The organism is Isoptericola sp. NPDC057559 (genome assembly GCF_042801555.1).
In the GTDB taxonomy this organism is placed as follows: Bacteria; Actinomycetota; Actinomycetes; order Actinomycetales; family Cellulomonadaceae; genus Isoptericola.
On sequence record NZ_JBHVFQ010000016.1, the window covers coordinates 1 to 57671 of the forward strand.

The 57671-nt window shown below is 75.6% G+C and carries 44 protein-coding genes (1 of these 44 running past the window's edge); 21 read left to right on the top strand and 23 right to left on the bottom strand.

Going from position 1 to position 57671, the window contains the following annotated elements; all coding sequences use genetic code 11:
* Positions 1-204: 204 nt before the first annotated feature.
* From ACFU5J_RS14920 to ACFU5J_RS14935, 4 genes are all read right to left on the bottom strand, one after another.
* Positions 205-3006: a glycosyltransferase gene (locus ACFU5J_RS14920; protein ID WP_430579240.1), complete on the bottom strand. Its 2802-nt coding sequence runs from the start codon at positions 3004-3006 to the stop codon at positions 205-207.
* A 16-nt stretch (positions 3007-3022) separates the two neighbouring features.
* Positions 3023-4495, bottom strand: a complete 1473-nt coding sequence (locus ACFU5J_RS14925; RefSeq protein WP_430579241.1) for a polysaccharide pyruvyl transferase family protein — start codon at positions 4493-4495, stop codon at positions 3023-3025.
* Positions 4496-4638: 143 nt separating this feature from the next.
* On the bottom strand, positions 4639-4860 hold the full coding sequence (locus ACFU5J_RS14930) for a Trm112 family protein (protein ID WP_430577137.1): 222 nt from the start codon (positions 4858-4860) through the stop codon (positions 4639-4641).
* Positions 4857-6290: a phosphomannomutase/phosphoglucomutase gene (locus tag ACFU5J_RS14935; protein WP_430577136.1), complete on the bottom strand. Its 1434-nt coding sequence runs from the start codon at positions 6288-6290 to the stop codon at positions 4857-4859. The genes ACFU5J_RS14930 and ACFU5J_RS14935 overlap by 4 nt, the downstream gene beginning before the upstream one ends.
* A 92-nt stretch (positions 6291-6382) precedes the next feature.
* On the opposite strand from ACFU5J_RS14935, the gene manA reads away from it, so the two are divergent.
* On the top strand, positions 6383-7591 hold the full coding sequence (gene manA, locus ACFU5J_RS14940) for a mannose-6-phosphate isomerase, class I (RefSeq protein ID WP_430579242.1): 1209 nt from the start codon (positions 6383-6385) through the stop codon (positions 7589-7591).
* Between the two features lie 42 nt (positions 7592-7633).
* Here the strand turns inward: manA and ACFU5J_RS14945 are convergent, their stop codons facing one another.
* The gene (locus tag ACFU5J_RS14945) at positions 7634-7990 is read right to left on the bottom strand and encodes a DUF3499 domain-containing protein (RefSeq protein ID WP_430577134.1); all 357 of its coding nucleotides are present in this window, start codon (positions 7988-7990) and stop codon (positions 7634-7636) included.
* A 209-nt stretch (positions 7991-8199) separates the two neighbouring features.
* On the opposite strand from ACFU5J_RS14945, the gene ACFU5J_RS14950 reads away from it, so the two are divergent.
* On the top strand, positions 8200-8574 hold the full coding sequence (locus ACFU5J_RS14950; protein WP_430577133.1) for a metallopeptidase family protein: 375 nt from the start codon (positions 8200-8202) through the stop codon (positions 8572-8574).
* Positions 8575-8601: 27 nt separating this feature from the next.
* Here the strand turns inward: ACFU5J_RS14950 and ACFU5J_RS14955 are convergent, their stop codons facing one another.
* The 3 genes from ACFU5J_RS14955 to ACFU5J_RS14965 form a co-directional block, all read right to left on the bottom strand.
* Positions 8602-10230 carry a DUF5719 family protein gene (locus ACFU5J_RS14955; RefSeq protein WP_430579243.1) on the bottom strand — a complete coding sequence of 543 codons (1629 nt, stop codon included), beginning with the start codon at positions 10228-10230 and terminating at the stop codon, positions 8602-8604.
* 32 nt (positions 10231-10262) lie between these two features.
* On the bottom strand, positions 10263-13565 hold the full coding sequence (locus tag ACFU5J_RS14960; protein WP_430579244.1) for a glycosyltransferase: 3303 nt from the start codon (positions 13563-13565) through the stop codon (positions 10263-10265).
* Positions 13566-13757: 192 nt separating this feature from the next.
* Positions 13758-14093 (bottom strand): WhiB family transcriptional regulator, encoded by a 336-nt coding sequence (locus ACFU5J_RS14965; protein WP_380244291.1) that lies wholly within the window; start codon positions 14091-14093, stop codon positions 13758-13760.
* A 163-nt stretch (positions 14094-14256) separates the two neighbouring features.
* Between ACFU5J_RS14965 and ACFU5J_RS14970 the strand changes: the two genes are divergently transcribed.
* Together ACFU5J_RS14970 and rfbA are read left to right on the top strand one after the other, a co-directional pair.
* Positions 14257-15027: a TIGR03089 family protein gene (locus ACFU5J_RS14970; RefSeq protein ID WP_430579245.1), complete on the top strand. Its 771-nt coding sequence runs from the start codon at positions 14257-14259 to the stop codon at positions 15025-15027.
* A gap of 55 nt (positions 15028-15082) precedes the next feature.
* Positions 15083-15946, top strand: coding sequence for a glucose-1-phosphate thymidylyltransferase RfbA (rfbA, locus tag ACFU5J_RS14975; RefSeq protein WP_430579246.1), 864 nt, complete (start codon positions 15083-15085; stop codon positions 15944-15946).
* A gap of 52 nt (positions 15947-15998) precedes the next feature.
* Here rfbA and ACFU5J_RS14980 read toward each other — a convergent pair whose 3' ends face one another.
* Together ACFU5J_RS14980 and rfbD are read right to left on the bottom strand one after the other, a co-directional pair.
* Entirely contained in the window at positions 15999-16757 is a 759-nt protein-coding gene (locus tag ACFU5J_RS14980) for a class I SAM-dependent methyltransferase (protein WP_430579247.1), read from the bottom strand.
* Positions 16758-16810: 53 nt separating this feature from the next.
* The gene (gene rfbD / locus ACFU5J_RS14985; RefSeq protein WP_430579290.1) at positions 16811-17644 is read right to left on the bottom strand and encodes a dTDP-4-dehydrorhamnose reductase; all 834 of its coding nucleotides are present in this window, start codon (positions 17642-17644) and stop codon (positions 16811-16813) included.
* A gap of 147 nt (positions 17645-17791) precedes the next feature.
* Between rfbD and ACFU5J_RS14990 the strand changes: the two genes are divergently transcribed.
* Positions 17792-18409, top strand: coding sequence for a dTDP-4-dehydrorhamnose 3,5-epimerase family protein (locus ACFU5J_RS14990; protein ID WP_430579248.1), 618 nt, complete (start codon positions 17792-17794; stop codon positions 18407-18409).
* A gap of 8 nt (positions 18410-18417) precedes the next feature.
* Here ACFU5J_RS14990 and ACFU5J_RS14995 read toward each other — a convergent pair whose 3' ends face one another.
* From ACFU5J_RS14995 to ACFU5J_RS15010, 4 genes are read right to left on the bottom strand one after another with little or no spacing between them, the layout of a single operon-like run.
* Positions 18418-19350 (bottom strand): lysylphosphatidylglycerol synthase domain-containing protein, encoded by a 933-nt coding sequence (locus ACFU5J_RS14995; protein WP_430577126.1) that lies wholly within the window; start codon positions 19348-19350, stop codon positions 18418-18420.
* Positions 19347-20501 (bottom strand): glycosyltransferase, encoded by a 1155-nt coding sequence (locus ACFU5J_RS15000; protein WP_430579249.1) that lies wholly within the window; start codon positions 20499-20501, stop codon positions 19347-19349. Before ACFU5J_RS15000 ends, ACFU5J_RS14995 begins: the two co-directional genes overlap by 4 nt.
* Entirely contained in the window at positions 20498-21553 is a 1056-nt protein-coding gene (locus ACFU5J_RS15005; RefSeq protein ID WP_430579250.1) for a glycosyltransferase family 2 protein, read from the bottom strand. Before ACFU5J_RS15005 ends, ACFU5J_RS15000 begins: the two co-directional genes overlap by 4 nt.
* The gene (locus ACFU5J_RS15010) at positions 21550-23217 is read right to left on the bottom strand and encodes a DUF2142 domain-containing protein (protein WP_430579251.1); all 1668 of its coding nucleotides are present in this window, start codon (positions 23215-23217) and stop codon (positions 21550-21552) included. Before ACFU5J_RS15010 ends, ACFU5J_RS15005 begins: the two co-directional genes overlap by 4 nt.
* 103 nt (positions 23218-23320) lie before the next feature.
* Here ACFU5J_RS15010 and rfbB point away from each other — a divergent pair, with 103 nt between their 5' ends.
* From rfbB to ACFU5J_RS15025, 3 genes are all read left to right on the top strand, one after another.
* On the top strand, positions 23321-24316 hold the full coding sequence (gene rfbB / locus ACFU5J_RS15015) for a dTDP-glucose 4,6-dehydratase (RefSeq protein ID WP_430577122.1): 996 nt from the start codon (positions 23321-23323) through the stop codon (positions 24314-24316).
* Between the two features lie 114 nt (positions 24317-24430).
* A complete protein-coding gene (locus ACFU5J_RS15020) occupies positions 24431-25786 on the top strand; it encodes an LCP family protein (protein WP_430577121.1) in 1356 nt (451 codons plus the stop codon).
* Between the two features lie 13 nt (positions 25787-25799).
* Positions 25800-27179: an LCP family protein gene (locus ACFU5J_RS15025; protein ID WP_430579252.1), complete on the top strand. Its 1380-nt coding sequence runs from the start codon at positions 25800-25802 to the stop codon at positions 27177-27179.
* Between the two features lie 88 nt (positions 27180-27267).
* Here the strand turns inward: ACFU5J_RS15025 and purE are convergent, their stop codons facing one another.
* The 4 genes from purE to ACFU5J_RS15045 form a co-directional block, all read right to left on the bottom strand.
* Positions 27268-27807, bottom strand: coding sequence for a 5-(carboxyamino)imidazole ribonucleotide mutase (gene purE, locus ACFU5J_RS15030; RefSeq protein WP_430577119.1), 540 nt, complete (start codon positions 27805-27807; stop codon positions 27268-27270).
* Positions 27804-29066 carry a 5-(carboxyamino)imidazole ribonucleotide synthase gene (locus ACFU5J_RS15035; RefSeq protein WP_430577118.1) on the bottom strand — a complete coding sequence of 421 codons (1263 nt, stop codon included), beginning with the start codon at positions 29064-29066 and terminating at the stop codon, positions 27804-27806. The genes purE and ACFU5J_RS15035 overlap by 4 nt, the downstream gene beginning before the upstream one ends.
* Before the next feature lie 96 nt (positions 29067-29162).
* A complete protein-coding gene (locus tag ACFU5J_RS15040) occupies positions 29163-30506 on the bottom strand; it encodes an ATP-binding protein (RefSeq protein ID WP_430577117.1) in 1344 nt (447 codons plus the stop codon).
* A 24-nt stretch (positions 30507-30530) separates the two neighbouring features.
* Positions 30531-31214: a response regulator transcription factor gene (locus ACFU5J_RS15045; RefSeq protein WP_346456979.1), complete on the bottom strand. Its 684-nt coding sequence runs from the start codon at positions 31212-31214 to the stop codon at positions 30531-30533.
* A 164-nt stretch (positions 31215-31378) separates the two neighbouring features.
* Between ACFU5J_RS15045 and ACFU5J_RS15050 the strand changes: the two genes are divergently transcribed.
* From ACFU5J_RS15050 to ACFU5J_RS15075, 6 genes are all read left to right on the top strand, one after another.
* Complete coding sequence (locus tag ACFU5J_RS15050) at positions 31379-32794, top strand: sensor histidine kinase (protein ID WP_430579253.1); 1416 nt, start codon at positions 31379-31381, stop codon at positions 32792-32794.
* A complete protein-coding gene (locus tag ACFU5J_RS15055) occupies positions 32791-33516 on the top strand; it encodes a response regulator (protein ID WP_430579254.1) in 726 nt (241 codons plus the stop codon). The genes ACFU5J_RS15050 and ACFU5J_RS15055 overlap by 4 nt, the downstream gene beginning before the upstream one ends.
* Positions 33517-33764: 248 nt before the next feature.
* On the top strand, positions 33765-34559 hold the full coding sequence (locus tag ACFU5J_RS15060) for an ABC transporter ATP-binding protein (RefSeq protein WP_430577114.1): 795 nt from the start codon (positions 33765-33767) through the stop codon (positions 34557-34559).
* Entirely contained in the window at positions 34556-37183 is a 2628-nt protein-coding gene (locus ACFU5J_RS15065; protein WP_430579255.1) for an FtsX-like permease family protein, read from the top strand. The genes ACFU5J_RS15060 and ACFU5J_RS15065 overlap by 4 nt, the downstream gene beginning before the upstream one ends.
* Before the next feature lie 57 nt (positions 37184-37240).
* Positions 37241-42151 (top strand): FtsK/SpoIIIE domain-containing protein, encoded by a 4911-nt coding sequence (locus tag ACFU5J_RS15070; RefSeq protein ID WP_430579256.1) that lies wholly within the window; start codon positions 37241-37243, stop codon positions 42149-42151.
* A 126-nt stretch (positions 42152-42277) separates the two neighbouring features.
* Positions 42278-42526 carry a WhiB family transcriptional regulator gene (locus ACFU5J_RS15075; protein ID WP_166849954.1) on the top strand — a complete coding sequence of 83 codons (249 nt, stop codon included), beginning with the start codon at positions 42278-42280 and terminating at the stop codon, positions 42524-42526.
* A gap of 91 nt (positions 42527-42617) precedes the next feature.
* Here ACFU5J_RS15075 and ACFU5J_RS15080 read toward each other — a convergent pair whose 3' ends face one another.
* A complete protein-coding gene (locus ACFU5J_RS15080) occupies positions 42618-44096 on the bottom strand; it encodes a sensor histidine kinase (RefSeq protein ID WP_430577383.1) in 1479 nt (492 codons plus the stop codon).
* 63 nt (positions 44097-44159) lie between these two features.
* Between ACFU5J_RS15080 and ACFU5J_RS15085 the strand changes: the two genes are divergently transcribed.
* The 7 genes from ACFU5J_RS15085 to ACFU5J_RS15115 all read left to right on the top strand — a co-directional run bounded on the left by ACFU5J_RS15085 (position 44160) and on the right by ACFU5J_RS15115 (position 51642).
* Positions 44160-44681, top strand: a complete 522-nt coding sequence (locus ACFU5J_RS15085; protein ID WP_430577111.1) for a DUF2505 domain-containing protein — start codon at positions 44160-44162, stop codon at positions 44679-44681.
* A 213-nt stretch (positions 44682-44894) separates the two neighbouring features.
* Positions 44895-46226 carry an ABC transporter substrate-binding protein gene (locus tag ACFU5J_RS15090; RefSeq protein WP_430577110.1) on the top strand — a complete coding sequence of 444 codons (1332 nt, stop codon included), beginning with the start codon at positions 44895-44897 and terminating at the stop codon, positions 46224-46226.
* Between the two features lie 140 nt (positions 46227-46366).
* Positions 46367-47533: a carbohydrate ABC transporter permease gene (locus tag ACFU5J_RS15095; protein WP_430579257.1), complete on the top strand. Its 1167-nt coding sequence runs from the start codon at positions 46367-46369 to the stop codon at positions 47531-47533.
* Positions 47530-48450 carry a carbohydrate ABC transporter permease gene (locus ACFU5J_RS15100; protein WP_430579258.1) on the top strand — a complete coding sequence of 307 codons (921 nt, stop codon included), beginning with the start codon at positions 47530-47532 and terminating at the stop codon, positions 48448-48450. Before ACFU5J_RS15095 ends, ACFU5J_RS15100 begins: the two co-directional genes overlap by 4 nt.
* Positions 48451-48527: 77 nt before the next feature.
* Positions 48528-50099: a glycoside hydrolase family 1 protein gene (locus ACFU5J_RS15105; protein WP_430579259.1), complete on the top strand. Its 1572-nt coding sequence runs from the start codon at positions 48528-48530 to the stop codon at positions 50097-50099.
* Positions 50100-50108: 9 nt separating this feature from the next.
* Positions 50109-51119 carry a LacI family DNA-binding transcriptional regulator gene (locus ACFU5J_RS15110; RefSeq protein WP_430577106.1) on the top strand — a complete coding sequence of 337 codons (1011 nt, stop codon included), beginning with the start codon at positions 50109-50111 and terminating at the stop codon, positions 51117-51119.
* 61 nt (positions 51120-51180) lie between these two features.
* Entirely contained in the window at positions 51181-51642 is a 462-nt protein-coding gene (locus ACFU5J_RS15115) for a DUF1905 domain-containing protein (RefSeq protein ID WP_430579260.1), read from the top strand.
* A 105-nt stretch (positions 51643-51747) separates the two neighbouring features.
* Here the strand turns inward: ACFU5J_RS15115 and ACFU5J_RS15120 are convergent, their stop codons facing one another.
* The 4 genes from ACFU5J_RS15120 to ACFU5J_RS15135 form a co-directional block, all read right to left on the bottom strand.
* Positions 51748-53358 carry an APC family permease gene (locus ACFU5J_RS15120; RefSeq protein WP_430579261.1) on the bottom strand — a complete coding sequence of 537 codons (1611 nt, stop codon included), beginning with the start codon at positions 53356-53358 and terminating at the stop codon, positions 51748-51750.
* Between the two features lie 99 nt (positions 53359-53457).
* Entirely contained in the window at positions 53458-54519 is a 1062-nt protein-coding gene (locus ACFU5J_RS15125) for a 1-acyl-sn-glycerol-3-phosphate acyltransferase (RefSeq protein ID WP_430579262.1), read from the bottom strand.
* The gene (locus ACFU5J_RS15130; protein ID WP_430577102.1) at positions 54516-55391 is read right to left on the bottom strand and encodes a patatin-like phospholipase family protein; all 876 of its coding nucleotides are present in this window, start codon (positions 55389-55391) and stop codon (positions 54516-54518) included. Before ACFU5J_RS15130 ends, ACFU5J_RS15125 begins: the two co-directional genes overlap by 4 nt.
* Positions 55392-55511: 120 nt before the next feature.
* On the bottom strand, positions 55512-57671 hold the 3' portion of the coding sequence (locus tag ACFU5J_RS15135; RefSeq protein ID WP_430579263.1) for a proline dehydrogenase family protein. The gene runs 1374 nt beyond the window's last position; the window shows 2160 of its 3534 coding nt (coding positions 1375-3534); the start codon falls outside the window, past its right edge; it ends in the stop codon at positions 55512-55514.

Here is a 57671-nt window from a genome sequence, read left to right on the forward strand (position 1 = left end):
GCGCGGGCCAGGTCGTGCACCGCCGGTCGCACCCCGTCCACGCGGGTCCAGTCGCGCAGGCCCAGCCGCAGCGCCGCGCGCACCGCCGCGGGGCGCATGGGCGCCAGCGCCGCCGCGGCCCCGTCGCCCGCCGCGCCGAGCACGGCGAGGGCGCGGGCGTTGCCGCGCGCCACCGCACGGACTCCCCCGACGCCCCGGCCCCGGTCAGCCGGCACGGGAGACCGTCCTGCGCTCCTCGACGGCGGCGCCGGCCTCGTCCCAGCGATCCCGCTCGAGCACGTAGCGGCCGGCGTCCCACGGCTTCTGGTGCCCGGCCCAGTGCAGGATGCGCGGCTCGCGCACCGTCTCCTGCGACGGCCACATGTTCCAGGCCGGGTCGAGCCGCCGGTAGCCGGACCCGGCGTAGCAGTTGAGCACCTCCTGGTCGTTGAGCCCGTAGTGCTCGACGAACGGCACGAACCGCCGCGTGAACTCGTCGGCGCGCATCCGCGCCAGGTCGAGCACCAGGATGCCCGCGTTGAACGCGGCGAAGTCCCCCGGGTGCCGCGCGTACATGGTGCGGAACAGCTCGTTCGCCGCCCCGGGCGAGGCGCTGAGGCGGCGTCCCGAGCGCAGCAGGTTGCCCAGGCCGGACCGCACCCCGTGGCCGACCGACGCGCGGGCGGCCAGCGGCGCCCCGTCCAGCTCGACGTCGTGCAGCGTCGCGAGGTCGACCAGCGTCAGGGCGTCGATGTCGTGGTAGACGAGCCGGTCGACGTCGGGCAGCAGCTCGGGCAGGAGCAGCCGGTCCATGGTCGAGACGGTGATGTGCGACAGCATCCCGAGCACCGGGCCGTAGTCGATGTCGTCGCAGGCGATCCACTCGAACGTCACCTCGGGGAACAGCGCGGCGAGCCGGTCGTGGTCGGCCCCCGTGTGGTCGCGGGTGAGCGCCACCACGTGCAGCGGCCGCGCGGTGCCCGCGACCATGCCCTGCACCACGACCTCCATCTGCGCCTTGAGGTTCGCGTCGAGGGCCACGGCGGCGTGCACGGGCTCCCCGGGCCGCGGGGTCGTCGCCGGCACGACGACGCGCGACTCGCGGGCCGTGCGGCAGGCCGCGTCGACGTCGAACGACAGCGGCAGCTCGGCGGCCGGCCGCTCGAACGCGGCCCGGGCCCGGGCCACCTCCGGCGCGCACGCGGCGCGCCAGGCGGCGTAGACCTCGTCGGCGGGCGCGCCGGACAGCAGCAGCCCGACGCTCGGCGCCAGCAGGTCGCGGATGCGCTCGCGCATCGCGCGCAGGCCCTCCTCGTCGGCGTCCAGCAGGCCGGCGAACCGGACGTCCGCCCGGTTGCGCGGCGTGAACGTGACGGGCGCGCCGATCGACCACGACGGCAGGTAGCAGTGCAGGCGCGACGTGACGATGCCGCCGTACGACGTGCGGTACTCCTCCAGCAGCCCGAGCGCCTCGCGCACGTTGGGCACCATCGGCGTCCAGCGCACGTCCTCGCGCGCCTGCGTGATGGTGAGGTCGTCCGGCGACGGGGCGGCCGTGTCCACGTAGACCGTCGGCGACCCGGGCGGCGCGGAGGTCGTGCGCTCCGGGAAGACGGTGTCGATCGTCGTCGTGAGGCAGCCCGAGAAGAAGGCCGGCACGCCCTTGTTCAGCAGCAGGAAGACGGTGTTCCAGTCGCGGCAGCCCACCGGGCCGTGCGCCGTGAGGTACGCGACCGCGTCCTCGGTGAGCATCGACGGCCGGTTGACGTGGAACGAGACGAACAGCGGGTTGACGTTCGCGTGGAACGGGAAGTCGTACCGCAGCCCGAACGCGCTCTGCATGTACCAGCCGAACGCGATGGCCCACGTGTTCTCCGGGACGGCGTCCAGGCTGGAGGCGTCCCGGTTCACGACCGTCAGCTCGACGTCCGCGCCGGGCCCCTCGACCCGCAGCTCCGGGCGGACCCGCTCCCCCAGCTCCGTCACGACCTGCGCGAGCTCCGGGTCGCCGTGGAACGTCAGGCCCGTGTGCCGCACCAGGTGGCCCAGGCTGGCGATGGTCTGCACGTAGTCGCCGAGGTTGGACGACGTCGTCGACTCGTCCGGCTGCTTGTAGTCGATGACGCCGAACGACACCCGTCCGGCCGGCACCGCGGCGGGCTCCTGCGGCGCTGCGCCGCGGGCGGCCCAGGTGCGCAGCAGCGCCGCGCGCCGTGCGCCGGCCTCGTCGAGGCCGCCGGCCGCCCGCGCGGCGTCCAGGGCCCGGACCGCCGGGCCGTGCTCGTCCGCCGCGAAGAGCACCTCGGCCAGCTCCACCAGGGTCGGCGCGTCGGTCACCGCCGCGTCGTCCAGCCAGCGCACCGCCCTCGCCACGGCCTCCGGGTCGTCGACGCGCACCCCGACGCGGGCGTACTCCGCGGGCGCGAGCTGCGCGACCAGGTCGGCGGGCACCTCCGCGAACAGGTCGGCGGCCAGGTCGAACAGGTCCTGCCGCGCCGCGACCAGCGCGCCCCCCAGCGCGCCGGCGACCCGGGACTCCGGGCGGGCGTAGAGCGCGTGGCACAGCGCCCGCGCGTCGACGTGCCGGTCCCGCAGGAGCGGGCGGACGGTCGCGACCACGGCGGCGGGCAGGTCCAGGCCCGCGCGCAGGCCCGCCGCCAGCGCGGCCTCCCCGCGCGTCTCGGTGGCGAGCCTGTTCCAGCGCCGGTTCGGCGTGCCCGCGTGGCCGGGCATCGTGTCCTCGTCGATCCCGCGCACCGCGGCGACGAGGCGACGGTAGGCGAGCTGGTACCGCTCGAGCTCCGCCGTGGCCGCGGCGAGCCGCTCGGCCTGCCGGGCGAGGTCGCGCTCCTGCACCCGGCCGCGCTCCTCGAGCGCGCGGCGGCGCCCGCGCTCGGGGTCGGGCGTCCCGGTGAGGCGGTCCGCGGAGCGCGCCAGGTGGCGCAGGCCGCGGCCGGGGAGCCGCCGCAGCGGCGCGCCCTGGGGCGTGGCCGCGGGCCCCGTCGTCAGTGCTGGTGCCTGGGTCATCTGCGTGGTCTCCTGCTCAGCGCGGCCGGACGAGCCGGCGCGCACGGTTCGCGGCGCGCGACACCAGCGACCCGCGGGCGACGGACGCCCGCGCGGCCCGCAGGGTGGCGCGCACCTGCTCGATCTCCGCACCGAGGGTGCGGAGCTGGGCGTCCTTCGCTCCGAGCTGGCGCTCCTTGGCGCCGAGCTCCTGCTCCTTGGCCCGCAGCCGCTCCTCGGCCTTGGCCTTCTCGAGGGCGGCGTCGTACGTGCGGGCCGCCAGGCGCCGCTCCGTCGGCGTCAGCGGCGTGAACGACGGCTCGACCGCCACCCCCGTGAGGCGCTCGTAGATCGTGGCCAGGTTCGCCAGCGTCGTGTCGTACAGGCCGCGGCGCGTGACGGCGAGCTCGTCGCGCAGCTCCCCCTGCCGCTCCGTGACGTCGTGCACCGTGCGGTAGAGGTCGTCCGTGAACGTCCCGGCCCGCGGGTCGAGCGCCCACTCCGCGTGCCCGATGTCGGTCGCGAAGTAGCGCGTCTTGTGGTGCACGTAGAGGGACAGGGGGATCGTGCCCATGCCCAGCGGCACCATCTGCGCGTGCCCCCGGGTGCCGAGGATGACGGGCAGGCCGGCGAACTCCTCCACCCCCTGGAAGAGCACGTCACGGCTGCCCCACAGCACCCGCTCGGAGTCGACGAGCCCGCGCTCCGTCAGCACGTCGTGGAAGAGCATGTCGGCGCGCGCGTGCGGCACGCTCACGAGCCGCCACCCCTCGCCCTTCAGCCTGGCGAGGACGTCCGCCTGGTCGGCGTAGATCCGGTCCCGGTCGAAGCCCGCGGCGATCTGCCGCTTGCCGATGATGGACTCGACGGCGAGCACCTTGCCGTCGCCGGCGTCGAGGTGCTCGCGGTACAGGTCCGGGAACAGGAACGACGAGATCGTCGTGGGGCACGGCTGGTACTCGACGCGCTCCGGGTCGTGGTCCACGTACTCGCGGATCGTGCGGACGGACCCGTGGTTGCGCAGCCCGAAGAACACGGACTTGTCGAGCGTCAGGTTGAGGTGCTCGCGGAACGGCTCCGCGAAGTCCTCCTGGTCGATGAACCGGTTGTTGCCGACGGCGAAGACGACGATCGGCACCTCGAGGCGGCGCAGCTGCTCCAGGGAGATGTTCCACTGCCAGCCGGAGCGCGCGTTGGCGTTGGTGTCGCGCAGGAAGAGCCCGCCGCCGCCCACGACCACCGCGTCGAAGTGCTCGTTGATGTGGTCGACCAGCTTCGGCCCCACCGGGTCGCGCAGGGACCGGCTGCCGGCCACCTCGAAGCACGCCCCGCCGGCGAACCCCTCGAAGGTCTCGCGGACGGCCTCGAACAGCAGGGTGTCGCCGTAGTTCCCGTACGTCTTGATGTCGAAGTGGAACAGGCGCAGGCGGCGCTCCGGCCGGGCGGCGCGGGAGGCGTCACGGGACGGGCCCGGCCGGGCGGGGCGTACGGCGGCGGCGTGAGTCGGCACGGCGCGAGCGTAGGCACCGGATGGCCGCCGCAAGGCCGGAAACCGGCGGGATCACCGGCTGCTCATCGAGTGTTCATCTGCGCGCCACGGTGCGCTCCGTGGGTGTTCGCCGGGGCCCTCGGGAGGGCCGCCGAGAGGGCCCGTCAGAGGGGTCGCGCGTCGCTCTCCAGGAGCACGGGGATGCCGTCGCGCACGGGGTACGCGAGCGGGCGCTCCGGGTCGGTCGAGCGCAGCTCGGGCTCCCCGTCCGGGCCGACGGCGTCGACCAGCTCGGCGCCCGTGACGGGGCAGCGCAGGATGCCGCGCACCCAGGGGTCGACCGTCGCCGCCCCCGGGGCTCCGGTGCCGTTCGTGCCGTCGCTCATGCGTCCTCCGTCCGCCGCACGAGCGACAGGACGTCGTCGCGCACCTTGACCATGATGTCCTCGTCCGCCGCCTCGACGTTGAGCCGCAGCAGGGGCTCCGTGTTCGACGCCCGCAGGTTGAACCACCACTGCGGGTGGCCGTCCCAGTGGGCCACGGTGAGCCCGTCGAGCTCGTCGACGTCGGCCTGCGGGTAGGCGGCGTCGTACGCCTCGCGCACCCTCCGCGTCGCGGCGGCGGCGTCCGGCACCGTCGAGTTGATCTCCCCCGACGCCACGTACGGGGAGTACATCTCCGCCAGCACCGACAGGGGGTGCGGCTGCCCGCCCAGGGCGGCCAGCACGTGCAGGGCCGCCAGCATGCCCGTGTCGGCGAAGAAGAAGTCGCGGAAGTAGTAGTGCGCGCTGTGCTCGCCGCCGAACACGGCGTCGTGGGAGGCCATCTGCGCCTTGATGAACGAGTGCCCGACGCGGGTGCGCACGGTGGTGGCGCCCGCGGCCCGCAGCAGGTCGGGCACGGCGCGGGAGGTGATGAGGTTGTGGATCACCGTGGGGGTGCGGCCCGCCTCGAGCTCCTTGGCCACCTCGCGCAGCCCGACCAGCGCGGTGACCGCCGACGGCGACACCGGGTCGCCGTGCTCGTCGACGACGAAGCAGCGGTCGGCGTCCCCGTCGAACGCGAGCCCGAGGTCGGCGTCGTGCTCCACGACGGCGGCCCGCAGGTCCTCGAGGTTCTTCGGGTCCAGCGGGTTGGCCTCGTGGTTCGGGAAGCTGCCGTCCAGCTCGAAGTACAGCGGCACGACGTCGAGCGGCAGCGCGGGCAGGCCGGCGGCGGTCCCGAGCACCGCGGGCACGGTGTGCCCGGCCATGCCGTTGCCGGCGTCCACCACGACCTTGAGCGGCCGGATGCCGGAGACGTCCACCAGGCCGCGCAGGAACGCGGCGTAGTCGGCGAGGGTGTCGGCGTCGGTCACGGCGCCCGCGGCGGGCGCCGTCTCCTCCGCGGCCGGGTCGTCCAGGAGGCGCTGGGCCAGCTCGCGCACCTCGGTCAGCCCGGTGTCCTGCCCGACCGGGCGCGCCCCGGCGCGGCACAGCTTGATCCCGTTGTAGACGGCGGGGTTGTGCGACGCGGTGAACATCGCGCCGGGCGCGTCCAGGGCGCCGGACGCGTGGTACAGCCCGTCGGTCGAGCACAGGCCGATCCGCACGACGTCGAGCCCGGCGGCGGCGACGCCCGCGGTGAACGCCTCGACCAGCTCGGGGCCCGAGTCGCGCATGTCGTGCCCGACGACGACCCGGCTCGCCCCCTCGGGCGCCGCCACCACGCGGGCGAAGGCCGCGCCGATCGCGCGGGCCACCTCCGGCGAGAGCTGGTCCGGCACGGTGCCGCGCACGTCGTACGCCTTGATGATGGTGGCCAGGTCGATCGTCACGTCCACAGCGTACGTGCCCCCTCCCGCTCCGGGCGGGTGGTTCTGCCGCGCCCGCGGGCTCCGACGGCCACGCATGTGGAAGGGTGGTGCCCGTGCCCGAGCTCTACCCGCTGGAGAACAGCGTCCAGCACAACGACTGGGGCTCCCGCACGCGGATCCAGGAGCTGCTGGGCACCGTCCCCGACGGCACGCCGGCCGCCGAGCTGTGGCTCGGCGCCCATCCCAGCGCACCCTCCCGGGTGGACGGCGGCGGGTCCCTGCTCGAGCTCGTGCGCTCCGCCCCGGACGCCATGCTCGGCCGCCGCGTCGCCGACGAGTACGGCCCCCGCCTGCCCTACCTGCTCAAGGTGCTCGCCGCGGACCGCTCGCTCTCCCTCCAGGTGCACCCCAAGCCGCACGCCGCCCGTGCCGGCTTCAACCGCGAGAACCGGCAGGGGCTGCCGCCGGGCGACCCGTGCCGCTCCTTCCACGACGACCAGCACAAGCCCGAGATGGTGGTGGCCCTCACCGAGTTCGAGGGCCTGGCCGGCTTCCGCGCACCGCGCGCCGTGCTCGACCTGCTGGACGGGCTCGACGGCGCCCTGGTGGGCGACGTCCGGGCGCTGCTCGCCGCCGACCGGTCGCCCGGCGGGGTGAAGGCCGCGTTCACCCGCCTCGTCGTCGCGCGCCACGACGCGGGGACCCCGGACGACGTCGCGACGACGGTCGCCGCCGTCACCGCCCGCCTCGCCTCGGGCTCGCCGTCGTCCCGCGCCGACGCGACCGTGCTCCAGCTCGCCACGGAGCACCCCGGCGACCCGGCCGCCCTCGCGTCCCTGCTGCTCAACCGCGTCACCCTCGACCCGGGGCAGGGCCTGTTCCTGCCGGCCGGCGAGGTGCACGCCTACCTGTCGGGCCTGGGCGTGGAGATCATGGCGTCGTCGGACAACGTGCTGCGCGCCGGGCTCACCACCAAGCTGGTCGACGAGGAGGCGCTCGTCGAGTGCGCGTCGTTCGTGCCGCGGCCGCCGCAGCCGCCGCGCACCCGCGCCGGCGGCGGGCGGGGGCAGGTGACGACCTACCGGGCGCCGGTGCGGGAGTTCGCGCTGACCCTGGCGGACGTCGGCCCGGACGAGAAGGTCGAGCTGCCCGCGGAGGGGCCGCGCATCGTGCTGTGCCTGTCGGGCGACCTCGAGGTCGGCGCCGAGGGGTGCCCGGCGCCCGCGACGCTCGGCCGCGGCGCCTCGGTCTTCGTCCCGCACGACGCGGGCCCGCTGCGGCTGTCCGGCTCCGGGCACGCCGTGTGCGCATGGGTGCCCTGACCCGCGGCCAGGGCGGGGAGGCGAACGGTCAGGACCGCGAGGTCAGTCGGCCTCGCGCAGCACGCGCAGGTGGCCGCGGCGCGCGGTCTCGGTGACGGACGCCGGCTCGCCGGCCGGCTCCTGCCGCACCCGGCCGGCCTCGCGCACCGCCTCCGCCAGCGCGGACAGGTCGTCGGGCGACGGCGCCGGTTCCTCGAACGCGGGGGTGAGGCGCACGACCTCCCACCCGCGGGGCGCGGTCAGCCCTTCGGCGTGCTGGGCGCACAGGTCGTAGCTGTGCGGCTCGGCGTGCTGCGCGAGCGGACCCAGCACGGCCGTGGAGTCCGCGTACACGTACGTGAGCGTCGCGACCGCGGCATGCGTGCATGCCGTGCGCGAGCACTGCCTCACCGATCTCACGTCCGGGACAATACGCCGAGGCGGGGTGCCCGCGCGCGGGGCTCGCCGCGCCGGCGCCGCCGTGATCGCACCGTGACCCGTGATCGGGCCCCCGCCCGGCATAGGCTCGTCGGGTGCACCACGCCCCCGACCCCGCACCCGACCGCGACCCCGTGCCCGTTCAGGAGCCCGCGCCCCCGGTGCGCCGTCGCGACCGTCGGGGACGGGGCGTGCGCGGCCCCCTGCTGCCGCCGGGGATGCCCGCGCACCGCACCCGCGCCGAGCAGTTCGACGACCTGGTGCTCGACGTCGTGGAGTCGCTGCAGCGCCGGTGGGGGCCCCAGCTCGCGGGCACGGAGTTCGCCGTCGAGGACGTGCCGCCGTCGGAGCCCGCGCCGTGGGAGGCCGACGGCGTGCCGCTGGGCCGCTGCTTCCCCGCCGAGTCGGGCCGGTCGGCGCGCGTCGTCGTCTACCGCCGTCCCGTGGACTTCCGCGCCGCCGACGACCTCGACCGGGCCGACCTGGTCCGCGACGTCGTCGTCGAGCAGGTGGCGCACCTCCTGGCCCGCACGCCCGAGGAGATCGACCCCGGCTACGACTCCTGACCGGCCGAGCGCCGCCGGGTCAGGTCGTCAGCCGGCGTCGACGGCGCGCACGTCGACGGCGCCGGGGGTGGTGACCGCCGCGGTCGGCGCGACCGACGCGACGAGGGTGCCCGCGGACCCCGTGCCGTCGTCGGCGCGCAGCACCGCCGCCCACGCCACCGCCACGTCACCGCCCTTCGCGTCGCCCCGGTCCACGCTCACGCCGGCGGGCACGGTGCCGTCGTCGACGACGCTCGCCAGCGCCACCGAGGCCGTGGCCCCGGCGGTGAGGTCGACGTCCGTGCTGCCGATCTCGGCTCCCGACGCGTCGTAGACGCGCAGCGTGACGGGCACGCCGCCGGTCGGGTCGGTGTCGGGGCCGCGCTCCGCGGGCAGCGCCGACAGCACGACCCCCGTGCGCACCCCGCCGGGCACGCCCAGCTGGCCGGCGGCCCCGGCGGCCCCGGTCACGGCGACCGGCTGCCCGGCGGACCAGGCCACGTCGTAGGGCGTGCCGTCCACCACCGAGTCGTCGGGCTGCGCGCCGGGCTGGTCCGACCGGGCCGCGCCCACCACGGGCACGTCGGCGTCCACCACCACCGTGTACGCGCCCTCGGGCAGGCCGCCGAGCGGCACGTCCGTCACGACGCCGGCCGGCAGGTCCACCTCGTCGGCGCCGCGCAGCACCACGGGCCCGGACGGCCCGTACACCGTGACCCGCGCCGTCCCGTCGGTCTCCCCCGGCACGAGCACGCGCAGGCGCGGCGCGTGCGGGTCGTCCACCGCCTCGCCACGGCTCAGCACGGCGCCCACCGCGAAGGACTCGCGCGGCGTCGCGCCGGGCGTCAGCAGGTCGACGCCGGCGGGCAGCAGCCCGTCGATCGCCTGCGTCTGCAGCGCCGCCGTCACCCGGGCGCCGGACGCGCGCACGTTCACCGCGAGCCGGTCCTGCTCGGGGGCCGCGGACTCGAGCCGGGTCGTCACCTGGTCGTGCGGCGCGACGGTGAACGTGCCGCTACCGCCGAGCGCCACCGGCCCGTTCGGACCGTACACGTCGAGGGCGACGGTCGCGGGGCGCTCGGACGGGTTCTGCACGGTGAGGGTGGCCGTCTGGCCCACCTCGGTGCCGCCGCCCACGAGCCACAGGGACGTCGACGGCGCGGCGCACGACCCGGCGCCCAGCCCGCGCAGGTCGCCCTGCGTCGTGACCGACGCCGTCGTGCCCGCGGCGCGGAACGGCTCGTCGGCCACGGGCGTCGCCCGCAGCACGCGGGTCCCGGTCACGTCGGCCTGCTGCGCGGCGCCGGCGTCGCCGACGGCCAGCGGGTCCGCGGACCTCCCGTCGAGCCCCGTCGTGCGCACGCCCTCCTCCGCCCCGCCGAGCACGACCGCGCCGAGGCGGCTGGTGGTCGGCACGGGGGTGGCGTCGAACTGGGAGTCGCCGACGTCGGCGCCCTTCGGCAGCGCGACGGGCGGGGGGCACACGAGCGTGACGTCGGCGGGCTGCACGCCCACGGTGCGCGTCCCGGCCGCGACGGCCCGCTGCTCCGCCCCCGTCCAGGACTGCGCCCACTGGTCACCGAGCACGGCCACGGCGGCGAGCGCCGCCACGGCCGCCAGCCCCGTGACCGCCGCCGTCGTGGCGCGCACCCCGCGCCGCACCCGGGTGTCCCGCACGTCCTCCCCCGTCCTTCCGCTCCGCCGCGCCGTCATCGTCCGCGCCGCCGTCCGACGGGCAGCGCCAGCAGCGCGTGCACCAGGAGCACGACGCTCGCGAGCGCGAGCCACGCGGTGCGGTGGGGCGACTCGTAGACCACCTGCACGCGGCCCGCCTCGGGGCCGACCGCGAAGGCCTGCGTGCCGCCGGCGTCCACGGCGGCCAGCCGCCGCCCGTCGAGGGTCGCGCGCCAGCCCGGGTCCGCCGACTCGGCGATCCGCAGCGTGCGCTCCTCCCCGCCCTGGGCCAGCCGTGCGCTCGCGCCGGTGCCGTCGGACGGCAGGGTCCGCACGGCGCTCTTCGGCGCGAAGAACGGGGTGGGCGTGCCGTCGGCGTCGCCGCTGCCGCGCAGCACCGTGACCCAGCCGGGCGCCGGACCGTCGGTCGTGACGCGCCACACCAGCGCACCCTCCTCGGTGACCCGGGCGAGCCCGGGCACGAGGTCGAGCGTGGTGACGAGGTCCGCGTCGCCGCCGGCGGGGACCTGCACGGCGCCGATCCCCAGCGCCGCGAGCCGGTCGGTCACGTCGGCGGACCGACCCGTGGCGACCTCGGCAACGATCTGGTCGAGCAGGGCGGTGTCCGCGCGGTCCGGGCCGGCGACCACGCCGGCGGCGCGTGCCCGCACGATCGTCGACGAGTCCTCCAGCCGCGTGCCGTCCGCGTGCAGCAGGGCGTAGTCGACCACCGCCGCCCCCGACGCACCGCCGGGGGTCGCGCCGTCGCCGCCGGGCTGGACCCGGTCCACCTGCAGCACGCGCGCGGAGCGCGGCGGCGCCTGCATCTGCGTGCCGACCGCGGGGACCACGGGCTGCTCCGCGGCGCGCAGGTCGCCGACGGCGCCCCCGCCGGTGGAGCCGAGCACCCACGAGCCGAGCTGTGCCGCCGGCAGCGCGAGGGCCAGCACGCCGACGGCCACCACCCCCGCGGACCCGACGCGCTGCAGCCGGCTGCGCTCGGGCCGCACCACGGGCGCCGCCGTCGGCACGCGGCCGGTCGACGGGAGCGCGCAGATCGCGGCCGCACCCAGCGCCAGGAGCAGCACCGAGAGCCCCACGCCGGGCCAGCCGGTGACTCCCGCGGCGGCCTCGTCCGTCGTCGTCCCGCTCGCGACGACGGTCGCGACCGCCACCACCGAGGTGCCGAGACCGGCCGCCGCGGCCAGCCACGCGAGGCGCACCCCGCGCACCGCGCGGCGTCGCACCAGGGCGACGGCGGCGAGCACGAGGACGGCCGCGCCCAGCAGCGCCGGGCCGACCACGGCGAGGCGGCCGAGCACGCCGTCGGTGCCCAGCCACGGCTCGAACCAGGCGGTGTCCCCCGGCAGGCCGAGCAGCAGCTCCACGGCGGTGGGCGTGCCCTGCGCGGCCACCGGGGCACCCGGTTCCGCGACCAGCAGCCGCCACCCGCCGCTCGACCAGCTGCCGAGCACCTCGCCCCAGAACGGCAGCGGGACGACGACGGCCGGCAGCAGCACGAGCAGCAGCGACCGCCACGAGCGCCGCACGACGAGGGCCGCGACGCCGAGGAGCACCGCGGCCACCGGCAGCAGCACCGGGGCCGCGCAGACGGCGACGGCGAGGAGCAGGCCGGCGGCACCGGCCGCCCCGAGCGAGCCGCGCCGGCGCACGGGCGTGTGCACGACGTCGCGCGCGTGCGCCCCGACGGTGCGCAGCACGGCGACGAGCAGCCACGGCAGGGTGAGGTGCACGAGCACGGCGCCGAGCCGGCCGGAGCCGAGCGACGCGAGGAACCCGGGCGCGGCCGCCCAGGCCAGCGCGGCGACGGCGCGCACCGCCACGGACCGGGTCAGGGATCCCGCGGCGAACCAGCCGCCGAGCGCGGCCAGGGGCAGCGCGGCGACCACGAGGGCGTTCACCGCCGTCTGCAGCCCGCCGCCCGCGACGGCGGCGAACGCGGTCAGGGGCATCAGGAGCGGGTCGGCGGCCGCGCGGACGCCGAGCCCGTCGCGCACCCACCCGGAGGTCGCGGCCTCCCACACGTCGCCGACGGTGCCGGGCGCGGGCAGCAGCCCGCCGCCCACGACCCGGCCGCCGTCGGCCAGCACGCCCTGCCACGGCCCGAACAGCGCGACGTCGAGCGCCACGACGGCCACCATGACGGCGGCCAGGACGATGCGCCGGGTCCCCGCGAGGCGGCGCAGGTCCGCGCGCTCGAGCTCGCTGGGCGCCCACCGCGCGCGCTGGGCCTCGGCCCGCGCCAGGCGCGCGTCCCGGCGCTCGCCGAACACCTGCCGCCAGGTGCCGAGCAGCGGCGTCAGCACCCGTCGCGGCAGCCGCCGGGTGCGGGCGGCCCGCCGCCGGGCGCGGTACAGCGGCACCACGCGCAGGGCCGTCACCACGGCCGCGACCAGCTCGTCGCGGGCGTGCGCGGGCCGCTTCAGCGCCAGGCGGTACATGGCCGCGAACGGCGCCCACACCAGCGTGGCGAGCCACACGAACGGGAGCAGCGGCAGCGGGGCGTCGACGAGGCGCAGGTACAGCTGGCTGCGGCGCCGGGCGTAGCGAGACGCCTCCAGGTCGGGGGCGGCGTCGGGGCGACCGCGCAGGCCGAGCAGCGACGCCTGCGCGTGCCGCACCACCGCGTCGGGCACCACGACCACGCGGTGGCCCGCGAGCCGCGCGCGCCGGCACAGGTCCAGTCCGTCGCCGAACGGTCCGAGCTCCGGGTCGGTGCCGCCCAGCTCGGCCCACACGTGCGCGCGGACCAGGGCGCCGGCGAGGCCGACGGCGAGCACGTCCTCGCGGGCGTCGTGCTGGCCCTGGTCGATCTCCGTGTCGTCGATGCCGGTCATCCGCCGCCCCAGCGGGGAGACGGTGCTGCCGACCTCGACGAGCATGCTGGCCTCGGCGGCGGGGGTCCCGTCCGCGGCGACGGGCCAGCGGCGCTGCTTGCAGCCCGCGACGGCGACCGCGCTCGAGTGCTCCACCGCGCGCAGCAGGCGGGCGAGGGCGTCCGGGTCCGGCGCGGAGTCGTCGTGCAGGATCCACAGCCACCCGGTCTCGGGCACGCCCACCGCCTCGTTGGCGCGGTCGACGGCCTCGCCCAGGCTGCGGACGCCGGCAGCGGCGACGAAGCGGGCGCCGCCCAGGCGCAGGTCGGGGTGGAGCGCGGTGGTCTCCGAGGCCCCGACGTCCACGACGACGACCTCGTCGGCGACGCGCTCCTGGCGCGCGAGCGCGTCGAGCGTCGCGTCGAGGAACGGCGTGCGTCCACGGGTGACGACCACGGCCGTCACGGTGACCACGAGCGGGACGGCGCCGGTGCCGTCCATGCGGTCACCGGCGGCGGGAACGGGCGCGACGGCGGCGGTCGCGCCCGGAGGTGCGACCTCTCCGCCGGGGCGGGCTGGGGTCGGGTGCGGAGCAGTCATCCTGCCCGCCATGATGCGACGGGCCCCGATCCCGTCGTGGGATATCCGACCCGTGCGTGTCGGGCCGGACATCCCCTCCGGTTCAGCGCTCGGTCAGACGGCGCGGCGCTTCAGCTTGCGGCGCTCCCGCTCGGAGAGCCCGCCCCAGATGCCGAACCGCTCGTCGTTCGCGAGCGCATAGTCCAGGCACTCGGCCCGGACCTCACATGACGTGCAGACCTTCTTGGCCTCGCGCGTGGACCCGCCCTTCTCGGGAAAGAAGGCCTCCGGGTCGGTCTGGGCGCACAGGGCTCTTTCCTGCCACCCCAGGAGAGTCTCGTCGTCGACCGTGGCGTCACCGAACAACGGCAGCACCGGCGCTACGCGCTCGGGCTCACGACCGACGTCTGACGGGAAGACCCCCCGGTCCCCATCGAGCAAGTTCCACATGGCGTGCCCCTCCATGCCGTTCTTTAGGGAAACTGCATACCTGGAATTACACGCGTGTCTTTCGAAGGCGTCAAGTCGAAATGTGCTAGTGATCTCGATCTCCACCGCCCATTCACATGCGCGGCGGCCGTCGACCCTCCGGTGCCCTCGTAGGCTGACCTGCGTGAACCCGCTCCCCGCCGCCCACCGGACACCGTCGACGATCTCGCAGATGCTCGATCTTGTCGTGTCGGACCCGGGCCGCCCGCGGCTCACCTGGTACGGCGACGGCGGCGAGCGCGTGGAGCTCTCCGGTGCCGTCCTGCAGAACTGGGTGAACAAGACCGTCAACCTTCTCGTCGAGGAGTTCGACGCCGCCCCGGGCACGGTCGTGACCCTCGACGTCCCCGCGCACTGGCGCGGCGTGCTGTGGGCGCTGGCGGCGTGGCGCTGCGGGGCGACGGTGCGCCTCGCGGGCGACACGCCGGCCGCGGGCGGCGACGTCGTCGTCACCTCCCGCCCCGAGGGCTGGTCCGACGTCCTGTCCGGGCCGGGGGCGGCGGACCTCGTGGCGGTGGCCCTGCCGGCCCTGGCACGGTCCTTCGACGGCGACCTCCCCGCCGGCGCCGTCGACGCCGCGGGCGCGGTGATGACCTACGGCGACGTCATCGGCTGGGCGCCCGAGACCGACCCCGCCGCCACCGCGCTCGAGGCGGCCGGCGCCGACCCCGTCGCCTTCGCCGACCTGCTGGCCGCGCCTCGGCCGTCCGCCGAACGCGTCCTCGTCGACGGCTCCCGGCCCCTCGAGGGCCTGCTGCGCGACCTGCTCGCCACCTGGGCCGCCGACGGCTCCGTGGTGCTCGCGTCCGCCGCCACCGCGGCCGGGCTCGCGGCGGACCCCGCACGCCTGGCGCGCCTGCGCGAGACGGAGCGGATCACCGCCGCCGACGACTGAGCCGCACGCGAGTTCACCCGGCCGGCAGCGCCCGGGTGCAGCACAATGAACTGCCATGCGCGGCATCATCCTGGCCGGCGGCAGCGGCACCCGCCTGCACCCCATCACGCTCGGCGTGAGCAAGCAGCTCGTGCCCGTCTACGACAAGCCGATGATCTACTACCCGCTGTCCACGCTGATCCTGGCGGGCATCCGGGACGTCCTGGTCATCACCACCCCGCACGACGCCGAGCAGTTCCGCCGGCTCCTCGGCGACGGCTCCGAGTTCGGCGTCTCGATCGAGTACACGGTCCAGGCGGAGCCGAACGGCCTCGCCCAGGCGTTCGTGCTCGGGGCGGAGTTCGTCGGGCAGGACGAGGTGGCCCTCGTGCTCGGCGACAACATCTTCTACGGGCCCGGCCTGGGCCGGCAGCTCACCCGCTTCCACGGCCTCGCCGGCGGCGCCGTCTTCGCGTACCGCGTCGCCGACCCCACCGCCTACGGCGTCGTCGAGTTCGACGACGCCGGCCGCGCCCTCTCCCTCGAGGAGAAGCCCGTGCACCCCCGGTCCAGCTACGCCGTCCCCGGCCTGTACTTCTACGACAACGACGTGGTCGAGATCGCCCGGAGCCTCGAGCCGTCCGCGCGCGGCGAGTACGAGATCACGGACGTCAACCGGGAGTACCTCGACCGCGGCACGCTGCAGGTGGAGGTGCTGCCCCGCGGCACCGCCTGGCTCGACACGGGCACCTTCGACTCGCTCCTCGAGGCGTCGGACTACGTCCGCACGATCGAGCGGCGGCAGGGCCTCAAGATCGGCGCGCCCGAGGAGGTCGCCTGGCGCCGCGGGTTCCTCACCGACGACGAGCTGCGGGTGCGCGCCGAGAAGCTCGTGAAGTCCGGGTACGGCACCTACCTCCTGGGCCTCCTCGACCGCTGACCGGCACCGCGCCACCGTGCGCCGCACCCGTCCCGGCCGACGCGCGGGCCCGTCAGGCGCGCGGAGCCCGCCCCCACGCGACGAGTCCGGTCCCCGTGCGCGGGAACGCGCGCTGCGCGACGCGGAACGGCCAGGTCGCGGCGCGCACGAGCGCGCCCTGCGCCTCCGTCGTCGGCTGGAAGAGCCGTCCGCTGCGCGCGGTGCGGTCCGCGGTGCTGCCCTCCTCACGCAGCCCGGGACGGCGGCGGGCGACCTGGTTGCGCGCCGCCTCCAGCGCGTAGCCGAGGGGGACGCCGTACAGGCGCAGGCCGACGTCGGTGAGCCCGGCCGCGACGAGCAGGTCGCGCAGGGCGCGGGGGTCGTAGCGGCGGAAGTGGCCGACGGCCTCGTCCATGGGGCCGAACCGGCGCTGCCAGGCAGGGGTGGAGAGCAGCAGCGTGCCGCCCGGGCGCAGCCGCGCCGCCCACTCGCGCAGGGCGGCCGCGTCGTCGTCGATGTGCTCGATGACCTCGAAGGCGCACACGAGGTCGAAGCGCTCGGCGGCGGGGAGGGTGTCGAGGGGGCCCTGGACGACGGTGCCGGGCACGCCCGCGTCGACGAGGCGCTGCTCGGCCACGCGGGCGCTGTCGGCGTCGAGCTCGACCCCGGTGTACGCGGCGGCGCGCGCGGCGAGGCGGACGCCGACGGCGCCCTGGCCGCAGCCGACCTCGAGCACGCGGCCCGCGGCTCCCGGCAGCAGCGGTTCCACGACGTCCCACCGCAGGCTGCCGTAGAGCGTGAGCGGGGGCGGGGTGGTGGCGACGGGTGACACGGGCGCTCCTTCGTCCTCGACGACCATGGCGGCGGCCCCCTGACGGGGCGAGGTCAGCCTGCCAGCACGTCGGCCGCGGCGGCGTCCCACCGCGCGGCCCAGTCGCCGATCGGCTCGACACCGGCCGCCCGCAGCGCGTCGTGACCGAGCACGGACCAGGCCGGGCGGGCCGCGGGACGCACGAAGGCGTCGCTGGTCGTCGGGGTGACCCGGGTCCCGGTACCGAGGCCCGCCACGATGCGCCGCGTGAAGCCGTACCACGACACCTGTCCCGAGGCCGTGCCGTGGTACGTGCCCGACGGCGCCCCGGCCGCCACGAGGCGGACGATCAGGTCGGCGAGGTCGCGGGTCCAGGTGGGCTGGCCGACCTGGTCGTCGACGACGGCGAGCTCGTCACGATCGGCGGCGAGGCGCGCCATCGTCCTCGGGAAGCAGGCCCCGTGCGCGCCGTAGAGCCACGCGGTACGGACGATCAGGTGGTCCGGAGCCTCCGCGCGCACGGCCCACTCCCCCGCGGCCTTGGTGCGCCCGTAGGCGGACACGGGCGCCGGCGGCGCGTCCTCGGCGTAGGGGGCCGTGGCGGCGCCGTCGAAGACGTAGTCGGTCGAGACGTGCACCGTCCGCGCCCCGGCCGCGTGCGCGGCCCGGGCCACGAGGGCCGCGCCGACGGCGTTCACCCGGAACGCGTCCGCCTCCCGGGACTCGGCGTCGTCGACGGCGGTCCAGGCGGCGCAGTTGACCACCACGTCGACGTCGCGCACGAGCGCGGCCACCGCCGCGGCGTCGGTCACGTCGAGGTCCGCGCGACGGGCGGCGCGGACCTCCGCACCCGTGCCGCGCAGGACGGCCAGGAGGTCGTGGGCGAGCATCCCGCCCGCGCCGACCACGAGCCAGCGGGGCGCGGGAGACCCGGCGGGGGCGTCGGCGGAGGGGCCCGGGGCGGGGACGTCGGTGGCGACCGTGCTCACGCCTGCGATCCTAGGCGTGAGCGGCCCCGACCGGCCCGCTCCCACGCATCGTCCGAAGGAGCACCCGTGCAGTTCCGCGAGCTGGCCGTGCCCGGCGCCTACGAGATCACCCCCCGGCAGTTCGGCGACCCCCGCGGACTCTTCCTCGAGTGGTTCAAGGCCGGACCCTTCGCCGACGCCCTCGGCCACCCGCTGGACCTGCAGCAGGCCAACGCCTCCGTCTCCGCCGCCGGCGTCCTGCGCGGCATCCACTTCGCCGACGTCCCGCCCGGGCAGGCCAAGTACGTCACCTGCGCCGCCGGCGCCGTCCTCGACGTCGTCGTCGACCTCCGGGTCGGCTCACCGACCTTCGGGCGGTGGGACTCCGTGCTTCTCGACGACGTCGACCGCCGCGCCGTCTACCTCGGCGAAGGCCTCGGCCACGCCTTCCTGTCCCTGCAGGACGGCTCGACCGTGCTCTACCTGTGCTCCACCGGCTACGACCCCGGCCACGAGCACGGCATCCACCCCCTCGACCCCGAGGTCGGCATCGACTGGCCCACGACCGCCCGCGACGGCTCCCCGCTGACCCCGCAGCTGTCCGACAAGGACACCACCGCCCCCAGCCTCGCCGAGGCCCGGGAGCAGGGACTCCTGCCCACCCACGACGCCGTCCAGGACCACCTCGCGACGCTGCGCGGCTGACCCCGCCGCTACCGGGGGCGCGCCAGCGCTCCGGCGCCCGCGAGCGCCAGGTCGGCGAGCGTCACGAGCACGCGGCTGACCAGCACCAGCAGCAGCACCTCGGCGTGCGGCAGCACCCCCGCGAGGACCGCGAGCAGCACCAGCTCGCGCGCGCCCGCGCCGGCGGGCACCACGACGACGAGGAACCCGACCACCCAGGCGAGGGCGTACCCGCCGACGGCGAGGGCGACGCCGCGGGCGTCGGCGGGCATGCCGAGGCCGACGGCCAGCACCCAGACCTGCGCGCCCGCGAGCAGCCACCCGGCGACGGACCACAGGGTCGCGGCGCCGAGGCCGCGCCAGCCGAGCGGCCGCTCGAGCGGGGGCCGGCGGGCGACGCGCAGCGCCCACGCGACGAGCCGGTTGAGCACGGGCGGCAGCAGGACGACGGCGACGGCGGGCAGCAGCCACAGGAGGGGCCCCGCGGACCCGAGCGCCCCGGTGGCGACGAACGGCAGCGCCACGACGCCCACGACCGCGCCGGAGACGACGCCGACCAGCGTGGCGACCGCCGTCGTCGTGACGGAGGTGCGGCGCGCGATGCCGTGGTCGACGCCGAGCTCGGCCGCGGCCACCACGTTCCAGACCCCGCCGGGCACGTACTTGCCGAGCTGGCTGAGGCCGAAGACGCGCAGGGCGACACGGAACCCGGCGGGCGCCCCGAGGTCGGCGAGGACGACGCGCCACGACACGAACGTGCACAGCACGAACGCGACGGACAGCACGAGGGCCAGGGCGAGGCGCTGCCAGGAGAGCTCGGCGGCGGCGCGGGCCAGGTCGTCGCGCGCGGCGACGACGGCGTAGACGGCGAGCCCGAGCGCGAGCACCAGGAAGCCCCACCGCACCCACGGGGAGCGCAGCACCGCGAGCGCGCGCGCCAGCGCCCCGGCGCGCCCGGTCACGGCCGCACCCCGCGCGAGGCGAGGAGCCGTGCCAGGGGGCCGACGACCGCCGCGGGCCGGGCGAGGTCGCGCCCCGTGGCCGCGCGGGCGCGGGCGGCGGCGAGCGCGCCGGGGTCCCGCAGGGCGAGGAGCCGCTCGGCGAGCGCGGCGGGGTCGGCGGGCGCGACGAGCCCCAGGTGGTCGCCCAGCAGCCGGCGCTGCGGCCCGGTGTCGGACGTGACGACCACGCACCCGGCGGCCAGCCCCTGGAAGACCTTGTTCGGCACCACCCGCAGCCCCTTGGGGGTGGCGGAGAAGATCCCGAGGCAGACGTCGTGGGCGGCGACCAGCGCGGGCAGGTCTGCGGGCTCCACCCAGTCGCGCCAGGTCACGCCGGGCACCCCGGCCAGCCGGGCGCGGACGGCGGGCAGGTCCTGCCCGGAGCCGACGAGCGTGACCTCCAGCGCCCGCCCGCCGGCGGCGGCCGCGCGGGGCAGCGCGTCGGCGAGGGCGTCGGCGAGCACGAGGGTGCCCTGCAGCGGCGTGAACAGGCCGAAGAAGACGAGGCGCAGCGGCCGGTCGTCGTGCGCACCGCCGCTCCCACTCCCCCGGGCGTCGGGTGCGGCGTCGAACCACTCCTGCGGCGCGCCGACGGGCACGACCAGGCCGCGCGCGGCGCGCGACGGCACGACGTCGGCGAGCATGCGTGCGTGCTCGGGGGTGTCGAGCAGCACGACGTCGGCGCGCGTCACGGCGAGGCGGTCCAGCCCGCGCAGCAGCGCGACGCGCGCGCCCCGCGCGCCCCGGTCGGTGGCGGTGTCGGCGGCGAAGACGAGGTGGTCGAGCAGGATCGGCGTGCGACGGCCGAACACCAGGCGGGCGAGCACGACGTCGAAGTGCCCCAGGTAGCCCACCAGCACGGCGTCCGGGCGGCCGTGCGCGCGACGGTGCGCCGCCACGTCGCCCACGAGCAGCGCCCAGCAGCGCAGCAGGCGCACCAGCAGCGCGGGCAGGCGCCACGGCTGGCGCAGCATCCGCACGCGTTGGGCGGTGCTGAGGCCGAGCGGCCGGTCGAGCTCGTGCACGGCGTACCCGTGGGCCCGCAGCCCCGCCACGAGGACGCCGACGCGCGGGTGCCGGGCGGCGTCGTACGTGCCGAACGCGACGATCACGCGCGCGCGTCCTCGTCGTCGGACAGGGCCTCGGGCACGGCGTCGGGCAGAGCGTCGGGCACGGCGTCGGGCACGATGTCGGCGACGGCCGCGGGTCCGGGCACGAGGTTCCCCCGGCCGTACTGGAGCACCTTGATCCGCTCGAGGGTCTCCTCCGCCAGGGCGCGGTTGGTGCGCAGCAGGTCGGCGATGACCAGGAGCGCCAGGCACAGCAGCGCCCCGACGAGCATCGCCCCCGCGAAGACGAGGGACTGCACGTGACCGCCCGCGTCGCCCTGCGCGAGGTAGACGAGGAACCGCACGGCGGGCACGGCCGCGGCGACGAAGAACAGGGCGCCCAGGGTGAGGAAGACCAGGTGCGGGCGGAACATGACCCAGGAGCGCAGGATCGCGCGCCCCGAGCGGCCCATGTGCTGCCAGATGTTGGAGAACAGCCGCGACTCGCGGGTCTTCGGGTTCGTGTTGATCGGCAGGCTCGCGATCCGCAGGCGCTTGTTCCCCGCCTGGATGATCGTCTCCATGGTGTAGCTGAACTCGGTCACCACGTTGAGCCGCAGCAGCGCGCCCCGGGAGTACGCCCGGAACCCGCTCGCGGCGTCCGGCAACGACGTGCCCGCCGCCGCGCTCACCACGCGGCTGCCGACACGCTGCATCAGCCTCTTGAACGGGGAGAAGTGGGCGATGGTCGCCGTCTGCCGGTCCGCGACGACGATGTCGGCCTCCCCCGCGACGATCGGCGCCACGAGGTCGCCGATGCGCTCCGACGGGTACTGGTTGTCGCCGTCCGTGTTCACCACGACGTCGGCCCCGTGCGCGAGGGCGTAGTCGACGCCGTCGCGGAACGACCGGGCCAGGCCCATCGTGCTGGTGTGGCGCAGCACGTGGTGCACGCCGAGCCGGCGGGCCACCTCGGCGGTGCCGTCCGTGGACCCGTCGTCGACGACGAGGATCTCGACGCTCTCGAACCCCGCGACCTCGCGCGGGATGTTCGCGAGCACGAGCGGGAGGGTCCCGGCCTCGTCGAGGCACGGGATCTGGACGAAGAGCTTCATCGCGCATCCTTCGGGGCACCGGGGGCCGCCGCCGGCGTGTCGCCGGGGGCCACGGACGCCGCGAGTCTACGGGGCCAGCCGACCGCGACGACCAGCGCGGACACGAGGGCCAGCACGCCCGCCGAGAGCACCACCAGCAGGGCGGGCTCCGCGAGCGGGCTCCACGCGAGCCAGCGCTCGACGGCGTCGCCGAAGGTCTCGCCGGGACCCTGGTAGAACGCGCCGAACCCCCAGACGAGGCCGCCGACGGCGGCGGCCAGGGCGAGCGCCGTCACGACCGGCAGCGCGAGCGCGAGGCGCCGGTCCTGGCGGAGCACGAGCTGCCACACCGCGACGGCGAACAGCGCCGCGAGCGCGGCGATGCCGCCGAACACGTACCGCCCCTGGACCGCGACGAGACCGCCCGTGTCCGCGTGCGCGGACCAGCTGTTGTACGCCACCCCGAACGCCAGCCCGGCGGGCAGGAGGGCGAGGGCGAGCGACGCGCGCCGTGCGCCGGGCAGCACGACCGCGGCGAGCACCACGGCGACGAGGACCACCGAGCCGAGGACCACCCAGGCGCCCGGGAGCCGCACCTCCAGCCAGGAGAGGTTCCCGAAGAACGCCTGCGGCAGCTTCTCCACGATGAGGCGGGGCACGTCGCCGTCGGGCACCTGAGCCACCGTGGCCGGGTCCCGCGGCAGGCCCACGGGCTGCACCGCGCCGAGCGTGACCACGTTGCGCACCCACCACCAGCCGCCGACGGCCAGCGCCACCACCCCGGCGACCACGAGGCGCGCGAGCCGCCCGGGCCAGCGCCGCCCGCGCGCCAGCAGGTACGCGACGCCGACCGTCGGGAGCACGAACGCCGCCATCACCTTGGTGAGGAGGCCCAGCCCGACGACGACGCCGATCGCCACCGCGACCCGCCACCGCAGGTCGCCGGTGACGACGCGCGCCGCCAGGTACGTCGCGGCCGCGCAGGTGAGCACGACGAGGGCGTCGTTGTTGACCGCGCCCATGATGTGCCCGAGCTGCGGCAGGAACAGGGGGAACGTCGCCGCGACCAGGCCCGCCGACGGCGAGCCCGTGATCCGGCGGGCGGCGCCGGCGGCGAGCGGCACGGACAGGGCCAGCAGCGCGACGTCGAGCAGGCGCAGCGCGAGCATCTGGAGGTCCCAGCGCCCCGCCGTCAGGCCGGTGACCCGCAGCGCGGCCGCGCCGAGCGCGTAGTACAGCGGCGGGTGCTGCGTCATCTGGTCCACGGACGTGCCGGACGACGCGTCGCCGAGCGCGTTCGTCGTGTCCAGCCGGAGGCGCTCGTCGCGGGGCACCGGCTCGAGGTCGACGAACTGCGGCACGTCGGACCGGTGCACCCACCGGCCCGGCGGGTCCGACGGGTAGCCGGACTCGTGGACGGCGTCGACGACGCCGGGGGCGAGGTAGGCGTCGCCGGGCGCGGGCCATCCCCCGCTGTACGCGATCCGCAGCACGCTGTTGAGGTGGTTCTGCTCGTCGGGCGCCTGGAACGGCGGGGTCACGACGGCCCACAGCGCGGCCCACGCCGCCACGGCCAGGGTGATCACGACGACCGCGCGCCGGTAGCCGCGCGGGCCCGGGCGCAGGGCGCTCGTGAGGGGTGGCGGGGCGGGCTCCGGGCGTCCGTGGCGCGTGGTGTCCGTCACGGCCTCAGTCTCCCAGAGGCGCACCGCACCGGCGTCACGGACGCACGGATTCGCCCCGCCCTCCCCTCCCCCGCGCCGGTGGGCCGTCGGTAGGGTGCCCCCCATGCGAGTACTCGTCACGGGCGGCGCCGGGTTCATCGGCGCGAACTTCGTGCAGCAGACGGTGCGCGAGCGGCCGGGGGCCGTGGTGACGGTGCTGGACGCGCTGACGTATGCCGGGGACCGGTCGTCGCTGGCGCCGGTCGCGGACCGGGTCGCGTTCGTGCAGGGCTCGATCACGGACGCCGCGCTGGTCGACGACCTGGTGGCCGACGCGGACGTGGTGGTGCACTTCGCGGCGGAGTCGCACAACGACAACTCGCTGGTCGACCCGTCGCCGTTCGTGCAGACCAACGTGGTGGGTACGTTCACGCTGCTGGAGGCCGTGCGCCGCCACGGGGTGCGGTTCCACCACGTCTCGACGGACGAGGTGTACGGGGACCTGGAGCTGGACGACCCGGCGAAGTTCACGCCGACCACGCCGTACAACCCCTCGTCGCCGTACTCGGCGTCGAAGGCCGGGTCGGACCTGCTGGTGCGCGCGTGGGTGCGGTCGTTCGGGGTGGCCGCGACGATCTCCAACTGCTCCAACAACTACGGCCCGTACCAGCACGTGGAGAAGTTCATCCCGCGCCAGGTCACCAACCTGGTCGACGGGGTGCGGCCCCGGCTGTACGGGGCGGGGGCGAACGTGCGCGACTGGATCCACGTCGAGGACCACAACGCGGCGGTGTGGACGATCCTCGACAAGGGCCGTGTCGGGGAGACGTACCTGATCGGGGCGGACGGGGAGACGTCCAACCTGCAGGTCGTGCGCACCCTGAACGAGCTGTTCGGGCGCGACGCGGACGACTTCGACCACGTGACCGACCGCCCCGGGCACGACCTGCGGTACGCGATCGACGCGTCGAGGCTGCGCACCGAGCTGGGCTGGTCGCCGCGCTACACCGACTTCCGCTCGGGCCTGGCCGCGACCGTCGAGTGGTACCGCGAGCACGAGGACTGGTGGCGTCCCGCGAAGGCCGCCGTCGAGGCGAAGTACGCCCGGACCGGCCAGTGACGGGGCCCGCCGCGACCGCGAGGAGAGATCGGTGACCGACCCACACATTTCCTCTACCGTCCCGGTCCTCGGGCACCGCAGCGGCGTAACAGCGACCCTCTATGCTCGCTTCCCGTGAGCCGCAACACCCCCCGCCACGTCGCCTCGGCCCCTGACTCCGTCAAGGGGCCCTCGCACGCGCGCACGCTGCGACAGCACACCCTCGCGCGCACCCTCGGGATGGGGCTGACCGCCGTCCTGGCGTTCGTCGCCGTCGGCGGTGCGACCGCGGCGGTCCGGCTCACGAACAACATCACGGCCGTCGACGCCGACAAGCTGCTCGGCGACGACCGGCCCGAGGAGGTCCTGCCCGAGGACCCGAACGCCGAGAAGCCGCTGAACATCGTGCTCATGGGCTCGGACAGCCGCGGCGGCGACAACGCCGGCATCGTCGGCGACGGCACCCTGGGCGCCCGCTCGGACACGACGATGATCATGCACATCTCGTCCGACCGGTCCCGCGTGGAGATGCTGTCGATCCCCCGCGACACGACCGTCGACGTCCCGTCGTGCCCGACGTCGTCCGGCAGCCAGACGTCGCCCCTGCACGGGGTGAAGTTCAACGCGGCCTTCGCCCAGGGCGTCAACGCCGGCGGCGACGTGGAGTCGGGCGCGCTGTGCGCGATGGAGACGATCGAAGAGATCACCGACGTGCGCATGAACGGCTTCGTCGTCGTCGACTTCGCCGGGTTCGAGAAGATGATCGACGCCCTGGGCGGTGTCAGCATCTGCATCCCCAACGACATCGACGCGCCGAAGGCGGACCACCTCGTGCTGTCCGCCGGGATGCAGGAGCTCGACGGCGACACCGCGCTGAAGTACGCGCGGGCCCGTACCGGCGCCGGCCTCGGCGACGGCTCCGACCTCGGCCGCATCGGCCGCCAGCAGGAGCTCGTGGCCGCGCTCGCCCGCGAGGTGATGAGCGCCGGCACGCTCGCCGACCCGGCCAAGACCCTGAAGTTCCTCGGCGCCGTGACCGGCTCGATGACGATGAGCAGCAACTTCGCGTCCATCCAGGGACTCGCCGGGCTCGCGTACAGCGCCCGGAACGTCCGCCCTGCAACGATCTCGTTCATGACCGCGCCGTACATGTACGACCCCAACAACGGGGCGAACGTGATCTTCACGGACGAGGCCGAGACGGTCTGGAAGAACCTCAAGCACGACAAGCCCCTGAGCGACGCCATCGAGTCCGAGAAGAAGTCGGACGGCAAGACGAAGGACGCGGGGGCGGAGGACTCCGACGCGACCCCGGTGTCGAACGACGACGCGGGCGCGACCGACGGGGCCACCGACGGGACGGACGAGGGCGCCGCCGACGGCAAGGACGGCGCGGACGCCACGAGCAGCGAGGAGCCCGACCCGAAGCGGACGCGCGAGGCGGGCAAGGAGGCGTTCACCGGCGCCGACGTGACCTCGGTGTGCGGCTGAGCGCGGGGACACGATGAGCAACGACGACCAGCGCATCCCGCCGAGCTTCACGCCGTCGGGCGGCCGCTCCGACCGCCCCCAGGGCTCGGGCGACGCCATCCCCGTGGGCGGCTCCTCCCGCCCGCCCGCACCGCCCACGGGCGGCCGGGTGGGCCGCCGCGACGACGCCTCCCCCGTGGAGCCGCGCGTCCGCCGCCAGTCCTCCCGCGAGATCCCGACCACGCCGCCCGAGCGCCGTGGGGCCGGCGCGCAGAAGCCCCGGTCGTACGCGCCGCGCGGCTCGCAGTCGGCCCCGGCCTCCCGCCCCTCCCCGGCGGGGCAGGGCTCCGGGACCCGGGTGATGCCCGCCTCGGCGCGCAGCGCCCAGCCCGCACGTCGCAGCACCCCGCCGCCGGCCGGTCCGGGCGGGGCCGCGGCGGCCACGGCGGGCGGTGGCGGCTTCCGCATCCGCAAGGGCCGGGTCGCCGGCCTGGTCCTCGTGCTGCTGCTGGTGCTCCTGCTCGCGTGGCCGATCGGCCTGATCGTCTGGGCGAACGGCAAGATCCAGCACGTCGACGCCCTGTCCGACGCGGCGGGGACGCCCGGCACCACCTACCTGCTGGCGGGGTCGGACGAGCGCGGCACCGGCACGGTGCCCGAGGACGGGACGTCGGGCGCCCGCACCGACACGATCATGGTGCTGCACAAGCCGCGCAGCGGGCCCGCCGCCCTCATCTCGATCCCCCGCGACACGTACACGGAGATCCCGGGGCACAAGGCGAACAAGATCAACGCCGCGTACTCCTTCGGCGGCGCTCCCCTGCTGGTCGAGACGGTCGAGGGCCTCACGGGCCTGACCGTCGACCACTACGCGGAGGTCGGGTTCGGCAGCGTCGAGGAGATCGTCGACGCCGTCGGCGGCGTCCGGCTCTGCTACGACCGCGACGTCGACGACCCCAAGAGCGAGCTCACGTGGGAGGCCGGCTGCCACATGGCCGACGGCAAGACGGCGCTGGCGTTCTCCCGCATGCGGTACTCCGACCCCAAGGGCGACATCGGCCGGGCCGAGCGGCAGCAGCAGGTCATCGCCGCCGTCGCCGCGAAGGTCGTCAAGCCGAGCGTCCTGCTCAACCCGGTCGACCAGGTCCAGCTGGTCAACGCCGGCACCGACGCCCTCACCGTGGACGAGAAGTCCGGCATCGTCGACCTCGGCCGCCTGGGCCTCGCCTTCAAGGCGGCGACCGGCCCGAAGGGCGTCACCGGCACCCCGCCGATCGAGAACCCGGGCTACAACCCGGGCACGGGCGTGGGCTCCACCGTGCTGCTCGACGCCGACAAGACCGAGAAGTTCTGGGCCGACGTCCGCGACGGCAACCTCGAGCCGGGCAGCACCGTGGGCGGTCTCCCCGGCTGACGGACGGGACCCGCACCTGCGACGACGAAGGCCCCGCGAGGACGTACCTCGCGGGGCCTTCGCGCGTCCCGGGCGGGACGCCGCCGGGTCAGGCGGAGAAGCCGGTGCGCCGCGCGCCCTCGCGGGCCGCGCGGAGCTTGTCGCCCTTGGCGCGGGCGACGTCGCCGAGCTCCGCCTGGAAGGCGACCATCCGCTCGCGCAGGGCGAGGGACTCGTCGTCCGTCCCCGCCGCGAGGATGCGCGCGGCCAGCAGACCCGCGTTGCGGGCCCCGCCGATCGACACCGTCGCGACGGGCACGCCGGCCGGCATCTGCACGATGGACAGCAGCGAGTCCATGCCGTCGAGGTAGCGCAGCGGCACGGGGACGCCGATCACCGGCAGCGGCGTGACGGCGGCGAGCATGCCGGGCAGGTGGGCGGCGCCGCCCGCGCCGGCGACGATCACGCGCAGCCCGCGCTCGGACGCGGCGCGGCCGTAGTCGATCATCTCCGTCGGCATGCGGTGCGCGGAGACGACGTCCACCTCGACCTCGACGCCCAGCTCGGCGAGCGCGTCCGCCGCGGCCTCCATCACCGGCCAGTCCGAGTCCGACCCCATGACGATCCCGACGACGGGCTGCGTGCTCATGCGTGCTCCTTGCTCGTGGTGTCCTCGTGCGAGGTGGTCTCGTGCGCGGGCTGCTCGCCCCGCAGCAGCGCGGCCGCGCCGAGCGCTCGCCGGCGCACGTCGTCGAGGTCGGTGCCGCTGACGTTGACGTGGCCGAGCTTGCGGCCCGGGCGGATGCCCTTGCCGTACAGGTTGACGCGGGCCTCGGGGTAGCGCGCGAGCACTTCGGGCAGGGCGTCCGTGAGGGCGTCGAGGGTGGAGCCCAGCACGTTCGCCATGACGGTCCACGGCGCGCGGGGTGAGGTGTCGCCGAGCGGCAGGTCGAGCACGGCCCGCAGGTGCTGCTCGAACTGGCTCGTCACCGCACCGTCGATGGTCCAGTGGCCCGAGTTGTGCGGGCGCATCGCGAGCTCGTTGACCCACACGGCGGTGCTGCCGTCGGCCTCGCGGGTCTCGAACAGCTCGACGGCCAGGACGCCGGTGACGTCCAGCCCCTCGGCGACGGCGACCGCGATCCGGCGGGCCTCCGCGTCGACGGCCGGGTCCAGGTCGGGCGCGGGCGCCACGACCTCCGCGCACACGCCGTCGCGCTGCACCGACTCGACGACCGGCCAGGTGCGCACCTCGCCCGACGGGCGGCGCGCGACCAGCGCCGCCAGCTCGCGCACGAACGGCACCTTGCGCTCCACGAGCAGCGCGGGCCCGCCGTCGGCGACGGCCCGCAGCCAGTCGGCGACGTCGTCCGGCGACGAGACGACGCGCACGCCCTTGCCGTCGTAGCCGCCGCGGGAGGTCTTCACGACCGCCTCGTGCCCGTCCTCGTCCGCGAGGAACGCGGCGAGCGCGTCGCGCGCCTCGGCGGGATCGGTCGGCAGGGCCGCCCAGCGCGGGCACGGCAGGCCGAGGTCGGTGAGCCGGCGCCGCATGACGATCTTGTCCTGCGCCTGCACCAGCGCGTCCGGGCCGGGCCGCACGGGCGTGCCGTGGTCGATGAGGTCCTGCAGCAGGGCGTTCGGCACGTGCTCGTGCTCGAAGGTCAGCACCGCGGCCGGGTCCCGCCCGTCACCGGGGGTGATGAGGTCGCGGATCGCCGCGTCGTCGCTCGCCACGCCCACCGGGGCGTCCGTGACCACCTGGGCGGCCGACGACGCCGGGTCCTCGACGAGGACCCGCAGTCCCACGCCCAGCTCGGCGGCCGCGGGCGCCATCATCCGGGCGAGCTGACCTCCTCCGACGACGGCGACGACAGGGGCGGAGGCAGAGGGTCCGGTCACGGGCATCGAGGATACCGGCCGCCCGCCCCTCGCCGAACAGGCGGTTGCTCCCGGGATGCGGTCGGATCCGCGCTCGTACCGGGAGCAACCGCCTGGTCGGCGTCAGTCGCCGTGGTGGTGCAGCCAGCCGCGCCGGCGGCCGCGCGAGGAGATGGTCGTGCCGGGCGGGAGCACCAGGTGCGGGTCGAGCGTGCGCGGCACGCCGGCGAGGAAGAGCGCGAAGACCGGGGGGCGGCGCTGCACGAGGTCGAGCCGCCCGCCGTCGGCGGCCGCCAGGTCGCGGGCCAGCGCGAGCCCGAGCCCGGTGCTGCCGCCCGTCGTCGTGCCCCGCTCGAAGATGCGGGTCGCGACGTCGTCCGCCACGCCCTCGCCCTCGTCGGCGACCTCGACGGCGACCGCCCCGGTCGTGCCCGACGGGCGCGAGCGCACCGTCGTGGTGCCGTCCCCGTACTTGAGCGAGTTCTCCAGCAGGGTCGCGATGATCTGCGCCAGCGCGCCCGGCGTGGCGAGCACCTGCATCCCGTCCGGGACCTCGACGACCAGCCGGCGCCCCGCCCGCTCGAACGTGGGCGCCCACTCCTCCTCCTGCTGGTGCACGACGTCCGCGAGGACGACGGCCTCCGTCGTGCCGCCCTGCGACCGGCGCGACGCCGCGAGGAGGTCGTCCACGACGGTCACCAGCCGCTCGACCTGCTCGAGCGAGATGCGGGCCTCCTCGACGATCTCGGGGTCGTCGGAGGCGAGCGTGATCTCCTCGAGGCGCATGGTGAGCGCCGTCAGCGGCGTGCGGAGCTGGTGCGACGCGTCCTGCGTGAACTGCCGCTCGGCCGCGAGCCTGCCCGCGAGCCGGTCGGCCGAGCGGGCGAGCTCCGCCGCGACGAGGTCGATCTCCTCGACCCCCGACGGTTCCAGGCGCGGGCGCACCTGTCCCGACCCGAGCTGCTCGGCCGACGCCGCGAGGTACACGAGCGGCGCGGAGAGCCGGTTGGCCTGCCAGACCGCCACCGCGATGCCCGCGGCGATCGCGACGATGCCGGCGATGATCACCAGGACCACGGTCTGCGCGGACTTCACGTACGCGCCGACGGCGGACACCGTCATCGACACGGACACGTTCTGGTCCGTGAGCTTGGCCTTGTCGATGGTGGGCGCCGAGACGGGGTCCCCGGCCGTCAGCTGGGTGCCGTCGGGCAGCGTCACGACGACGTACGCCGGCAGGTCGCCGTCGTTGCCCTCGGCGGCGCGCTCCACCGAGGCCTCGCTGACGATGTCGCCGCGCTCGAGCGTGTTGTCGATGCCGCGCGCGAGCGTGTCGACGCGGCTGGTGATCCGCTGCTCCTCGATGGCGAGGACGTACCGGGCACCGAAGATGCCCAGGGGGACGCCGAGCAGGAGCACGGCGACGGCGACCGCCGAGATGGTCGCCAGCAGGACGCGGCGACGCACGACGTCAGCCCTGGCCCGTCGGCGTCAGCTCGCGCCGAGCTCGAAGCGGAAGCCGAGCCCTCGCACGGTGGAGACGTAGCGCGGGGCGTTGGCGTCGTCGCCGAGCTTGCGGCGCAGCCACGACACGTGCATGTCGAGAGTCTTGGTGGAGCCGACCGGGTCGGAGCCCCAGACGTCGCGCATCAGCGTGTCGCGCACCACGACCGAGCCGGCGTTCGCGACCAGCACCTTGAGGAGGTCGAACTCCTTGGTGGTGAGGTGCAGCTCCCGCTCGCCCTGGAAGGCCCGGTGGGCGGAGACGTCGACGCGCACGTCCTGCGCGCGCAGCTCCTCGTCCTCGCCGGTCTCGCCGTGCGTGCGGCGCAGCAGCGCCCGGACGCGGGCGAGCAGCTCCGCGAGGCGGAACGGCTTCGTCACGTAGTCGTCCGCGCCCGCGTCGAGGCCGACCACCAGGTCCACCTCGTCGGCACGCGCCGTGAGCACCAGCACCGGCACGGTCAGGCCGGAGCCGCGGATCTCGCGCGCCACGTCCAGGCCGTCCATGTCGGGCAGGCCCAGGTCGAGGACGACGATGTCCGCGTTCCCGGCGTTGTCTACGGCTCCTTGACCAGTTCCTTGCACGATGACGTCGTAACCCTCACGCGTGAGAGCCCGCGCCAAAGGCTCGGCAATAGCCGGGTCGTCCTCGGCCAGCAGTACGTGGGTCATTCCCTCATGCTAGCGGCATCATCGCTGGTCCTGGGACGTGAGAGCCGCCACGGTTTCCCGAGTCGCGCACCCGGCCGCCGTCCTCCCCAGGACCGACGCCGGTCGTGCGTCGGTCCGCCCCCGGACGGACGCGGCGCCGGCGCCGCCCACCTACCCTGGCGGTCATGAGCTGGATCGAGAGACTGGGGCGCTGGTTCGAGGCCCACCGGTTCGGCGTCGACCTCACGACGACCGTGCTGCTCGCCGTGCTCGTGCTCAGCTCGGCCACCGACCTGTACTCCGCCGAGCCGTACCTCTCGCGCAACGCGTCGATCGCCTGGAGCTTCGCGCTCCTCGCGCCCCTCCCCTGGCGCCGCACGCGCCCGGTGCCGTCGGCCGTGGCCGTCTACGCCGTCGCGCTGGCGCACATCCTCGCCGGGTACCCGATGATCATGCCGGGCGACCTGCTGATCCTCGTCGCCCTCTTCTCCGTGACCGTGTACGGGCCCACCTGGGCGCACGTCACCGCGATCTGCTCGACGGCGGTCGGCAGCCTCCTCGTGCTGCCCGTGGCCGTCGCGATGCTCGGGGGCACGGGCGCCGCGGGCCTGGCGGAGATCGTGCCCGTCGGGATCTTCTGCTTCGTCACCGCGCTCGCCGTCTGGGCCTTCGCCCTCGTGCGCCGCTCCCGCCGCGTCACCATGGACGCCCTGCGCGACCGCGCCCACCGCCTCGAGATCGAGCGGGACCAGCAGGCGCGCATCAGCGCCGCCGCCGAGCGCGCCCGCATCGCCCGCGAGATGCACGACATCGTGGCGCACTCCCTCTCCATCGTCGTCGCGCAGGCCGACGGCGGGCGGTACGCCGCCGCGACCGACCCCGAGGCCGCCGTCCGCGCGCTCGGCACCATCAGCGACACCGGGCGCACCGCCCTCACCGACATGCGGCGGCTGCTCGGCGTGCTGCGCTCCCAGGACGACGAGGACGGGGCCCCCGACGGCGCCCCCGACCCCGGGACGCCGGCGCTGCCGCCCGGCACGACCGCCGCTCCCCCGGCCCTCACCCCGGGGCCCGCCCGCGACGACCGCGGGTCCCGGCCCGCCCCGCAGCCCGGCGTGGAGGAGATCGAGGACCTCGTCGCCCAGGCCCGCGAGGGCGGGCTGCGCGTCTCGCACGTGCGGGTCGGCGAGCCGCGCCCGCTCACCGCCGGCATGGGGCTCACCCTGTACCGCGTGTGCCAGGAGTCGCTCACCAACGTGCGCAAGCACGCCGGGCCCGACCCGGCCGTCACCGTCGCGGTGCGCTGGACGCCGTCGACCGTCGAGCTCGAAGTGCTCGACGACGGCCGCGGCGCCGCCGCCACCGGCGACGACCCCGGGTTCGGGCTGCGCGGGATGCGCGAGCGGACCAACCTGTACGGCGGCACGCTCGAGACAGGCCCCCGCCGCGGCGGCGGGTTCCGCGTGCACCTCGAGCTGCCGCTGCCCGGCGCGCCCGTGGCCGTCGCGCCCCCGACCACGATCCCGACCACGACCCCGACCCCGACCCCGACCGACCGGCCGTCGACGACCACCCCGACGGTCACCCAGGAGGACGCATGACCCCGCCCGCCACCGACGCCCCCCTCCCGACCGGCCCGACCGGCGGTGGACGGGCCGGCGTCGTGCGCGTGGCGCTGGTCGACGACCAGCAGCTCGTGCGTGCGGGCTTCCGCATGGTCATCGACTCGCAGCCGGACCTGGAGGTCTCGCTCGAGGCGGGCGACGGCGCCCAGGCGCTGCGCCTGCTCGCCGACCACCGCGTCGACGTCGTCCTCATGGACGTGCGCATGCCGCACCTGGACGGGCTCACCGCGACCGCCCGGCTCACCGCCTCCCCGGACGCACCGCGCGTCATCGTGCTCACCACCTTCGACCTCGACGAGTACGTGCTCGAGGCCATCCGTTCCGGCGCGTCGGGCTTCCTCCTCAAGGACGCGCCGCCGGAGGAGATGCTCGCGGCCATCCGCACCGTGCACGCCGGCGACGCCGTCATCGCGCCGTCGTCCACCCGCCGGCTGCTGGAGCACCTCGTCACCGCGCTGCCGGCCGACCAGGCCGCGCCGCAGCACGACGCGCTCGCCGCCCTCACCGACCGCGAGCGCGAGGTGCTGGTGCTCATGGCCCGGGGCCGCTCCAACACGGAGATCGCCGCCGACCTGTTCGTCGCCGAGGCCACCGTGAAGACCCACGTCGGTCGCATCCTCGCCAAGCTCGACGCCCGCGACCGCGTGCAGGCCGTCGTCACGGCCTACGAGGCCGGCCTGGTCCGCCCCGGCTCCTGACCCGACGTGTCGGGTCGAGCGCCGGGCATACCGTGCGCACGTCCTGACGACCCGCGAGGGTGCAGGTCAGGGGCCGTTCAGGGTCCGGGTCAGGGTCGGTGTCATACCTGAGGATGACCTGGGTGCCCGGCAGGACCCGACCCCGGGCCGATGTCGGGCCGCGCGGCGCTCCGTAGCGTCGGTGGTGTCCTGGTCGGCGGGCTCCTCGGAGCTCGCGGGCCACCACCCCGAGACACCGGAGAGCTTCCGTGGACACGACCGTGTACGTCCCGATCCCCGACGAGGGCACCGCCGCCCGCCCGACCGTCACCCCCGCGGTGCGCGCCCGCGCCCTGACCAAGACGTACGGCCGCGGCGAGGCGCAGGTGCGCGCCCTGGACGGCGTCGACGTCGACTTCGCGGCCGGCCGCTTCACGGCGATCATGGGCCCGTCCGGCTCGGGCAAGTCGACCCTCATGCACCTGCTCGCCGGCCTCGACAGCGCGACGAGCGGGCAGTCGTTCATCGGCTCCACCGAGGTGACCGGCCTGAACGACAAGGCGCTGACGGCCCTGCGCCGCACGCGCGTCGGCTTCGTCTTCCAGCAGTTCAACCTGCTCCCCATGTTCACGGCGGAGCAGAACATCACGCTCCCGGTGGAGCTCGCGGGCGGCACGGTCGACAAGGAGTGGTTCGGCACGCTCGTCGAGACGCTCGGCCTGACCAAGCGGCTCACGCACCGCCCCAGCGAGCTGTCCGGCGGCCAGCAGCAGCGGGTCGCCATCGCGCGCGCCCTCATCGCCCAGCCGGACGTCGTGTTCGCGGACGAGCCGACCGGCAACCTCGACTCCCGCTCCGGCGCGGAGGTGCTCAGCTTCCTGCGCCGCTCGGTGCGCGAGCTCGGCCGCACGATCATCATGGTCACCCACGACCCGGCGGCCGCCGCCTACGCGGACCGTGTCGTCCTCATCGCCGACGGCAAGATCGCCGGCGACATCTCGGACCCGACCCCCGAGTCCGCCCTCGCCGGCCTCGACGCGCTGCGGACGGTGGCCACGCGATGATCCGCCTCACCCTGTCGCAGATGCGGCGCAGCGCCGGGCGCCTCGCCGCCGCCGGCCTCGCGATCGTCATCGGCACCGCGTTCGTCGCGATCACCCTGCTCGCCGGCAACGTCATCACCCGCACCACCTACGACTCGATCGCCGCCCAGTACACGGGCGCCGACCTCGTGGTCCGCGGCGTCGTCGCCGACGACACCACCATGGACGCGGTGCGCGGCGCCGACGGCGTCGCGACGGCCGACCAGCAGCTCATGTCGTTCCAGCAGCTCGAGTCCGGTGGCCGCACCATCTACCAGGGCGTGCTGGCCGAGCCCACCGACACGAGCGTGCTGCCGCTCGACGTCGCCGAGGGCGCGCTGCCCGAGGCGTCGGGCGACATCGCCCTGCCGGTCGACGTCGCCGAGCGCCTCGACGCGGCGCCGGGCGACAAGGTCACCCTCGTGCGCAACGTCCTCGACGACCCGCAGGAGGGGACCTGGAAGGAGGTCCGCGAGCAGCTCACCGTCTCCGGCACCGTCACCGACCCGTTCGGTGCGTACTCGATGATGGGCGGCGCCGCCGTGGCGCCCGCCGCCGACGTCACCGCCTGGGAGGCCGACCAGTACGCCCCCGGCGAGGCGTCGACCGAGCCCGCCACGGTGCTCGTCACGCTCGACGACGGCACCGACGTCGAGCAGGCCCGCACCGCCATCACCGGGGCCGTGACCAACGCCGCCTCGGCCGAGGGCGCGGACGCCGCCGACCTGCAGGTCGTCACCCCGACCGAGCACGCGGAGAAGGTCGCCAACGAGATGACCGGCGGCGACAACGTCATCTTCACGGCGTTCGTCCTCGTCTTCGCCGCCGTCGCGCTGCTGGTTGCCGCGCTCGTCATCGCCAACACCTTCCAGGTGCTGGTCGCCCAGCGCACCCGCACCCTCGCCCTGCTGCGCTGCGTGGGCGCCGACAAGGGCCAGCTGCGGCGGTCGGTGCTGTTCGAGGCCGCGTTCCTGGGCCTGATCTCCTCGGTCGTGGGCCTGCTCGCGGGTGTCGGGCTGGCGCAGGCGGCGCTCGCCGTCGGCCGGAGCATGGACCTCGGCGTGCCCCTGCCCGCGACGGTCGACATCACGCCGGCCGTCGTCCTCATCCCGCTGGTCGTGGGCACCGTGGTGACGCTCGTCGCGGCGCTCTCCCCCGCCCGCGCCGCGACCCGCGTCGCGCCGCTGGAGGCGCTCCGTCCCGCCGACGCGCCGTCGGCCGCCCGCGGCGCCGGTCGCGTGCGTCTCGTCCTGTCGCTCGTCGTCACCGTCATCGGCTTCGCCCTGCTGGGCGGCGGCGTCGCGCTGAGCACGATGGGCGGCGAGCCCAGCATGGGCCTCCTGGTGGGCGTCGCGGGCGGCGTCCTGTCGTTCGTCGGCGTCCTGGTGGGCTCGGTGTTCTGGCTGCCCCGCGTGGTGGCGCTCGCCGGCCGCCTCGTGGGCATGTCCGGCCCGACGGCGCGCCTCGCGGCCGCGAACACGCTGCGCAACCCGCGCCGCACCGCCGCCACGTCCACCGCGCTGCTCATCGGCGTCACCCTCGTCGGCATGATGTCGACCGGTGCCGCGAGCGCCCGGGTCACCATGGACTCGGAGCTGGACTCCCGCTACCCCGTGGACGTCACCGTCTCGACCGACCTGTCGAGCGACCCCACGGCCGTCGCGGCCGGCGACAGCACCGTGTCCCCGGTGCCCCCGGCCCTGGCGACGTCGGTGCGCGACCTGGACGGCGTCTCCGGCGTCGTCGAGACCCCCGCCACGGCGGCCACCGTCGCGGGAGACGGCGTGGACGAGGGCCTCGCCCTCACCGTCCGCGGCGTGACGACCGAGGACGCCGCGTCGGTGCTGCGCAGCACCGAGCTGGTGGAGCCGCTCGCCCAGGGCACGGTCGTCGTGCCCGAGGACGTCGCGGACGTCTGGAACATCAGCGACGGGTCGTCGCTCACCCTGACCGGCCCGGACGGGACGCTCGAGGTCGAGGCGGCGGTCACCGACCTCGCCGACTCCGCGCTCCTCGTGGTGCCCGACGACCTCGCCTCCCTCGACGCCCACGCCCCGGTGACCAGCCTCTGGGTGGGTCTCGACGACCCGTCCGACGCCGCGGCCGTCGTCCCGACGATCCAGGACGCGGTGGCCGACACCGAGGCGCCCGTGGACGTCGTGGGCGCGGCGGTGGAGCGCGCCGGGTTCCAGCAGGTGATCGACACCGCGCTGGGGATCGTCGTGGGCCTGCTCGCGGCGGCCGTCGTGATCGCGCTGATCGGCGTGGCGAACACCCTGTCGCTGTCGGTCATCGAGCGGCGCCGGGAGTCCGCGACCCTACGGGCGATCGGGCTCTCGAAGGGCCAGCTGCGCGGGATGCTCGCCGTCGAGGGCGTGCTGATCGCCCTGGTGGGCGCGGTGCTGGGCGTGCTGCTCGGCCTGGTCTACGGCTGGGCCGGCGCGGCCGCGGCGCTCGGCTGGGCCGGCTCCCCGGTGATCGTGGTCCCGTGGCGCGACGTGCTGGTGATGCTCGTCGTGGCCGCCGTGGCCGGGCTCGTGGCGTCCGTCGCCCCCGCCCGCACCGCGGTGAAGACCTCGCCGGTGGAGGCGCTCGCGAGCGAGTAGCGCGAGTTGTCCACAGGCCGTCCGTGACGGCCGCCCGGGGCGGGCACCCTGGAGGTCATGTCGACCTCCGCGGTGCCCGCCCTCGTCGTCCCCGCGCAGGACGACGAGGGCGGCGTGCGGGTCACCGTGCGGCCCGGCGAGGACGTGCTGCTGCCCGTCGGGGCGACCCTCGGCGCGTGCCGGGCGGAGCTCGCCGCGCTGCTGCGCCGACCGGAGCTGCGGCACGCCCCGCTCGCGGCCGACGGCGTCCACGTAGGCGACGGCGACGTCGTCGGCGAGCGGCCGCTGCTGCCCGGAGCCGTCCTGTCGCTGCACGGGGCGGCACCGGACCGCGCCGGTCCCGCCGCCGCGGTGCTCGACGGCCCCTGGCTCGTCGTGCGGGCCGACAGCGTGGCCGCGGGCGCGCCGGCCGCGCTCTCCCCCGGTCTCCCGAGGTTCCTGTCCGCCGACGACGGCGACGGGGAGCGGCACGACCGGGGCGGCGGCAGCCGCTCCGGGCCCGACGCGCGCGCCGCACCCGCGGGTGTCGTGGTGCGCGTGGACCCCCGACGCCCCGACCGCGTCACGGTCAGGCGGACGCCGCGCGGGCGGAAGGCAGGACGGGCGCGCACCCCGTCCCTGGTCGCCGCGGGGCCGGGACGGGCGGCGGAGTCGACGGGTCCCCGACCGCGGCGGGTGGGCCGGGCCCCGCGCCGCTGGCGCCCGGGCACCCGCCTCGAGCTGCCGGGGCGCGCGGGGCCGGCCTCCTGGACGCTGCACCGCTCGGGCGCCGTCGCGACGTGGCTGGACGCGGACGGCGCGGGCGCCGACCTCGCCGGGCCGCCGCCGGGGACGCCCGGCGCGGGGGTGCTCGCCGCCGCCGCGCTGCCGGTGGCCGGCGCGCTGCTCCTCGCGGCCGTGCTGCGCCAGCCCGCCTACGCGCTGTTCGCGCTGCTCGGGGTGGGCGCGCTGGTGCCCCAGCTCGTCGCGGCGCGACGGCGTCGCCGCGCCGCGGACCGGCCCGCGGACGCCTCTGCGGTCGCCCCCCGGGCCGAGGACGACGGGGGGCCGGGCACCGAGCGGAACGCCCCGGTGGGCGGCGCGCCGGGACCCCTGCTCGCGCGGCTCGCCGCGGCGCACCAGGCGTCGGACGGCGCGTGGCGGGCCGCCGTCGAGCGTGCGACGAGACGCGCACCCGGCCCCCGGCCGTCGCCGCCCCCGGGCCCCGGGCCGTGCGTGTCGGGGCGGGGCGGGCCGGGACCGGGTCGCAGCGCGGCGCGCGCGGTCGCGCGCCGGCTCCCGGACGGCGCGGTCGCGCTCGTCGGCCCCCGGCGCGACGTGCTCGCGGCCGCGCGGTCGATGGTCGTGGAGCTCGCGGCGGCGGGCGCCTCCGTCGACGTGCGCGGTGACGCCGGTACGTGGTCGTGGTGCCGGTGGCTGCCGCGCGGCGGGCCGCCGGTGCTGGTCGTCGACGCGCCCGACGCCGAGGCGGTGCTCGCGGGCACCGCGCCGCGCGACGACGTCCTCGCGCGCGGCGGGGCCGTGCTCCTGTGCCTGCCCGACGGCGCCCCGGTGCCGGCGTGGTGCCGCACGGTCTGGCGGGTGCGCGGCGGTCGCACCCGCCGCACGGCACCGGACGGGTCGGCGACCACCGGGCCGCTGGTCGGGATCGAGGCGGCACGGGCGGAGCAGGCCGCCCGCCTCGTCGCCGGGCTGGCCGGTCTGCGCCGCTCGCTCGGCGACCTGGACCCCGGGGGCGGCACCACCGGCACGGCGGGCCCGGCCGGCGACGGCGACCCCACCGATCCTCGGCTCCCCGCCGCGGTCCCGCTGGTCGCGCTGCTCGACGACCCCGCCGACCCCGGCACCGCCTGGGACTCCCCGCGCGGCTGGGCGGTGCCGATCGGCCGGGACGCCCGCGGCCGCCCCGTGACGTTCGACCTGATGGCCGACGGTCCCCACCTGCTCGTCGCCGGGACGACCGGGTCGGGCAAGTCGGAGCTGCTGCAGTCGCTGGTGCTGGGCCTCGCGGCCCGCCGGTCGCCGCGCGACCTCGCGCTGGCCCTCGTCGACTTCAAGGGCGGGGCGTCGTTCGGCGGGTGCGGGCTGCTGCCGCACGTGGTGGGCCAGGTGACCGACCTCGATCCCGGCCTCGCCGGGCGCGCCCTCGCCGGGCTGCGCGCCGAGCTCCACCGACGCGAGCGGGTGCTCGCCCGCCACGGCGCCGCCGACCTCGCCGCCCTGCCGGCGGGGCTGGCCGACGCGCCGCCCCGGCTGGTCGTCGTCGTGGACGAGTTCCGAGCCCTGGCCGACGACCTCCCCGACTTCCTGCCCGGGCTGCTCCGGGTGGCCGCGCAGGGCCGGTCGCTGGGCGTGCACCTCGTCCTCGCGACGCAGCGTCCGGCCGGGGCCGTGAGCGCCGACGTCCGGGCCAACGTGTCCGCGCGGCTCGCCCTGCGGGTGGTGGACGCCGCCGACTCGCTCGACGTCGTCGAGACGCCGGCGGCCGCCCGGATCCTTCCCCACACCCCCGGGCGCGCGGTGCTGCGGTGCGGGGCCGCGGCCCCCGTGGCGCTGCAGTGCGCCCACGCCTCCGGCCGGCCCGCCGCGCGAGCCGCCGTCCGGCGTGCCCCGGCCCTCGGCGCCGTCAGCGGGGGCGACCTCGCGGGTCCCGACGGGACGCCGCGTGCCGGGGCGGTGCCGGCCGGGGCGCCGCGCGCAGAGCCCCTGCGCACCGAGGCCTCGTGCTCCGAGACCTCGCCGGGCAAGGCGCTGACCGACCCCGTCACGGAGCTCGTCGAGGCGTGCCGGGCGACGGCCGCGGAGCGCGGGCTGGGCCCCGGGCCCGCGCCGTGGCTGCCCCCGCTGCCGGACCGCGTCACCGCCGACGACCCCGCCCTGCTCGCCGCCGAGCGCGACCCCGCGCCGGAGGACGCGCCCGGCGTCCGGCCAGGACCGGCCGGCTCCGCCGTCGCGGACGACGCCGCCCTCCGCAGGGCCGAGCAGCGTCGGACCGACCAGAGCCGCACCGACCCGAGCCGCACCGACCCGAGCCGCACCGACCCGAGCCGCACCGACCCGCCCGGCCTGCCCGTCGCCCTCGGCGACGACCCGGCACGCCAGCGCCGCACGCTGCTGCGCTGGGTGCCGGCGGCCGGCCACCTGGGCGTCGTGGGACCGGCGCGCTCGGGCCGGACCACCGCGCTCCTGGCCCTGGCCGGCACCGCCCTGGACCGTGGCTGGCAGGTGCACGCGCTCGTGCCCTCCGCGGCGTCGCCGCGGTTCGCCGGGCTGGAACGGCGGGCCGGGTTCGGCACGCTCGCCGGCCCCGCGTCCCCGCGGCGCTCGGCGCGGCTGCTGCGCCTCCTGGCCGCGCAGCCTCCTCGGGTGCCGACGCTCGTGGTGGTCGACGGCGTGGAGGAGCTGCGCGCCACGCTGGCCGGGCCCGACCCGTGGGACCCGCTCGCGCGGGCGCTGGCGGCCCCCGGGGTCGCGTTCGCCGTCGCGTCCGACGGCGCGATGCTCGGCGGTCTTGCCGCGCGGGTGGGCCCCCGCCTCGTGCTGCTCGGGCGCGAGGCGCACGCCGACGTGCTGCTCGGCGCGCCGCCGGAGCTGGCCGGACGGGGCGGCCCGTCCGGGCGCGCGGCCTGGGTCGGGCGCGACCGGCTCCTGTGCCAGGTGCTGCTCCCGGCCGAGACGGCGCTCGAGGGCCCGGCCGCCGACCGTCCACGGTCGGAGCACCCGGGCGGGCCGCCCGTCGTCGTGCGTGAGCTCCCGGCCGTCGTCGGCGAGCGCGACCTGGCGCCCGTCGGCCGCCACCGGGCCCCGGCCGGCGACGCGCTGAGGGTCCCGATCGGCGTGGGTGGCGACGCCGCGGTGCCCGTCTCCCTCGACGTCACGCGGGGCGCCCTGGTCACCGGCCCGCGCGGCAGCGGCCGCACCACGGTGCTGCGGCTGGTCACCCGGTGGCTCGCGGCGACGGGGCGGCTCGCGGGCGTGGTCGCCCGCGACGCCGCGCTGCGCGGGGACGCGGGGACGGCGCCGGCTGCGCCCCCGTCGCCCGGGGCCCTCGGCCCGCTGCTCGACGGCCTGGGCCCGGGCGTCCTCGTGGTCGACGACCTGGACGGGCTCGCGCAGCAGCACCCGCTGGAGGCGGACAGGCTCGCGGCGCTGCTCGACGCCGACGATCGAGCCCTCGTGGCGGCGTCGACGACGACCGGGACCGTCCTGGCCCACCGCGGCGCGCTGGCGGAGCTGCGCGCCCGGCGCACCGCCGTGGTCCTGCACCCCGGTGAGCGCGGGGCCGACGAGGTCCTCGGGGTGGCGCTGGCCGACGCCGTCGACCCGGGCCCGGCACGTCCCGGCCGCGGCGCCCTCGTGCAGTCCGGGCAGGTGCTCGCGGTGCAGGTCGCCCGACCGGGCCGCACCCCGTCCGGCGAACGGCCCGTCGGACCGCCGGCGGCCCGACGGTCGGGCTCAGCGGGAGGTCGCTTCGACCACCCGACGCGTCATGACGGCGACGAGGACGGCGGCGGCCACCAGCAGCAGGCCGATCCCGGCGAGCACCGCCCAGGCGGCCCCGGCCGTGAACAGGCTGACGCCGACGAGGCCCTGCATGATCTGCCAGACCACGACGGGGGCCCGCCCGCCGCGCCGCCCGACCCACAGGGCGCGGCAGGCGACCACGAGCAGCCAGCCGAGGCCCAGGAAGAACAGCACGAGGAACACGCTCACGGCTACGCTGTTGGAGGCACCGCGCACCAGCTCGACGCCGACCATCGCGGCAGCGGCGACGAGCAGCAGCACCTCGATCCCGACGCCGGCCGCGACCACCCGCAGCCCTGGCGGGCGAGACCCGTCGGGAGCGCCGTCGGTGCCGGACGAGGGGGTGACAGGAGCGCGCATGACACGTCAGAATACGTGCGACCTGCGGTTTCACGACAGTGTGATCAAGCACTCACGCTTCATGCCCGAGAAACTTCCACGTAACCCCTTGTGCGGCGCTTCACGAGGTGTGACGCTGGTCAGCAGATCAACCCCCACCCATCGGACCCGGTTTCGCGCGCCCTCATGCGCCCGCCGATCGACCAGGTCCCCCTGCACCGAGGAGATGACATGGACTGGCGCCACAAGGCCGCCTGCCTCGACGAGGACCCTGAGCTCTTCTTCCCCATCGGCAACACCGGCCCCGCCCTCCTGCAGATCGAGGAGGCGAAGGCCGTCTGCCGTCGCTGCGACGTCGTGGACACGTGCCTCAAGTGGGCCATCGAGTCCGGTCAGGACGCCGGCGTCTGGGGCGGCATGAGCGAGGACGAGCGCCGGGCGCTCAAGCGCCGCACCGCGCGCGCCCGCCGCGCCGGCTGACGCCACCGCGACACACGACAGAGGGGACGGACCGCAGGCGCGGCCCGTCCCCTCTGTCGTCCCCTCGCACCGGCGGGGCGGCGCGCCCGGCCTACCGGCCGGGCTGACCGTCGCGCAGCTCCAGCTCCAGCACCACCTGCGTGCCCCCGCCGTCGCGCGCCTGCCAGTCGATGGTGCCGCGCAGCTCGTTGGTCACCAGCGTCTGCACGATCTGCGACCCGAGCCCGCTGCGCGACGCACGCCCCAGGGTGGCGATGCCCTCCGGCATGCCCACGCCGTCGTCCGCCACGACCACCCGCATCGACGCGCCGTCGCGCTGCACGTCGATCTCGACGGTGCCGGTCTCGCGCCCCGGGAACCCGTGCTCGACGGCGTTGGTCACCAGCTCGGTGAGCACCAGCGCGAGCGGCGTCGCGTCCTGCGCGGGCACCATCCCGAACGACCCGGACTGGCGGGTGCGGACCTGCGTGCGCGTGGAGGCGACGTCGGCGGCGAGCCGCAGCGCGCGGCTCAGCATGTCGTCGAGCTCCACGTTCTCGTCGAGGGTCTGGGAGAGCGACTCGTGCACCATCGAGATCGTCGCGACCCGGCGCATCGCCTCCTCGAGCGCCGCGCGCGCCTCGGGCACGTCCATGCGGCGCGCCTGGAGGCGCAGCAGGGCGGCGACGGTGGCGAGGTTGTTCTTCACGCGGTGGTGGATCTCGCGGATCGTCGCGTCCTTGGTCATGAGCTCGCGCTCGCGCCGACGCAGCTCGGACACGTCGCGGCAGAGCAGGACGGCGCCGATGCGCTGCCCGTGGTCGGTGAGCGGCAGGGCCCGCAGGGACAGCGCCACGCCCTTGGCCTCGATGTCGGTGCGCCAGGGCGCGCGCCCCATCACGACCAGGGGCAGCGACTCGTCGACCGTGTCCTGGTGCTGCACGATGTCGGCGGTCACCTCGACCAGCGACTGCCCGACCAGCGGGCCGATGACGCCGAGCCGGTGGAAGCACGACAGCGCGTTCGGGCTGGCGTACAGCACCTCGCCCTCGGAGTTCAGGCGGATCAGCCCGTCACCCACGCGCGGCGCGCCGCGGCGCGGGCCCGTGGCCGCGTTGGGCGCGGGGTACTCGCCGCGCGCGATCATCGCGAGGATGTCGTCGGCCGACTCCACGTAGTTCAGCTCGAGGCGGCTGGGCGTGCGGCCCGACCCGAGGTTCGTCTGGCGTGCGACGACGGCGATGGCCCGCCCCTCGTGCACGACCGGCACGGCCTCCTCCCGGACGGCGTACGCGCCGAACCAGCGCGGCTCGCGGGAGCGCTGCGCCCGCCCCTCCGTCATCGCCGCGGCGAGCTGCGGGCGCTGCCCGTCGGGGGCGAGCGAACCGACGATGTCGTCGTAGTGCACCGTGGCGCCGGTCGAGGGCCGGCACTGGGCGAGGGCGACGAAGCCGCCGTCGGCGGTCGGCAGCCACAGCACCAGGTCGGCGAACGCGAGGTCTGACACGAGCTGCCAGTCGCCGACGAGAAGGTGCAACCACTCGACGTCTCCCTCGGAGAGGTCGGTGTTCTGGGCGATGAGGTCACTCATGGCGGACACGCCCACCAGAGTACGGGCGCTACCGCTCTTGCCCGGCGTCGGTAGGGTGACCTCGTGCACCTGACCGTGGAGCTCACCTACGCGGCGGCCACCGACGAGGTCGTGGCGATGCTCGCCGACGAGGCGTTCGTGCGCTGGCGCGCCGGCCGTGGCCTCGGCGGCCGCGTCGAGCAGACGGACGTGACCGGGAGCCCCGCCGACGGCTTCACCATCGTCGTGCGGCGCACGCTGCCCACCGACCAGATCCCCGCGCAGGTCCGGCCGTTCGTCGGCGACCACCTGGAGATCCGGCAGGCGGAGGTCTGGGAGGCCCCGAAGGGCGACCTGCGCACGGGGACGATCGCCGTCGAGATCGCGGGCGCGCCGGTGCGCGTCACGGGCACGGTGCGGCTCGAGCCGCTCCCCGACGGCAGCACCCGGCAGGTGTACGACGGCGAGGTCCGCGCCACGGTGCCGCTCTTCGGGGCGGCGGTGGCCGAGGCCGCCGCGCAGGCGGTCCGCACGACCCTCGAGGCCGAGGGCGCCGCCGGTCGCGAGTGGCTCGCCGAGCGCGCCGCCCCGGGTGAAGACCGGTAACGATCCGGACAAGGCCGCCGTCCTGAGCGGCCGCTGACCTGCGGTGACGCTGGCGCCGACGTCACGATGCGGCATCGGCGCCGCCACCAGGCTTGACTTCCGCACCTCCCGGAAGCCAGCATCTTCCTGGCTGTGGGAGCGCTACCACCATGGAGGTGGGAGCGCTACCAACACTCCATCTCTCGCATGCCCGAACCAGACAAGGGAGTCACCGTGCTGGACAGCACCCGACCCACCCGCCGAGCCCGCCGCGTCGTCGCGGCCACGGCCGGCGTCGCGACCCTCGCTCTCGCCCTGACCGCCTGCGGCGGCGACTCCGACGACGCCGGCAACGACCAGGCCTCCCCCGACGGCAAGGTCACCCTGACGGTCGCCACGTTCAACGACTTCGGCTACACCGACGAGCTGCTCGCCAAGTACACCGAGGAGCACCCGAACGTCACGGTCAAGCAGGTCAAGGCCGCGAAGTCCGAGGACGCCCGCAACAACCTCACGACCAAGCTCGCCGCCGGCGGCGAGGGCCTGGCCGACATCGAGGCCATCGAGGTCGACTGGCTCCCCGAGCTCATGACCTACCCCGACCTGTTCGAGGACCTGGCCGACCCGTCCCTCGACGGCCGCTGGCTGGACTGGAAGGTCCAGCAGGCCACCACCTCCGAGGGCAAGGTCATCGGCTACGGCACCGACATCGGCCCGGAGGCCATCTGCTACCGGTCCGACCTGTTCAAGAAGGCCGGCCTGCCCACGGACCGCGAGAAGGTCGCCGAGCTGCTCGGCGGCGCGGACGCCACGTGGGAGGACTACTTCAACGTCGGCAAGCAGTTCGTCGCCAAGTCGGACGCCGCCTGGTTCGACGGCGCCGTGCCCACCTACCAGGGCATGGTCAACCAGCTCGAGGGTGCCTACGAGGACCCGTCCACGGGCGAGCCCAAGGACCTCAAGACGAACACCGAGATCAAGGACCTGTACGACCAGGTCCTCAACGCCTCGGTGGACGACGACCTGTCGGCCGGCCTCGAGCAGTGGGGCGAGGACTGGGTCGCCGGCTTCCAGAAGGGCGCCTGGGCCACCATGCTCTGCCCGGCCTGGATGACGGGTCCGATCGAGCAGAACTCCGGCGGCATCACCGGCTGGGACGTCGCCGACGTCTTCCCCGGCGGCGGCGGCAACTGGGGCGGCTCGTTCCTCACCGTCCCGGCCTCGGGCGCCAACACCGCGGCGGCCAAGGAGCTCGCCGCGTGGCTGACCGACCCCGCGCAGCAGACGACGGCGTTCGAGAACGCCGGCACCTTCCCGTCGCAGGTCGACGCGCAGGCGTCGGACGCCGTGCAGAACTCCACCAACGAGTTCTTCAACGACGCCCCGGTGGGCCAGATCTTCTCGACGCGTGCCGCCGCCATCCAGGGCGCGCCGTTCAAGGGCAAGAACTACTTCGCCATCCACCAGTCCGTGCAGAACGCGCTGAACCGCGTGGACCTCAACGGTGACGACGCAGAGAAGAGCTGGCAGGGCGCGCTCGACGAGTACGCCTCGCTCGGTCTCTGACCCTCCGACCGGGTCCTGACCACCAGGTCCCGCCCGGTCGCCCCGCTGCTGGTCGAGCCTGCCGGACCCCTCCCCGGTCCCGGCAGGCTCGACCGGCACCCCGCAGGCCCTCGTTCGGCGCAACGCACAGGAAGCAGCAGATGGCCGTCCTCTCCCCCACCCAACCCTCGCAGCGCGCGGGGCGCGAGCCCCGCCCGCCCCGACGACTCGGCTTCTCCCAGCGGCTCGGCCGCTGGGACGTGAAGGTCTCGCCCTACCTGTACATCTCGCCGTTCTTCGTCATCTTCGCCGTCACCGGCCTGTTCCCCCTCGCGTACACGGCCTTCGTGTCGATGCACGACTGGAACCTGCTCGGCGGCCAGGGCGACTTCGTCGGCCTGCAGAACTACGTCGACGTGCTGCACCAGCCCGTCTTCTGGAAGTCGCTGGTCAACACCTTCTCGATCTTCGTCTTCTCGAGCATCCCGCAGGTGCTCCTCGCGATCACGATCGCGGCCCTGCTCGACCAGAACCTGCGCGCCGCGACCTTCTGGCGCATGGGCGTGCTCATCCCCTACGTCGTGGCCCCCGTCGCGGTCTCGATGATCTTCGGGCGCATGTTCGCCGACCAGTACGGCCTCATCAACGAGCTGCTCGGGCTGGTCGGGATCGACCCCGTCGGCTGGCACAGCGACCGGATCGCGAGCCACATCGCGATCGCGTCGATGGTGAACTTCCGCTGGACGGGCTACAACGCGCTGATCTTCCTCGCCGCGATGCAGGCCGTGCCGCGCGAGCTCTACGAGGCCGCCGTCATCGACGGCGCCGGCCGCGCCCGCCAGTTCTTCTCCGTCACCGTGCCGCAGATCCGCGCCACCATCATCTTCGTCGTCATCACCTCGACGATCGGCGGCCTGCAGATCTTCGACGAGGTCCGCATGTACGACGCGTACGGTCTCGGCGGCCCCGACAAGGACTGGATGACCACGGTCGTCTACCTGTACGACGTCGCGTGGGGCAACCAGAAGAACTTCGGCCGCGCGTCCGCGGTCGCCTGGCTGCTCTTCCTGCTGATCGTCCTCATCGGCCTGATCAACTTCCTCGCCACCCGCCGCATCGCGACGTCCGGCCCGAAGGCGCCGAAGGTCAGCCGCCGGCACACCCGGCAGCTGCTCGCCCAGGCGCAGACCGCCGGCCGCACCGCCCCGGCCGCCGCTCCCGCCGCGCCCGCGCCGGCCCGCGGGGACGCACCGCCCTCCTTCCCGCCGACGACGCACCCGACGGCCCCGCCCACCGACACCACCACCGACCGGGAGGACCGCCGATGAGCTCCGTCGCCGTCACCGCCCAGACCGCCGGCCCCCGCGCGGCCCGCGCCGCCGCCAAGCGCCGCGGCCGCGGCAAGGGCACCCGCACGGCCCAGCGCCGTCCGGGGCGCGTCACCTACGTGCTGCTCGGGCTCGTGGTGCTGATCTCGGTCTTCCCGCTGTACTTCACGCTGCTGCTCGGGTCCTCCGACCCCACGTCGATCGCCCAGCACGCCGTGCCGCAGTGGCTGCCCGACTCGAGCCTGTTCACGCAGTTCGCCGAAGTGATCAACTCCGACCAGATCAACTTCTGGAAGGCGCTCGCGAACTCGGTGATCATCGCCGTGATCACGTCGGCCTCCGTGGTCCTGTTCTCCACGCTCGCCGGGTACTCGTTCGCCAAGCTCCGCTTCCGCGGGCGCGGGCCGCTGCTGGTGTTCGTCATCGCGACGATGGCCGTGCCGACCCAGCTCGGCGTCATCCCGATGTACATCCTCATGACCGACCTCGACTGGATCGGCAAGCTGCAGGCCGTCATCGTGCCCGCGCTCGTCACCGCGTTCGGCGTCTTCTGGATGACCCAGTACCTCTCCGAGGCGCTGCCCTACGAGCTCATCGAGGCCGCGCGAGTCGACGGCGCGTCCATGATCCGTACGTTCTGGTCGGTGGCGCTCCCCGCCGCCCGCCCGGCCGCGGCGATGCTCGGCCTGTTCACCTTCGTGCAGCAGTGGACCAACTACTTCTGGCCGTCGATCGTGCTGAACCAGAGCAACCCGACGCTGCCGCTGGTCGTGAAGTCGCTGCAGTCGAACTACTTCGTGGACTACTCGCTCGTGATGGGCGGCATCTTCCTCGTGACGCTGCCGCTGCTGGTGATCTTCGCCTTCGTCGGCCGCCAGCTCGTCGCCGGCATCATGGCCGGCGCGGTCAAGGGCTGACCCCGGCGGCGACCCCACCCGTCCCCCCTCCCGCCCAGCGCTGCGGGAGCCTCGCACCGATGGAAAGATCCGAATCCATGACCCTCCCCACCCCCGGCGCGCGCCGGGCGGCCCCCGGCACCGCCGTGCCGTTCACGCCCTCCGCGCCCCTCACGACCTCCCCGCACGCCGCCGGGGCGGTCGCCTTCCCGGACGGCTTCCTCTGGGGCACCGCCACCGCCGCGTTCCAGATCGAGGGGGCGTCGACCGAGGGCGGCCGCGAGGACTCGGTCTGGGACGCCTTCTGCCGCATCCCCGGCGCCGTGAAGAACGGCGACGACGGCACCGTGGCCGACGACCACTACCACCGCTACCGCGAGGACGTGGCGCTCATGCAGCGCCTCCACCTCGACACGTACCGGTTCTCGACGTCGTGGGCGCGGGTCATGCCCGACGGCAAGTCGGTCAACGCCGAGGGGCTGGACTTCTACTCGCGCCTCGTCGACGAGCTGCTCGCCGCCGACGTCATGCCGTGGCTGACGCTCTACCACTGGGACCTGCCGCAGGCGCTCGAGGAGCTCGGCGGCTGGCCGAACCGCGACACCGCGTCCCGCTTCGTCGACTACGCGGTGACCATGCACGAGGCCCTGGGCGACCGGGTCAAGGTGTGGGCCACGCTCAACGAGCCCTGGTGCTCGGCCTTCCTCGGCTACACGTCCGGCGCGCACGCGCCCGGGAAGAAGTCGCCGGAGCTCGGCCTCGCCGCCGCGCACCACCTCATGCTCGCCCACGGCGGCGCCGTGCAGGCGCTGCGCGAGCGCGACCCCGAGGCCGTGCTGGGGCTCACGCTCAACTTCACCGTGTCCGACCCCGTCGACCCGGCGGACCCGGCGGACGTGGACGTCGCGCGCCGCGACGACGGCATGTTCAACCGGTTCTTCCTCGACCCGATCCTGCGCGGCACCTACCCGCAGGACCTGCTCGACGACGTCGCGCACCTCGGGTTCGCCGACGTCGTGCGTGCGGGCGACCTCGAGGTGATCTCCACCCCGATCGACGTGCTGGGCGTCAACTACTACAACGGCGGCGCCGTGTCGGCCACGCCGCAGGTGCCCGCCGGCGAGACCCCCGAGGGGACCGCCGGCCCCGACGGCGCGCGCGAGACGACCGAGGGCGCCCCCGTGTGGGAGACCCGGTCGCCGAACCCCGTGCCCGACGGCATCCACCACCACAGCCGCGGCCTGCCCACCACCGACATGGGCTGGGAGGTGCAGCCGGAGGGCCTCACGCGCCTGCTCACCCGGCTGCAGCAGGACTACACCGGGCCGCGCGGCACCTCGATGTACATCACCGAGAACGGCGCCGCCTACCCCGACGTCGTGCAGGCCGACGGCAGCGTGGACGACCAGGAGCGCCTCGCGTTCGTCGACGCGCACCTGCGCGCCGTCCGCGACGCGATCGACGCCGGGGCCGACGTGCGCGGCTACTTCGCCTGGTCGCTGATGGACAACTTCGAGTGGGCCCTCGGCTACTCCAAGCGCTTCGGCCTGGTGCACGTGGACTACGACACGCAGGAGCGCACGGTGAAGTCGTCCGGCCGCTGGTACGCCGAGGTGGCCCGCACGGGCGTCGTGCCCGCGCGCGCCGTGACCGGCACGGACGCGGAGTAGTCTCCGCTGGTGGTCATCGAGCATCCCAGCCCCACGCTGGACGACGTCGCCCGGACCGCGGGAGTCTCGCGGTCCACGGCGTCGCGCGCCATCAACGGCGGAGACCGGGTGTCGCCGGAGGCCCAGTCCGCCGTCGACGACGCGGTCGCCCGGCTCGGGTACGCCCCGAACCGGGCGGCCCGCTCGCTGGTCACCCGCCGCACCGACTCCATCGCGCTGGTCGTGCCCGAGCCCGACGCCCGCATCCTCACCGACCCGTTCCTCGCGGGGGTGCTGCGCGGGGTCAGCGAGGGCCTGACCGGCACGGAGCTGCAGCTCGTGCTGCTGCTCGCCCGCCCCGGCGAGCCGCCGGGCCACATCGCCCGCTACCTGCGCTCCGGGCACGTGGACGGTGTGATCGTGGCGTCGCACCACAAGGAGGACCAGCTCGAGCCCGAGCTGGTGCGCTCCCAGCTGCCGGCCGTGTTCGTGGGGCGCCCCTTCGACACCGACTCGCTGCACTTCGTGGACGTCGACAACGCCTCCGGCGGGCGCACGGCCACCCAGCGGCTCGTGGACCGCGGCTGCCGGCGGATCGCCACGATCACCGGCCCGCTCGACATGACCGCGGCCGTCGACCGGCACGACGCCTGGCGGCACACGCTCGAGGACGCCGGCCTGCCTGCCGTCGCCGTCGAGAACGGCGACTTCACCGTCACGGGCGGCGCCGAGGCGATGCAGCGGATCCTGGCCGCGCACCCGGACGTCGACGGCGTCTTCGCCGCGTCGGACCTCATGGCCACGGGCGCGCTGCAGGTGCTGCGCGAGTCCGGCCGGTCCGTGCCCGGCGACGTCGCCCTCGTCGGCTTCGACGCCCTCGGCGCGGAGCGCACGACGCCGCGGCTCACCACGGTGCTGCAGCCCGTCGTCGAGATGGTCACGGCCGCGACGTCGACGCTGCTCGACGTGCTCTCCGGCGTCGGCGCTCCCCCGCAGCCGCAGATCTTCGTCCCCCGGCTGATCGAGGGCGAGTCGGCGTAGCCGTCGCTACCGTGCTCGGTAGCCGGCGGCACCGGGCCGCCGCACCGCGGACGGAGGCGGCATGAGCGAGGCACCCACGGTCCAGACGTTCACCACGACCCTGCTCGCCACCGGCGGCAACAACGTGGGGCTCCCCGTGCCGGACGACGTCGTCGCGGCGTTCGAGCGGGGCCGCCGCGTGCCCGTCGTCGTGACGATCGACGACGGGTACACCTACCGCACGACCGTCTCGTCGATGGGCGGCCGGTTCCTCGTCTCCTTCAACGCCGAGACGCGCCGGGCCACCGGCCGAGGCGCCGGCGACGAGGTGGCCGTGCGGCTCGAGCTCGACGACGCGCCCCGCACCGTGGACGTGCCGCCCGCCCTGGCCGCGGCCCTCGCCGACCGGCCGGACGCGGCCGCCGCTTGGGCGGCCCTCTCGGCGAGCAGGCAGAAGGCCCACGCGCTCAGCGTGGACGGCGCCAGGACCGACGAGACCCGCGACCGCCGCGTGGCCAAGGTGCTCGAGTCCCTCACCGCCTGACGGCCGCCGGCGCCACGAGATCGGTCCCCCGGGTCCGAGTCCGGTCGACATGCGGACCGGTCTCGGACCGGAGGACCGATCTGGCGGTCGGGCTCCGGCGGGGCGTCAGCCCCGGCGCGGGGTGTCGTCGTCGACGCCGATGGCCGTCTGCATGGCCTCGCGGTAGTCGGCGGCGATCTGGTCCGGGTTCTTGCCGAGCTGCGAGTTGCGGTAGCTGTAGCCGAAGTAGATGGCGAACCCGAGGGCGAGCCACACGAGGAACCGCAGCCACGTCTCGACGTCGAGCTGGAACATCAGCCACAGGCACAGCACGCCGGAGATGATCGGCAGCGCGGGCGACCACGGCACGCGGAAGTGGTCGGCCTTGGCCTCGCCGCCGCCGGCCTTGAGCTGGCGCCGGCGCAGGATCGGGATGCCGAAGCTCACCAGCACGAACGCCGACAGGGTGCCGATGTTCACCATGTTGCCGAGCACGTCGACCGAGAAGAAGCAGGTGACGATCACCAGCAGGACGGCGCTGCCGACCTGGATCATCACCGGGGTGCCGCGCTTCTCCGACGTCTTCGACATGCCGCGCGGCAGCAGGCCGTCGCGGCTCATCGCGAAGACGATGCGGGTGAGGCCCAGCATCAGCACCATGACCACGGTGGTGAGGCCCACGAGGATGCCGACGGTGATGACCTGCGTGGCCCACGTCGGGGCGTTCTCCTGCAGCTGGAACGCGGTGATGATCGTCGCGGACGCGCCGCCGTCGGGCGTGGCGTCGCGCAGCTGCTGCGGGGTGGCCATGCCGGACAGCGCCAGGGAGACCGCGATGTAGAGCACGGTGCAGATGACCAGGCCGCCGAGGATGCCGCGGGGCACGTTGCGGCGCGGGTTCTTGGTCTCCTCGGCCGCGGTGGCCACGACGTCGAACCCGATGAACGCGAAGAACACGGTGCCGGCGCCGGCGAGGATGCCCATGACGCCGCCCACGGAGAGCTCGGCCCCGGCCATCCAGGAGAAGAGCGTCTGGGTCATCGTCGTGCTGTGCGTCGTGGACTCGCCGAACGACTCCGCGCTGGGCACGAACGGGCTGAGGTTGGACGCGCTGAAGAACGCGAAGCCGACCACGATGATCAGCAGCACGATGGCGACCTTGATGGCCGTGAGGACGCCGGTGATGCGCGTCGAGAGCTTGGTGCCGACGGCGAGCAGGGTCGCGAGGACGACGATGAGGATCGCGGTGCCCCAGTCGAAGGACACGCCCCCGATGTGGATCGTGTTGTGGATCCCGGACGCGACGCCGTCCGAGTCGACCCCGCCGAGGCCGAACACGTTGAGGAAGTTGTCGAAGTACAGGCCCCAGGCCTTCGCCACGACGGACGCGGCGAAGAACATCTCGAGGATGAGGTCCCAGCCGATGATCCAGGCGAGCAGCTCGCCCATCGAGGCGTAGGAGAACGTGTAGGCCGAGCCCGCCACGGGCATGTACGACGCGAACTCCGCGTAGCACAGGGCGGCCAGCGCGCACACGATGCCGGCGATGACGAACGAGATCACGACGGACGGGCCGGTCTGCGTCGCCGACACCTGCGCGGCCTTCGAGAAGATGCCGGCGCCGATGACCACGGAGATCCCGAGGACCATGAGGTCCCAGGCTCCGAGGGTGCGCTTGAGCTGGCGCTGGGGCTCGTCGGACGCCGCGATCGTCGCTTCGATCGAACGTCTCCGCATGAGCTGCATCGTTGGGGGCTCCTTACTGGTCCGTACCAGCCGCCGGGTCTCGGCGGCTGGGCGACCCTACCCGACGCTACGCCCAAGTGAAGGGGGCGTTCAGCCCGAGTGATCCCTCGGCAGGTCCTCGACCGGCCGGTCGACGTCGCGCGCGGTGATCCAGGCGTCCACCTGCTCCCACTGGTCGAACAGCCACAGCTCGCGCCCCTCCGCGTCGGCCGGGAGGTCCGCGACGCGGGTGAGCTGCCCGCCCAGCACGATCTCCTTGTCCATGGGCAGCTCGCGCCAGATGTCGCGGGCGGTGACGAGCCGCTCGAGCCCGCTGTGCGCGACGACGAGGACGGCCGCGTCGGGCCGCACGGCGCCGAGCGCGGCGAGGAACCCGCCGGTGTGGGGCGCCATCACGTGCGGCATCCGCTCGGCCCGCTCGGCGAGGGACTCCTGGCCGGCGGCGCGCAGGGCCTCGATGCGTGCGGCGCGCCGGCGCGGCGTGACGTTGCCGCCCTCGGGGAAGAGCACGAGCGCGCCGTCCGACCCGAGGTCCCCGGCGATCCGCGCGACGGTCGCGGTGGCGCCCGGCCGCCCGGGCCGGCGGCGCGAGCGGGGCGTGACGAAGGCGGCGGGGAGCCGGCCCAGGAGGACGTCGATCGCCGGGTCCCACTGCAGCGTGTCCTTGAGGACGACGGCGGGCGTGCGGCCCCCGCGGCCGAGGAGCGTGTCGACGAGGATGAACGAGTCCCCCGGCCCGGCGTGCCGGCTCAGCACGAGGACGGGGACGTCGGGCACGCTCGCGCCCGTCGGTGCCTCGACGACGATCTTCAGCCGCAGCGTCCAGCGCACCTGCCAGAACAGCACCGCGAGCGCCCAGCGGGCGACGGCCACGTGGGCCCGCTGCATCCAGGGCTTGTGCATCGCGAGCCCGAACCCGGACGCGATCCAGAGTCCCAGCAGCACGACCAGCGCGAGGGCGTCCCACAGCACGTAGAACGACAGCATCCACAGCAGCCGCACCACCCGCAGCCGCCCGGGCAGCACCCACGTCAGCGCGGCGCCGACCACCAGCGCGAGCATGATCGACGTCGGCACCAGCAGCACCGCCAGCGCCACGACCAGCGGCGCCAGGACCAGCCGGCGCACGACCTTGGGCGGGGGCGCGATCACGGCTCCCCCGCGTCGTCGGTGGCGTCCGTCGCACCGGGGCGGGACGGCAGGTCAGGCACCGACGCGAGGTACTCCCTGGCCGCCGCGTAGGACTGCGCGACGCGGCGGCGCGTGGCGTCGAGCTTGCGGAACGCGCCCAGCCTGTCGTCGCCGGGCAGCGACCCGCCGGTGGGCAGCACGTGCACGGTCGCGACGGCGCGCGCCTCCTCCAGCTCGCGGAAGTACCGGTGCCGGCGGGCGATCTCGAAGCTCACGCGCGCCACGTCCGACGGCTTGGTCGGGACGGTCAGCGGCTCCTCCACGCGGCCGACCTGCAGCACGTAGACGGTCGTGGCCCCGCGCCGCACCGCCTCGCCGAGCGGGATCGAGTTCACCATCCCGCCGTCGACGTAGTGCTCCCCGTCGATCTCGGTGGGCGGCAGCGCGCCGGGCACGGACGCCGACGCCAGCACGGCCTCCACCAGCGGGCCGGAGTCGAACCAGCGCTCCGACGCACGCTCGATGCTCGCCGCGACGACGACGAGCGGCACCCGCAGGTCCTCGAAGGTCGTGCGGTCGCCGAGCGTGCCCGCGATGAGGCGCCGCAGCGCCGCCGGGTCGTACAGGTGGGTGCGGGAGCGCGCCAGCCGGCCGAGCTGCCGGTACCAGGGCTCCCCGTACACCTCGGAGGCCGTCGGCGACGCCCACGCCTCGCCGAGCAGGTCGACGACGTCGAGGCTCGGCTCCGCGGCCACGGCCGCGCCGTTGATGGCGCCGATCGACGTGCCCACCACGAGGTCGGGGACCACCCCCGCCTCGAACAGGGCCTGCAGCATCCCGACCTGGACGGCGCCGCGCACCCCGCCCCCGCCGAGCACGAACGCCACCGTCATGGGCGCGATCGTGCCACGGCAGGCCGCGCACCTCCTGCCGAAACGACATCGAGCGTGCTGACGTGATCCTCACACGGCGAGTTCGAGGATCATGTCAGCACGCTCGATGCCAGCGGCGGGTCAGGCGTGCACGTGACCGTACCGGTGGCGGGTGCGGCTGACGGCCTGCTCGCGGACCATCGCGAGCAGCTCGCGGCGGCCGCTGGCGACCACCGGCGCGTCGAGGACCGTCACGGTGCCGAGGCGGGTCGCCGCGGCCTCGTGCAGGCCCGGCGCGCGGCCGACGACGCGGACGCGGCCGGCGACACGGCCCGCCGCGACGGCGGCGGCGAAGTCCTCGTGGGACATCGGCGCCTCGTGCGGCACGCCCCAGCCGGAGTCGGAGTCCGGGACGACGACCGCGGGCACGCCCGCGCGCGTCGCCGCCGCGAGCACGCGCCGCACCTCGATCGGGAGGGCGCCCTCGCCGACGCGGACGGTGAGCCGCTCGATCGGGCGGTAGCGGAAGGTGTTCTCCTCCACGCGCACGCCCGACCTGTCGTGCCCGACGCCGACCTCGGCGGCCCAGGCCGCGTCGTCGGAGGCCTGCGCCGCGGCGAGCCAGCCCTCGGGGTCGGTGGTGCGCGAGGGCACGCGCTCGGCGTCCGCCCAGGAGCCGAGCTCGGCCACGTAGTTCGGGCCGCCCGCCTTGGCGCCCGGGCCGACCGCCGACGCCTTCCAGCCGCCGAACGACTGGCGCTGCACGATGGCGCCGGTGATGTGGCGGTTGACGTAGACGTTGCCGGCCTCGACGCGGTCGAGCCAGGTCGCGATCTCGTCGTCGTCGAGGGAGTGGATGCCGGCGGTGAGGCCGAAGTCCACCTGGTTCTGCAGGCGGATCGCCTCGTCGAGGTCCTTGGCGGTCATGATGCCGAGCACGGGGCCGAACACCTCGGTGAGGTGGAAGAACGACCCGGGCGCGACGCCGTCGCGCAGGCCCGGCGACCAGAGGCGGTCCGCCTCGAGCCCGGCGGCCGCGGCCGCGTCGTCGAGGCGGCGCGGGCGCACCAGCCAGGACTCGCCCGGCTCCAGCGTCGTGAGCGCGCGAAGCAGCTTGCCCTGCGCGGGCTCGGTGAGCGGGCCCATGACGGTGGACAGCTCGGTGGCGGTGCCGACCGAGAGCGACTGCACGGCGTCCACGAGCTGGCGGCGGAACCGCTTGCCGGTCTCGGCGCTCGGGTCGCCCACGGAGCCGACGAGGATGACGAGCGACGCGGCCGAGCACTTCTGGCCCGCGTGCCCGAAGGCGCTCTTGACGAGGTCCGCGACGGCGAGGTCGAGGTCCGCGGACGGCGTCACGACCAGCGCGTTCTTGCCGGACGTCTCCGCGAGCACCGGGCGCTCGGGCCGCCAGGACGCGAACATCTCGGCGGTCTCGATGGAGCCGGTGAGGATGACGCGCGCCACGTCGGGGTGGGTCACGAGGTGCTGGCCGAGGTCGCCGTCCGGCACGCGCAGGAACTGCACGACGTCGCGCGCGAGCCGCGGGTCGAGCCCGATCTCCGGCGCGACCTCGTCGAACGCGGCGTGCACGGCCTCGATGACGAGCTCGTAGCAGCGGGGCGTCGTCGGGGCGGGCTTGGCGAGCACCGCCGAGCCGGCCGCGAGCGCCGCCAGGACGCCGCCCGCGGGGATGGCGACGGGGAAGTTCCACGGCGGGGTCACGAGGGTGACGCCGTCGGGCGTGAACGTGGCGCCGGGCACCTGCTCGAGGGCCTCCGCGGACGCGGCGTAGTAGCTCGCGAAGTCGATGGCCTCGCTGACCTCGGGGTCGGCCTCGGCGACGGTCTTGCCGGGCTCGTGCACCATCGCGGTGACGAGGTCGGTGCGGCGCGCCTCCAGCCGGCGGGCCGCGGCGCGCAGGACGCGGGCGCGGTCGGCGGGGGCGACGGCCGCCCACGCCTCGCGGGCGACGACGGCGCGCGCGACGGCGTCGTCGATCTCGCCGGTCGTGGTGACCTCGGCGGCCTGCACGGGCACGAAGCCCGAGTCCGGCCCGACGACGGCGCGGGCCCAGGTGCGGTGGGCGCCGACGGCGGGGTCGGTGTCGACGGCGTTGCGGAACGGCTCCGCCGACGGGCAGCCGGTCGCGGTGAGCGCGGCGGCCCCGCCGGCGAACCGGTCGCGGCGGCGCGGTGCGACGTCCACGGCCTGGTAGTGCACGCCGTGCGTCACGGACGCGCGGAACGCCAGCTCCTGGCGCTCCATGGCGGTGGCCTGGACGCCGTCGTGGCCGGCGGC

What these genes read in the sequence shown, in the direction of transcription:
- ACFU5J_RS14920 (WP_430579240.1), bottom strand. Translation starts at nt 3,006, where the DNA reads ATGACCCAGGCACCAGCACTGACGACGGGGCCCGCGGCCACGCCCCAG.
- ACFU5J_RS14930 (WP_430577137.1), bottom strand. Translation starts at nt 4,860, where the DNA reads ATGAGCGACGGCACGAACGGCACCGGAGCCCCGGGGGCGGCGACGGTC.
- ACFU5J_RS14960 (WP_430579244.1), bottom strand. Translation starts at nt 13,565, where the DNA reads ATGGACGGCACCGGCGCCGTCCCGCTCGTGGTCACCGTGACGGCCGTG.
- ACFU5J_RS14965 (WP_380244291.1), bottom strand. Translation starts at nt 14,093, where the DNA reads ATGTGGAACTTGCTCGATGGGGACCGGGGGGTCTTCCCGTCAGACGTC.
- rfbA (WP_430579246.1), top strand. Translation starts at nt 15,083, where the DNA reads ATGCGCGGCATCATCCTGGCCGGCGGCAGCGGCACCCGCCTGCACCCC.
- ACFU5J_RS15005 (WP_430579250.1), bottom strand. Translation starts at nt 21,553, where the DNA reads ATGAAGCTCTTCGTCCAGATCCCGTGCCTCGACGAGGCCGGGACCCTC.
- rfbB (WP_430577122.1), top strand. Translation starts at nt 23,321, where the DNA reads ATGCGAGTACTCGTCACGGGCGGCGCCGGGTTCATCGGCGCGAACTTC.
- ACFU5J_RS15025 (WP_430579252.1), top strand. Translation starts at nt 25,800, where the DNA reads ATGAGCAACGACGACCAGCGCATCCCGCCGAGCTTCACGCCGTCGGGC.
- purE (WP_430577119.1), bottom strand. Translation starts at nt 27,807, where the DNA reads ATGAGCACGCAGCCCGTCGTCGGGATCGTCATGGGGTCGGACTCGGAC.
- ACFU5J_RS15035 (WP_430577118.1), bottom strand. Translation starts at nt 29,066, where the DNA reads ATGCCCGTGACCGGACCCTCTGCCTCCGCCCCTGTCGTCGCCGTCGTC.
- ACFU5J_RS15045 (WP_346456979.1), bottom strand. Translation starts at nt 31,214, where the DNA reads ATGACCCACGTACTGCTGGCCGAGGACGACCCGGCTATTGCCGAGCCT.
- ACFU5J_RS15050 (WP_430579253.1), top strand. Translation starts at nt 31,379, where the DNA reads ATGAGCTGGATCGAGAGACTGGGGCGCTGGTTCGAGGCCCACCGGTTC.
- ACFU5J_RS15055 (WP_430579254.1), top strand. Translation starts at nt 32,791, where the DNA reads ATGACCCCGCCCGCCACCGACGCCCCCCTCCCGACCGGCCCGACCGGC.
- ACFU5J_RS15065 (WP_430579255.1), top strand. Translation starts at nt 34,556, where the DNA reads ATGATCCGCCTCACCCTGTCGCAGATGCGGCGCAGCGCCGGGCGCCTC.
- ACFU5J_RS15070 (WP_430579256.1), top strand. Translation starts at nt 37,241, where the DNA reads ATGTCGACCTCCGCGGTGCCCGCCCTCGTCGTCCCCGCGCAGGACGAC.
- ACFU5J_RS15075 (WP_166849954.1), top strand. Translation starts at nt 42,278, where the DNA reads ATGGACTGGCGCCACAAGGCCGCCTGCCTCGACGAGGACCCTGAGCTC.
- ACFU5J_RS15080 (WP_430577383.1), bottom strand. Translation starts at nt 44,096, where the DNA reads ATGAGTGACCTCATCGCCCAGAACACCGACCTCTCCGAGGGAGACGTC.
- ACFU5J_RS15095 (WP_430579257.1), top strand. Translation starts at nt 46,367, where the DNA reads ATGGCCGTCCTCTCCCCCACCCAACCCTCGCAGCGCGCGGGGCGCGAG.
- ACFU5J_RS15100 (WP_430579258.1), top strand. Translation starts at nt 47,530, where the DNA reads ATGAGCTCCGTCGCCGTCACCGCCCAGACCGCCGGCCCCCGCGCGGCC.
- ACFU5J_RS15105 (WP_430579259.1), top strand. Translation starts at nt 48,528, where the DNA reads ATGACCCTCCCCACCCCCGGCGCGCGCCGGGCGGCCCCCGGCACCGCC.
- ACFU5J_RS15115 (WP_430579260.1), top strand. Translation starts at nt 51,181, where the DNA reads ATGAGCGAGGCACCCACGGTCCAGACGTTCACCACGACCCTGCTCGCC.
- ACFU5J_RS15120 (WP_430579261.1), bottom strand. Translation starts at nt 53,358, where the DNA reads ATGCGGAGACGTTCGATCGAAGCGACGATCGCGGCGTCCGACGAGCCC.
- ACFU5J_RS15130 (WP_430577102.1), bottom strand. Translation starts at nt 55,391, where the DNA reads ATGACGGTGGCGTTCGTGCTCGGCGGGGGCGGGGTGCGCGGCGCCGTC.